The following is a 57,671-nucleotide window of genomic DNA, read 5'->3' on the forward strand; positions in this document are numbered from 1 at the left end:
GTGGGATGGCGCCCCGGGGGCTCACTCTGGAGTTCCCCATCACACTCGGCAACGAGTACGCGGGCATCGTCGAGGCCTGCGCGGGCGACGTCGTGGACGTCTCACCCGGCGACGAGGTTCTCGGCTTCCAGCCCTTGTCCTGCCAGGCCGAAGAGGCCGTCGTCTCCGCCTCCCAGCTGGTCGCCAAACCACCGGAGATGCCATGGGAGATCGCCGGTTCGCTGTCGGCCTCGGGTCAGACCGCGCACGTGGCGATGGAGTTCCTCGGTGTCGGCGAAGGCGACACCCTCCTGATCCACGCCGCCGCGGGCGGTGTCGGCACGATGGCCGTGCAACTGGCCCGCGAACTCGGCGCGACGGTCATCGGCACGGCCTCCGAACGCAACCACGAGCATCTGCGCTCGCTCGGGGCGATCCCGGTGACCTACGGCGAGGGCCTCGTCGAGCGGGTCCGCGAGGTCGCGCCCGGCGGTGTCACGGCGGTCTTCGACGCGGCGGGCGGGGAGCGGACGCTGCTCGACTCGATCGAGCTGTGTCCCGACCTCCCGCGCATCGGCACGATCGCCGCCGGGGAGGAGGCCGAGCGGCTGGGTGTGCGAAGGATCGTCGGACCGCGTTCGGCGGCGCGTCTGGCGGAGCTGGTCGAACTGTGGCGCGAAGGCGGCCTGGTGGTCAGCGTCTCCCGCACCTTCCACCTCGACGAGGCTGCCGAGGCTCATCGCCTCGTCGAGGCCCGGCACCTGACCGGGAAGCTGGTGTTCGTCAACGACTGACGTCGTCACTCGAACACGATGTGCACGACGAACCATCCGGCGAACCCCGCGAGCGCGAGGATGCCGACGGGCCGCCACCACCGTGCGGGCCGGATCCCGAGCAGGGCCCGGGTCCGTTCGCTGATGGTGTCGCCGGGTTTCTTGGTGAGCAGGGCGGCGATCTCCACGCCGAGAATCGCCAGCGCCAATGCCACCAGCACGATGGCGGGCACCTCTTTCATCGGCGGCGTCCTTCCGGTCGCGCGTCGACCGAACCGTCCACATCGGACGGAGTTGCGACGATCTGCCTCAAGTGTGACGCGCGTCACGGCGTTTCGCACTGGTTGTGGAGAGGAACTGTTCGGGCGCGTGAAGTGAACACCGACGGGCGGCCGCGCGGCGGCCGCCCGTCGCCGTCGGCGTCACTCGGCGGCGTCGGCCGCCTTCTTCTCCTCGGCCTCCGCCGGCTCGGCGGGCTCCTCGCCCTCCGCGGCGGCCTCCGCGGCCTCTTCGGCCTCGGCCGCCTGCAGTGCGACCCCCCGGCGCTCGACCACGTCGAAGCGCCCGTCCCCGTCGAGATCCTTCTCGATCACGTCGGGAACACCGTCCCCGTCGAGGTCGGTCTCCAGCGTGTCGATGACACCGTCCCCGTCGGAGTCGATGGCGTGCGTCTCGAACGTGCCGTCGCCGTCGAGGTCGACGTAGACCTCGCCGTCGGGCTGCACGACCGCGTCGAACTTGTCATCGCCGTTGTAGTCGATGTACTTGGTCTCGCCGATGACGGTGACCTCGTCGGGCACCCCGTCGCCGTTCAGGTCGTACACGACCGGCTTGGCGGTCTCCTCGGCTTCACTCATCGCACCCGTCCTGACTGTCGTGTGTTCGGAACCTCGCATCTTACGAAGTCGCCGTCGGCACCACTCCGGGCGACAGTCGATAGTGTGGAGTCCAAACTAACTATCGGGCGACGGGGGAGCCCGTGACCAGTGAGGAGACATCGTGAGATCTCCCAGCAGAAGGCGTGCGCGACTCTCGCTGCTCGCCGTCCTCAGCGCCGTCGTCGCGGTGGCGGGACTCTTATCCCGCGTTCCGACGGCCGGTGCGGCCGCGCCGGGCTGCCGTGCCGACTACCGGATCGCCTCCCAGTGGGGCGGCGGCTTCACCGCCGAGATCGGCCTGACCAACCTCGGCGACCGCGTCGACGGATGGTCGCTCACCTGGACCTTCCCCGCCGGCCAGCGGGTGAGCCAGGCCTGGAACGCTCAGGTGACCCAGAGCGGCGCGGCGGCCACCGCCGTCAACGTCGACTGGAACCGCTCGATCGCCACCGGCGCCACCGTCTCCTTCGGCTTCAACGCCTCCTTGAGCGGCCAGAACACCGTCCCGTCGGCCTTCGCCCTCAACGGCGTGACCTGCACCGGCGGCACGACACCGACGACCGGCCCGACGACCGGTCCCACGACGCCGCCCGGCGACCCGTGGACCCCGCCCGCCGTCCTCGCGCCCGGCCTCACCGAGGTCTGGAACCACGTCGAGAGCACGTACCCGAACCTCTACGGGTTCCGCAACTACGGCTGGGACCAGCTCTTCGCCAACGGCGGCCAGATCAACTACTGCGTCCGCTGGGACTCCTCCGCGCCGGTCTCGGCGGCACTCCGCGACCAGATCCACGCCGGCCTCACCCGGCAGTTCGGCAAGTGGATGGCCGCGCTCACCGGCTGGAACAACTGGCCCTACGCGACCGTGCCGGTCAAGGTCGTCGGCTGGGCCGTCCGTGACCGCGCTCAGCTCCAGTGGACCGACAACTCCGTCGACGTCTACGTCAACGACATCAACGAGAACGCACCCCAGTGCTCGACGCCCTGCGGGCGCTTCTTCCATCAGGACGGGAACTACTCCGGTTGCCCCGGCGGCAAGGCACACCACTACGACATGTCGCTGTGGCTCACCTCCGGCTTCGGCGGCGGCGCGGGCGGCGACTGGGGTCAGCGCGTCGGGAGCGAGTACTTCGTCGGCGCTGTGGGGCAGGAGAACATCCACATACTCCTGCACGAGGTCGGCCATTCCTTCGGCCTCGACGACTTCTACGACTGGACCCCGGCCGGCGTCTGCTGCTTCATCATGAAGGCCGGCAGCGCCTCGTCGATCACCGAGTTCGACCGGTGGATGCTGCGCGACTGGTGGCGCCACCTCAAGAGCCGCTACGGCTACTAGCGGCCCCCGCGCGGCACGGCCCGGAGGAGTTGGGTCCTCCGGGCCGTCATGTCGATCAAGGCCTGTTAGGGTCGGCGCCGGGGTGACCTTGACAACGTTGTCCCTCTTCGGGAGGGTGGGCGCACGCCACGGCGTATCCATGCCCGCCTCACCCCCGGAGACGTCGACATGAGATTAAACAGGAAGGTCCACCGCTCACAGTGGACGGTGGCCGCGGCCTGTCTGACCCTGATTGCGAGCACGCTCATTCCCACCCAAGCCTCCGCCGCCGAGCCCGGCGCGGACTTCGCCACCTCCTTCGAGGAGGGCCAGCCCTTGCCCGACTGGTCCGACACGGTCGAGACCACGCCCTCGGGCGAGCGCCTCACCAAGGGCGTCGACGGCGCAAACTGTTCCCATGCGGGCGCATGCGGGATCCCCGGCAACGTCATGGGCACCGTTGTCGCGGTCACGGCCAGCGGTGAGAACGCGCCCGACGAGGTCAAGGAGAACCTCGCCGACGGCGACGTCGGCTCCAAGTGGCTCGTCTTCCAGAGCACCGGCTGGGTCGCCTTCCAGCTGGCCGAGCCCGTCGCCGTCGTCCACTACGCCCTGTCCTCGGCCAACGACGCCGAGGAGCGCGACCCGGTCGACTGGACCCTCCAGGGCTCGGCCGACGGCCTGACCTGGACCGATCTCGACCGCCGCACCGGCGAGGACTTCCCCGAGCGGTTCGAGACGAAGGAATACCGCTTCGAGAACACCACGGCCTACGCCCACTACCGGCTGGACGTGACCCGCAACGGCGCCGGGAGCATCGTCCAGCTCTCCGAGGTGCAGTTGTCCGACGGCGACACCACGCCACCGCCGGTCACGGACATGAAGAGCTTCACGACCTCCGGCCCGCCCTCCTCGCCCACCGCGAAGGGCCGTGTCGGCTATACGGGCATGCGCTCGCTCCAGTTCTCCGGCAGGCACCTCGTCGAGGGCCGCGCCTACTCGTACAACAAGATCCTCGACGTCGACATCCTCGTCACGCCGACGACCGAGCTGTCGTACCTGATGTTCGTCGGCCACACACCCGGCGACCTGCGCGACCCCGGCACCTACGCGGCCGTCGACCTCGCGTTCGACGACGGGACCTACCTCTCCCGTCTCGGTGCGGTCGACCAGCACGGCGTCAAGCTCGACCCGCGCTCGCAGGGCGAGTCGAAGACGCTGTACACGGGCCAGTGGAACCGCAAGGCCGCGAACATCGGCGCCGCCGCGGCGGGCAAGCGGATCACGCGGATCCTCGTCGCCTACGACAATCCCTCGGGCCCGCCGACCTGGTTCCGGAACTTCGTCGACGACATCGCGATCGTGGCCGCACCTCCGGCCGACGCGCGCGTCCTGCCCAGTGATTACGTGCTCACCACGCGCGGAACCCAGTCCTCGGGCGGCTTCTCGCGCGGTAACAACTTCCCGGCGACGGCCGTTCCGCACGGCTTCAACTTCTACACGCCGGTCACCAACGCCGGTACGACGAGCTGGCTGTACGAGTACCACCGCGCCAACAACGCCGCCAACCGCCCGAGTCTCCAGGCGCTGTCCATCAGTCACGAACCGAGCCCGTGGATGGGCGACCGGCAGACCTTCCAGGTGATGCCCTCGATCGCCGAGGGCACCCCCGACCCCTCGCGCACGGCTCGCGCGCTGCCGTTCGGGCATGAGAACGAGGTCGCGCGAGCGCACTACTACGGCGTCGGCTTCGACAACGGCCTGCGCGCCGAGATCGCGCCGTCGGACCACTCCGCGCTGTTCCGTTTCACCTTCCCCGGTGACGACGCCGCGCTGATCTTCGACAACGTCAACGACAACGGCGGCCTGACCCTCGACACCGAGACCGGCACCGTGTCGGGCTTCTCCGACGTCCGCAGTGGTTTGTCCACGGGCGCGACGCGGCTGTTCGTGTACGCCGAGTTCGACCGTGAGGTCACCGGAGGTGAGCGGCTGCCCGGCAGCGGGCGGCCGAACGTCACCGGGTTCCTGCGCTTCGACGCCGGGGACGACAAGACCGTGACCATGCGGATCGCGACCTCGCTGATCAGTCTCGACCAGGCGAAGGCCAACCTCGCCATGGAGATCGGTGACGCCTCCTTCGACACCGTCCGCGACGCCGCCCAGGCCGCCTGGAACGCCAAGCTCGGCATCATCGAGGTCGAGGGCGCAACTCCCGATCAGCTCACCACGCTCTATTCCAACCTGTACCGGCTCTTCCTGTACCCCAACATCGGGCACGAGAACACCGGCACTCCCGAGCGGCCGGTGATCCGCTACGCCAGCCCGTTCTCGCCGAAGGCCGGCCCTGACACGCCGACGCACACCGGGGCCGCGATCGTCGACGGACCGATGTACGTCAACAACGGGTTCTGGGACACCTATCGCACGACCTGGCCGGCGTACACGCTGCTCACGCCCGGCAGGACGGCCGAGATGATCGACGGCTTCGTCCAGCAGTACAAGGACGGCGGCTGGATCTCGCGCTGGTCCTCGCCCGGTTACGCCAACCTGATGACGGGCACGAGCTCCGACGTCGCCTTCGCCGACTCCTACCTCAAAGGGGTCACCGACTTCGACGTCGAGGCCGCCTACGACGCCGCCGTGAAGAACGCGACCGTCGCGCCGCCCAGTGCGGGCGTCGGGCGCAAGGGGCTCGACACCTCGATCTTCCTCGGTTACACCTCGACCGACACCGGCGAAGGCATGTCGTGGGCGCTGGAGGGCTACCTCAACGACTACGGCATCGCGAACATGTCGAAGGCCCTCTATGAGGCCGACCGGCACGGGCCGCGCGCGGAGGAGTACAAGACCAACCACGAGTACTTCATCAACCGCGCGCAGAACTACGTCAACATGTTCGACCCCTCGATCGACTTCTTCCAGGGCCGCGACGCCGAGGGGGAGTGGCGGGTCCCGGCCGGGGAGTTCAACCCGGCCGAGTGGGGCCACGACTACACCGAGACCAACGCGTGGAACATGGCCTTCACCGTCCCGCAGGACGGCCGCGGCCTGGCCAACCTGTACGGCGGCACCGACGCGCTGGGTTCGAAGCTCGACGCGTTCTTCGGCACGCCGGAGACCGCCGACCCGGCCAACGCCGGTTCCTACGGCGGGATCATCCACGAGATGACCGAGGCGCGCGATGTGCGCATGGGCATGTACGGGCACAGCAACCAGCCGGCCCATCACATCGCCTACATGTACGACTTCGCGCGGCAGCCGTGGAAGACGCAGGCGCTGGTCCGTGAGGCGACCTCGCGGCTCTATCTGGGCAGCGAGATCGGCCAGGGCTATGCCGGTGACGAGGACAACGGTGAGATGTCGGCGTGGTGGATCTTCTCCGCGCTGGGCTTCTACCCGCTCCAGATGGGCTCGGACACCTACGCGGTCGGGTCGCCGATGTTCACCAAGGCGACGATCCACCTGGAGAACGGCCGCGACCTGGTGATCAACGCGCCGAAGAACACCGCGAAGAACGTCTACGTCCAGGGCCTGCGCGTCAACGGGCAGCGCTACGACAAGACCTTCCTGCCGCACGACCTGCTGGCCTCGGGCGGTCGCCTCGACTTCGACATGGGCCCGCGCCCCTCGAAGTGGGGCACCGGCCGCGACGCCGCGCCGCCGTCGATCACCAAGGACGGCGAGGTCCCGACGCCGTTGCGCGACGTGGCCGAGGGCGCTTCGAGCGCGACACCGGAGCTGTTCGACGACGACTCGGGCACCGAGGTGACCGTCGACGGCGCGACCATGACCGTCGACTGCGAGCTGGCCGCACGCGAACGGGCCGGGATGTACACGCTGACGTCCGGCGCCTCGCCCGGCGACCCGTCGAGCTGGCGGGTGCTGGCCTCGAAGGACGGTCGCAAGTGGACTGAGGTGGACCGGCGCTCCGGGGAGGTCTTCGCCTGGCGCAACCAGACGCGGGCGTTCACCGTCGAGGATCCGGGGAAGTACCGGTTCTACCGGATCGAGATCACCGGCAACAGCGGTGAGGCGACGACGAGTCTGGCGGAAGTGGAGTTCCTCGGCGGCTGACGCCGAACCGGAGGGGCGCATCGACTCGGTGCGCTCCCTCCGCGATGTCGCCATTCAGTGAATGGGAACGTTACCTCGACGATGTCCGCAATGTATTAATAAGACGATCTTGAATATGCGGTCGCCTATGCTCCCCGCTCCTAGGCTGACCGCTGACCCACTCGTCCGAGTGCGAGCCGTCCCTTGCACAAAGGAGTTCCCATGAAGGTTCTGAACAAGCTCGCCGACCGCCTGGTCGCTCGTGTCGCGCCCGAAGCGCGCGCGGCCGCCGCACCGTGCGAGTACTACGAGTACGCGTGCATCAACAACCACGGCATGAAGCGTCTTCGGGACCGCTGCACCGGCTTCGTCGGACAGTGGAAGCTCGTTTCCGGCACCTGCTAGGACTTCCGCACGAGGAGGGGCGCGCCGCGTGGCGCGCCCTTCGCCTTGTCACTTAAGCGTTCCGGTGAACCCCGCCCGACTGATTTCGCCGCCGTTCGACCGTCCCGTCCGCCGCGAACGGTTTCCCCGCGCCGCCACGCGTCCGCTTTGCTCGGCTTTCCGCGTGCCGCGCCGACGGGTACTGGAAACGGTTACGGCCGGGTGGTCCGGGTTTTCGCCGGTATTTGAACCCTGGCCTCGCGCGAGCCCTTGACCTGGGCTTTCGTCCGTCTACAGTGGATGTCACTGATCGGACAGAGCCGATTCGCCCTGATCATTAGGCTCCCCTGATCCGGCCTTTCTACTCCACAGTGGAGTGACGATGAACGCTGCCCGACAAAGCACGGTGACACCGCCCGCGCGCGGTCTGAGTCCGCGCAACCTCGCCCGTCTGGGCAACCTCCTGCGCGCCAGACCTCTGGAGGCCTTCGCCGCGCTCCGGGACGCCGGGCCGCTCATCCGTTACCGCCTCGGCGGGCGCGTCCTCTACGTCGCCAACGATCCCGAACTGGTCTACCAGATCCTCGTCAAACACGGCGAGGCGATCATCCGCGGCACCCAGTTCGAGAAGCTCAAGCCCCTCATGGGCGACGGCCTGCTGACCACCGACAACGCCACCCATCGCCGCAACCGGCCCATCGTCAACCCCTCCTTCCATCGCGACAAGATCAACTCCTATGTCGCGGTGATGGCCGAGGAGGCCGACCGGCGCGCGAGCGAGTGGCACGACGGCCAGACCCTCGACCTGCAGACCGAGGGCCGCAAGAACGCCCTCACCGTCGCCGCCCGCTGCCTGTCCATGACCGACCTCGCCGACCGCGTCGCCACCGACGTCGAGAAGCACTTCCCACGCTTCCTCGACGGGCTCAACCCGCGCGCCATGCTGCCCCGCTGGGCCGGCGACCACCTGCCCGGCAACCGGCACTTCGTCTCCTCGGTCGCCTATATCCGGGAGACCCTCGCCGAGTTGGTCGCCCACCACGAGAAGCTCCTCGCCGACGACGCCGAGACCGCGCCCTCGGACCTGGTCACCGGCCTGCTCACGGCCAGCAACCCCGACACCGGGGAGCGCCTGTCGGCCGCGCAGGTCAGCGACGAGGTCGTCACGCTCTTCGTGGCGGCGACGGACACGACCTCCAACACCCTCGCCTTCGCCTGGCGGGTCCTCGGGGACGACCCGGACCTGGCCGCGCGCGTTCGCGCCGAGGCCGACGCGGCCTTCGGTGAGGGACCGGCCGACCTCGCCACCGTCGGCCGTCTCGAACTGACCCACCGCGTGGTCAAGGAGGTGCTGCGCAAGTACACGCCGCCGTGGCTGGTGACCCGCAAGGTCGTCGCCGACGTCGACGTGGACGGACCCGACGGCACGGTCTACCGGCTCCCGGCGGGTGCCGAGCTGGTGTTCTCGCCCTGGGCGATCCACCGCAACCCGGCCGTATACCCCGACCCGGAGCGCTTCGATCCGGACCGCTGGCTTCCCGAGCGCGCCAAGTCGATCCCGCGCCATTCCTGGCTGCCGTTCGGCGCCGGGCGGCGCAAGTGCATCGGCGAGGCCTTCGCCGAGCTGGAGGTCACCATGACCCTCGCGGTGTGGGCACGACGCTGGCTGGTCGAGCCGACCGCGAAGAAGCCCGTCCGGCCCGTCCCGTCGGCGACCTTGCGGCCCGACGACGCGCGGGCGGTCGTCAGGAGCCGCTGATCAGGGTCCGAAGACGTCGCAGAACGGGAACCCGTCCTTGTAGTAGAACGTGACGGTGGTGGAGAGTTCGGCGGTCACGCCCGGTTTCGGCGACTGGTCGAGGACGACGCAATCGGCGTCGTTCTCCCCTCCCGCCTTCACCGCCTCGGACTTCTCGAAGCCGGAACCGCGTAGTTTCGCGGCGACCTTCTCAACCGCCATCCCCGTGAGGTCGGGAACTTTGGCGGTGGCCGGACCGGGCGGGTCGTCGTCCCCGTCCCCGTCGCCGGGGTCGCTCCCGCCTCCGTCCTCCCCATCACCGTTGCCATCGCCGTTGCCGTCACCGCCGCCTGTCGAGCCGGGTTGCGTGGTCGGATCGTCGCCCTCGGGGGACGTCCCGCTGCCGCTCGAACCGTCGGCCTGCGGGTTGGCCGACTGCTGGCCGGTTCCGCTGGACGGGCTCGACGGGCCGGACAGGAGGCCGCCGTCGGCGCCCTCGCCGCCCTGCGGTCCTGATCCCCGCCAGGGTTGCCAGGTGATGATTCCGGCGAGGAGGAGGGCGGTGACGACGCACGCGAGCACGAGTAGCCGTCGACGGCGGCGACCTTCGGGCGCGGTGGGCGGGTCGGGTCGCTCCGGTGTGGAGTCGTCGTCGGGTGCGGCCGGTGGTGGCGACGTCACCTCGGGTTCGGCGGGTGGTGCGGCCTCGGGTTCCTCGGGGACGGTCGGCGACTCATCCGCATCGGGCTCGTCGGTCGCCTCGGGAAGCGTGGGCGTCTCCTCGGCTTCCGGTTCCTCGCCACCCGGGTCGTTGACATGCGGTTCGCCGGTGTCCGCGACGATCGGTGCCGCGAGCCCCACCGACACGTCCGTCTCGGACGTGTCGAGGCAGGCCAGCCCGAACTCCTGTACGGTCTCCCACCGGTCCGCGGGGTCTTTGCGGAGTGCCTTCATGATGGCCGTTGACAGCGCCGCGGGGACGTTGTCGGGGAGTGGTGCGGGGTCGTGGGAGAGGTGGCGGAACATGATCGCCGCCGATGCTCCGGTGGCGAAGGGTGGCGCTCCGGTGAGGCATTCGTAGGCGACGATCCCGAGTGAGTAGATGTCGACCGCCGGTGTGGGATCGTCGTCGGTGAGATGCTCGGGTGCCGAATAGACGACGGTGCCGATCACCATGCCGGTGTCGGTGAGGCTGGGGTCGCCGCTGCTCCGGGCGATGCCGAAGTCGATGATCTTGACGATCCCGCGCGACGTGATGAGGATGTTGGCGGGCTTGACGTCGCGGTGGATGATCCCCGCCGAGTGGGCGGCGTGGAGTCCTTCGGCGGCGGCGACGATGAGTCGTGTGGTCTCGGCGACGCCCAGAGGACCGTCGTCGCGGAGGACGTCGGCCAGCGACCGCCCGCTCACCAGCTCCATGACCAGGTAAGCCCTGACGCCGTCCGGGGTCTCTTCCTCGCCGTAGTCGTAGATCGCCGCGACGCCCCTGGTGTTCAACGCCGCCACCAGAGTCGCCTCGGACACGAAACGCGCCCGGAACTCCTCGCTGTCCGACAAACCCGGATGCAGCATCTTGATCGCCACCGGACGCTTCAACCGCACATCGGTGCCGCGCCAGACCTCGCCCATGCCCCCGGCCGCGATGCGTTCGTCCAGCCGGTACCTGTCCACGATCAGATCCCCGACGGGCACGGCGACTTCCTCTCACAAGTTCCTGGAGATTTGTTCACCGCGACCGCGGCCGGACCATTATGGCCTACCACCGTCAGGCGTGGGATCCGTTGGGCCGCCGTTAATTCGGAACGGATGTTATCGCCGCCGAGGCACTCGCTAGGGCCCCGACGACGGCCCGGTGCGCCCGCGAAGGCGCCTCCGCACCGAGCCGGCGTCGAGGGCCTCGCCGACGGCCGCGCTCACCGCCGCCCGCAGCCCGCGCAGGGCGTGCTTCGGCACCTGCCCGGCGCCCGGGTCCTCCCGCAGCTCCTTGAGCAGCGACCAGCACAAGGCCAGCATCACCAGCACGAACGGCAGCGCCACCAGGATCGTCGCCTGCTGCAGTGCCTCCAGTCCGCCCGCGACGAGCAGCACACCGGCGACCGCCCCGATCAGCACGCCCCACGTCACCACCAGCCATTTGCGCGGCGACAGCGAACCCCGGCTCGACAGCGACCCGAGGACCAGCGAGGCCGAGTCGGCGCCGGTCACGAAGTACAGCGCCACCAGGATCACGCACACGATCGAGGTGATCGTGTACCACGGCAGCGACTCCAGCAGCCCGAACAGCGCCGCCTCCTCGCCGCCCTCGTCGAGCTTGCCGACCAGGTCGGCGTGGCCGGTCGACTGCGTCCGGATCGCCGCGCCGCCCAGCACCGAGAACCACACCGCGCTGGCGCCGCTGGGCACCAGCAGCACGCCGACGACGAACTGCCGCACCGTCCGCCCGCGCGAGATCCGCGCGATGAAGGTCCCCACGAAAGGCGCCCAGGACAGCCACCACGCCCAGTAGAAGATCGTCCACGTGCCAAGCCAGTCGGCGTCGGAGAACGCGCCCGTCCGCGTCGCCATGGGCAGCAGGTCGTTGAGGTAGCCGCCGACGCTGGCCGGGAGCACGTCGAGGATGTAGACCGTCGGCCCGACGACGAAGACGAACACCATCAGCACCGCGGCCAGGATCAGGTTGGCCGTGCTCAGCCATTTCACACCGCGGTGCACCCCGGAGAACGCCGAGACCACGAACGCCGCGGTCAGCGCGCCGATGATGATCAGCTCGACGGCCCGGCTGTCGGGCACCCCGGCGACCAGCTGCAAGCCCGCCGCGATCTGCAGTGCACCCAGCCCGAGGCTCGTCGCCGACCCGAACACCGTCGCGAAGATCGCCAGCAGGTCGATCGCCCGGCCCGGACCGCCGTTGGCGCGGCGTTCCCCGAGCAGTGGGACGAAGGCCGCCGACAGGTGGTTGCCGCGCCGTTTGCGGAAGGTCGCGTAGGCCAGCGCGAGTCCGGCGACGGCGTAGATCGCCCACGGGTGCAGCAGCCAGTGGAAGAAGGTGTACTCCATCGCCGTGCGGGCGCTGTCGTCGCTGAGCGGCGCCACGCCCGTCGCCGGGGGAGGGGACGCGTAGTGCGTCAGGGGTTCGGCGACGCCGTAGAACATCAGGCCGATGCCCATGCCCGCGCTGAACATCATCGCCACCCACGCGAGGGTGGTGAACTCGGGCTCCTCGTCGTCGGTGCCCAGCCGGATGCGGCCGAAGCGGCTGGCGGCGATGACGACGGCCAGGACGAGGAAGACGTCGGCGGCGACGACGAAGAGCCAGCCGAAGTTGTGCAGCACCCAGCCCAGGCTCGAACCCGCCACGGTGTTCAGGGAGTCGCCGCCGAGGGCACCCCAGGCGACGACGGCCAAGACGATGATCGCGCCGAGTCCGAAGACCACCTTGTCGATGGGCAGGGACTTCTCCGCGGGCACGGCGGGCACGCCCTCCGCGTGGGATGTTTCCGACATTTCATCACTATGGTCCGCTGTGGCGCGCCCGGCCCGCGCGGCTCGCCGGGCGGGCACGCAAAACGGCCCCGGCGCGAAGCCGGGGCCGCGTACCGGGTGCCGGTCTAGCAGTAGCCGATGCGAACGCAGCTCAGGTAGAAGCCCTGGCAGTAGTCGTACCAGCAGTCGTACAGGCTGCCGCCGTCGCAGCGCTGACGCTTGCGCTCGCAGGGTGCGGCCTGCGCCTCGGCCGGCGGGACGAGGCGGGTGAGTAGACGGTCGGCGATCTTGTTGAAGCTCTTCATGTCATCTCCTGGACGGGGAGGGGCCGGTGAATAGAAGGTTAGGGGAGACGTGTACACCGGACCGCATACGAAGAGTGTTTGGGTAATTACCAATGATCAACTGCTCTACGCAAAGCGACGGCCCCGGCGCGATGCCGGGGCCGTCGTCGTCAGTGCGTCAGACCGAGACCTTCACGTCCAGTTCGGCGCCCTCGGCGGCTTCGAGCACGACCTCGCCGATGCTCCCGGCCTTGCCCACGTCGCCGAGCACCGCCCGGGCCCGCTCCACCGTCTCCGGCGCGGCGGTCACCCGCACCGAGGCGACCTCGGCGCGCATCGACAGCTTCTGCTCCGACTTCGCCTTGCGGACCGCCCCGATGAGCGCCACCGCCGTGTCCAGCAGTTCCGGGTCGGCGTCGGTGACCAGGATCGGCGACGGCCAGGGGCTGCGGTGCACCGAGCCCTCCTGCCACCACGACCAGGTCTCCTCGGTCACGAAGGGCAGGATCGGCGCGAACAGCCGCTGGAGCGTCGACAGGGCCAGCGCGAGCGTCGCCCGGGCCGACTCGGCCGGCGCCTCGCCGGCGTCGCCGTACGCGCGTGACTTGACCAGCTCGACGTAGTCGTCGCAGAAGAGCCAGAAGAAGGCCTCGACCGCGTCGAGGGCCTTGGCGTAGTCGAAGGCCTCGAAGGCGTTCGTGCAGGCGTCCACGGTGGACGCCAGCCGGGCCGCGAGAGCGCGGTCGAGCGGTTCGGTGATCGCGTCGAGCCGGTCGAGGTGCTCGGTCGTGGCACCGATGCCGAGCACGAAGCGGCTCGCGTTGAGCAGCTTCACGGCCAGGCGGCGGCCGACCTTCATCTGTCCCTCGTCGAAGGCGGTGTCGGTCCCGGGACGGCCCGAGGCCGCCCAGTAGCGCACGGCGTCGCTGGAGTACTTCTCCAGCAGATCCATCGGGGTGACGACGTTGCCCACCGACTTCGACATCTTCTTGCGGTCGGGGTCGACGATCCAGCCCGAGATGGCGGTGTGCTTCCACGGCAGCGCGTCGAACTCCTGGTGGGCACGCACGACGGTGGAGAACAGCCAGGTCCGGATGATCTCGTGCGCCTGCGGCCGCAGGTCCATCGGGAAGACGCGGCCGAAGAGGTCGGCGTCACGCTCCCAGCCACCGGCGATCTGCGGCGTCAGCGAGGACGTCGCCCAGGTGTCCATCACGTCCGGGTCACCCGTGAAGCCACCCGGCCGACCACGTTGCGCCGCTTCGTAACCGGGCGGCGCGTCGACGCTCGGGTCGACCGGGAGCACGTCCTCGCCCGGCACGATCGGCCGGTCGTAGACCGGGTCGCCGGCCTCGTCGAGGGGATACCAGACCGGGATCGGCACGCCGAAGAAGCGCTGCCGCGAGATCAGCCAGTCGCCGGCCAGACCGCCGACCCACGACTCGTAGCGGTGCCGCATGTACGCCGGGCGCCAGTCGAGCTCGCGGCCGCGTTCGAGGAGCCGCTCGCGCAGGGCCTCGTCACGGCCGCCGTTGCGGATGTACCACTGGCGGGTCGTGACGATCTCCAGGGGCTTGTCGCCCTTCTCGAAGAACTTCACCGGGTGCGAGATCGTCCGCGGCTCGCCGATCAGGTCACCGGAGGCGCGCAGCTGCTCGACGACCTGCGCCTTGGCGCTGTGCACGGTCTTCCCGGCCAGTTCGGCGTAGGCGGCCAGGCCGCCCGCGTCGGTCAGGCCGCGCGGCGGCTCGGCCAGGATGCGCCCGTCGAAACCGAGGACCGAGCGCGTCTGGAGGTCCAGTTCCCGCCACCACACCACGTCGGTGGTGTCACCGAAGGTGCAGACCATCGCGATGCCGGTGCCCTTCTCGGGGTCGGCGAGGCGGTGGGCGACGACGGGGACGTCGACGTTGAACACCGGCGTGCGCACGGTCGAGCCGAACAGGCCCTGATAGCGCTCGTCCTCGGGATGCGCGACCAGCGCCACGCAGGCCGGCAGGAGCTCCGGGCGGGTCGTGGCGATCTCGACGGTGCCGCCGTCGGGCGTGTGGAAGGTGATGTGGTGGTAGGCGCCGGGACGTTCGCGGTCCTCCAGTTCCGCCTGCGCCACGGCCGTGCGGAACGTGACGTCCCACAGCGTCGGCGCCTCGGCGAGGTAGGCCTCGCCCCGTGCGAGGTTGCGCAGGAACGCCCGCTGCGCCGTGGCGCGCGAGTTCGTGTCGATCGTCTGATACGTCATCGACCAGTCGACGCTCAGCCCGAGGCGCCGCCACAGCTCCTCGAAGGCCTGCTCGTCCTCGACGGTCAGCCGTTCGCACAGCTCGATGAAGTTCCCGCGCGAGATCGGGATCTGCTGGCGGCTCGGCTTCTCCGGTGGCGTGAAGTCGGGGTCGTAGGGCAGCGAGGGGTCACAGCGGACCCCGAAGTAGTTCTGCACCCGGCGCTCGGTGGGCAGGCCGTTGTCGTCCCAGCCCATCGGGTAGAAGACCTCTTTACCGCGCATCCGCTGGAAACGGGCCACGGTGTCGGTGTGCGTGAAGGAGAACGCGTGCCCGATGTGCAGCGAACCGGAGACCGTCGGCGGCGGGGTGTCGATCGAGAAGATCTCCTCGCGCACCTTCGAGCGGTCGAAGCGGTAGACGCCGGTGTCCTCCCATACCTGTACCCACGCGGCCTCCAACCCGTCGAGGGTCGGTTTCTCTGGCACACGTGGATTCTGGGAGTTCGTCATGGCTGGCAGCGTACCCACGCCACGCGTGGCCACGCACGCCATATCGGCGACACGCCAGCGCCCGGCTGCACCCCGTGAAGATCGCCACTGACTAGTCTGCCGATACCGGACACGCGCGGGACGGCGGCGCCGTGGCCGGGGGCTTTGGGGGCGTACGACATGACAGTGCACACCGTGTCCTTCGTGACCGGTAACGCGGCGAGACTCGACGACGCGCGCGAGCACCTCCGCGCGCTCGACGTCGAGATCACGGCCGTGAACCTCGACCTGGAGGAGATCCAGTCGACCCGCGTCGGCGACGTCGCCGCGCACAAGGCCCGCCAGGCCCACCGCGTCCTCGGTAGCCCCGTGATCGTCGAGGGCTCCGGCTTCATCATCGACGAGCTCGCCTACCCCGGGCCCCTCGTGCGGCCCTTGCTGGCCGCGACCGGCGCGCGCGGCGTGGTCGCCCTCGCCGACCTGACCCGCACGCGCAGCGCGCGCTTCGAATCGGTCCTCGTCTACGTCGCCGCCGACGGGTCGAGCCGCACCTTCTCCGGCACCCGCCGGCCGGGTACGGTCGCGTCCGTCCCGATCGGCGAGAACGCCGCCGGGATCTGGGCCCAGCTGTGGCGCGTGTTCATCCCCGACGGGCAGCGCACGACCCTCGCCGCGCTCGACACCGAGACCCGCGACCGGCTGCTCGCCGACTGGCGCCGCGAATCGGCCTTCGCCTCGCTCGGCAAATGGCTGGGCGAACCGAACTAGCCCTCCGCGAGGTGCCGTTCGATCGTCTCGACCTTCTGGGTGAGGCCGTCGACCCGGCCCGGGTGATAGTCCACCTTGATCACGGTGCTCACCCGCGGCGCCTGCGCGGCCACGACCTGGATCGCCTGCGTCACCACGACCATGACCTCGGCGAGACTATCGGCCTCCACGAGGGTGAACATCGCGTCGGTGCTGTTGCGCAGACCGGAGTCGCGGACGACCTTCACGGCGTCGGCGACGATCTTGCCGACGTGCTCGCCGACGCCGAGCGGGGTCACGCTGAAAGCGACGAGTGCGGACACGACAGGTCCCTTCGGTCGGAGATCCACTCAGCCTACGCGGCGCGGGGCCGGGTTGCGGGGGCTTGGGATGATCGTTCGACGGCCCCGCCAGCCCACCTGAAGGGGCCGAAGGCGCCCGCCGGCGCGCCTTCACTCACCGTGCCCATGAAACTCCACTGTGGAGTGTCGGAAAGTTTTACCGCCCTTCCCTCGTTCGTAGTTTCCTGCCATGATGCTGGTAATGCCCGCTCGCCCCCGGGCGGGCCGGCGCCGGACGCAGCGGCGCCGCACCACTCAGCGAGGAGTACGAAACTCATGAGCAAGGCATTACGGCGCCCGGCGGCCCGCCGCCTGACGCAGCGAATCCTGGCACTCGTCGCGACAGGCCTCATGGCCGTTGGGTCCATGGTCGGTTTCTCCGGGGCCGCGGCCCAGGCCGACCCGTCGGCACTGGCCAATCCGCAGGGCATCGACGTATCGCACTACCAGGGCAACATCAACTGGACCTCGGTGCGCAACGCCGGGATCGAGTTCGCCTACATCAAGGCGACCGAGGGGACGACCTACAAGGACCCGCAGTTCAACGCGAACTACCCCAACGCGTTCTACGCCGGGGTCATCCGCGGGGCCTACCACTTCGGGCGGCCCAACGTCTCCAGCGGCGCGGTGCAGGCGAACTACTTCGTCAACAGCGGCGGCGGCTGGTCGCGTGACGACAAGACGCTCCCGGGCGCCCTCGACATCGAGTGGAACCCGTACGGCGCGACCTGTTACGGCCTGTCGACGACGTCCATGCGCAACTGGATCACCGACTTCGCCAACACCTACAAGTCCCGCACCGGACGCGACGTGGTGATCTACACGGCCGCGAGCTGGTGGAACCAGTGCACCGGCAGCTGGACCGGCCGAGGTTCGCTGAACCCGCTGTGGGTCGCGCACTACACGACCGGCAGCCCGGCCATCCCGGCCGGTTGGCCCGTCTACACCATGTGGCAGTACACCTCGACCGGATCGGTGTCCGGCATCGCCGGCAACGTGGACCGCAACGTCTTCAACGGTTCCCGCGCCCGGCTGATCGCCCTCGCCAACAACACACCCTGACGCATGACGGTGGGCGCCCGTGCGGCCGCGCGGGCGCCCCACCCCCATGAGGAGAGAAGAACCCATGAACGACAAGAGCGGCGCCACTCGCCGCACCGTCCTGACCGGACTGACCGGCATCGCCGCGGCGGCGAGCATCCCCCTCGGCGCGACGGCGGCCTCGGCCGACGTCGACGCCGTCGACCAGCCGCGCGTCTACGCGTGCGACGAATGGGGCGCGCGCCCGCCCGACGGCACACCGGTCGTCGTGAACAGCAGGCCGAACAAGATCATCGTGCACCACACGGCCTTCCCCAACACGACCGACTTCTCCCTGGACTACGCCTTCCGCAACTCGCGCGACATCCAGGACCTGCACATGGACGACAACGGCTGGATGGACTCCGGCCAGCACTTCACCAACAGCCGCGGCGGACACGTCACCGAAGGCCGCCACGGCAGCCTCTCGGCGCTTCTGCGCGGGCGGACGATGATCCAGGGCGCCCACTGCGTCGGCCAGAACTCACAGGCCATCGGGATCGAGAACGACGGCTCCTACCACCTCGGCGCACCGGTGCCGCAGGCCCAGTGGAACAGCCTCGTCCAGTTCTGCGCGTTCATCTGCCAGCAGTACGGCGTGAACCCGCAGGAGATCTACGGGCACAAGGACTTCAACAACACCCTCTGCCCCGGCGGGCTGTGGAACCGGCTGCCCGAGCTGCGCGCGGCCGTCGCCGACGCGCTGGGATAGATGTAGGGCAAGGAAAGACCCGGCACGCACAGGTGGGAGGCTCGCCTCCCACCTGTGCTCTTTCAGCCCGCGACCGTCGCCAGCCCGCCGTGCGCGTTGAGCACGATCCCCGTACTGAACGTCGCGTCGAAACCGAGGAACAGGGCCGCCTTCGCGATCTCGTCCGGGTCGGCGTGCCGCGACATCGGCGTCAGCTCCTCACCGATCCCCTGATTGGCCGCCTTGTCGGCGGGAGAGTCGAAGACGATGCCCATCGACGGCGTCTGCGTGAAGCCCGGCGACAACGCGTTCACCCGGATCCCCAAGGGCAGGAACTCCGAGGCGAAGGCCGACGCGAAACCGCGCACCGCCGCCACCGTGCCCGTCGCGACGCTCGTCCCACCGAAGCCGAACCCGTCCAGCACCGCCGTGGTGAACACGAACGAGCCGCCCCGGTTCACCAGCGGCACGAGGCGCTGCGTCGTGAAGAACGCCCCTTTCGCCTTCACCGCGAACATCCGGTCGTAGGCCTCCTCCGTGACCTCCCCGATCGGCTGCATCCGCGCGTGGCCCACGTTGACGAACACGAAGTCGACCGACCCGAGCCGCTCGGCCACGGCGGTCCCGAGCGCGTCGATGTCGGCCATGTCCGCCGCGTCGGACCGCAGTACGTGCGCGGCCCTGCCCGACAGCTCGTCCCGCGCGGCGGCGTGATTGGCCTCATCGCGTCCCGTCAGCAGCACCTCCGCGCCGCCGTCGAGGAGCCGCCGCACCACCGCCAGCCCGATCCCGTGCGTCCCACCGGTCACCACGGCCTTCTTGCCCGCGTAGATTCCCATGTCCACTCCTTCGGTTCCTTCCCTTGTCCGTGCTCCGAGCCTGCGGCCGGCCGGTTATGGAATCGTTTCGGCCGGGCTAGCCTCGGCGGATGCGCTTCGGGGTCCTCGGCCCGCTCGCGGTCTGGCCGGCCCCGGGCGCGCCGGTCGCCGTCCCCGAGACGAAGGTCCGGCTCCTGCTCGCCGACCTCCTCGCGCACGCCGGTGAACCCGTCGGCGTCGACCGCCTCATCGACGACCTGTGGGGCGCCGGCCCGCCCGCCGACCCCCGCGCGGCCCTGCGCGTCAAGGTCTCGCAACTACGGCGGGTCGTCGGTCGCGACCTGATCACGCACACCGCGCGCGGCTACGTCCTGCTCTCCACCGACATCGACGCCGCCGACTTCGAGACCGCGCTCAGCCGCGCGTCGGCGTCACCCGATCCGATGGGCAAGGCGGAACTGCTCACCGGCGCCCTCGCGCTGTGGCGCGGCGAGGCCTTCACGGAGTTCGCCACCGAACACTTCGCGCGCCCGGCGATCACCCGCCTCGGCGAACTGCGCCTGTCGGCGGTCGAGGAACTCGCCGAGGCACGCCTCGAACTCGGTGAGCACGTCCGCGTCGCCGCCGACCTGTCCGCACTGGTCACCGCGCACCCGGGACGCGAACGCCTGCGGGCCGCGCACCTGCTCGCGCTGTACCGCTCGGGCCGCCATGCCGAGGCCGTCGCGGGCTTCACCGACCACCGCGAGCGCCTCCGCGAGGACCTCGGCCTCGACCCCGGTCCGGAGATGGCCGCGCTGCACCGCGCGATGCTCGCCCACGACACCACCCTGCTCCCGGTGACCCGCCCGCGCCCGCCGACGCCCCCGCACCCACTGCTCGGGCGGGACAACGACCTCGCCGCCGTGCACGACCTGCTCGGCGGCGCGCGGCTGGTGACGCTGCACGGCCCCGGCGGCGTCGGCAAGACCCGCCTGGCTCTCGCCACCGGAGCCAGCGCCTTCGCCGAACTGGGCGCACTGCCCGCCGGGTCACCGGGAGAGGCCGTGGCGTCGGTGGTCGCTGCGGCCCTGGGGATCCGGGACACCGACGACCTCTTCGCCGCCGGCCTCACCGGCCTGCTCCTGCTCGACAACTGCGAACACGTCCTCGACGCCGTCGCCGGGCTCGCCGCGAAGCTCCTGCGGGGTGCGCCCGGACTGCGGATCCTCGCCACCTCAAGGGAACCGCTCAACCTGACCGGCGAGCGCGTCCATCACCTCGCGCCACTGGCGAAGGCCGACGCGGTCCGCCTCTTCACCGCCCGGGCCGGTCCCGCCGCCCGCGCCGACGACGAGCGAGTCGCCGAGATCTGCCGCCGCCTCGACGGCCTGCCCCTCGCGCTCGAACTCGCCGCCGCCCGCGTGCGCGGCCTCGGCGTCGACGGCGTCGCCGAGGGACTCGGCGACCGTTTCGCCCTCCTCACCGACGGACCCCGCGACGCCCCGGCCAGGCAGCGCACCCTGCGCGCCGTCGTCGACTGGAGCTGGGAACCCCTGCCACCGGAGGAGAAGGCCCTGCTGCGGCGGCTCGCGGTCTTCGCGGGCGGCGCCGACCCGCGGGCCGTCGAAGCGGTCTGCGGTGACGGCGCCCGGCTCGCCCGCCTCGTCGACCGGGCGCTCGTGACGACCGTTCACAGTGCTGGGAGGGTGCGATACGGGCTGCTCGACACCATCGCCGCGTACGGGCTGGAGCGCCTGCGTGAATCGGGCGAGGAGACCGCCGTCCGCGAACGGCACCGGTCGTACTTCACCGCGCTCGCCGAAAAGCAGACCGCCCGTCTGCGCGGGCCCGGCCAGCTCGACGCCCTGGCCGTCCTCGACACCGAGACGCCCAACCTGCGCGTCGCCCTCGACGAGCGGCTCGCCGTCGTGCTCGCCTGGTACTGGCACCTGCGTGGTCGCCGCGCGGAGGCGCGACGGGCCTTCGCCCCCGCCGAAGGGCCCGAAGCGCGGACCTGGCGCGCCGTGCTCGACATCGCCGCCGGCGAAGAACCCGACCCGCCCGCCCGTGCGGCGAAGGCCCACGCCGAGGACCCCCGGCCCGAGGCCGCGTGGCTCCTCGGCGACGCCCTCTTCGGCCTCGGCAGCGTCGGCAACGGCGAGGACTTGAACGACATCGCCCACAGCGCCGCCACGGACGTCTGGGGTACCGCCGCGACGCTCGTCGCCCGAGCCCGCCGCGCCACCATCCGCGGGCACCTCGCCGCCGCCGAGAAGGACGCCACCCGGGCGCTGACGCTCACCCGCGACGGCTGGCTGCGGTCCCAGGCCCGCGAAGAACTGGCGCTGCTCGCCGAGATCGCCGGCGAACACGAACGTTCGGCACGACTGCGCACCCAGGCGCTCGCCGACGCCCGCGAACTCGGTCTCCCGACCGCTCCGGGCCTGGCCCGGCTTGGCCGCACCGCGCTGCTCACCGGCGACCTCGAACGCGCCCGGGCACTGCACGAGCGGGCGCTCGCCGCGGCGACGGAGTCCGGCGACGAGGGGACCGCCCAGTTCGCCGACGTCGGCCTCGCACTCATCGACCGCCGCGAAGGTGCCCTCGACGAGGCCGAGACGCGGCTCGAACGCTGGCTCGACTGGTGCCGCCGCCGCGACGGTGACGCCGGACTCGCGCTGATCCTCGCCGAGCTGGGCTTCGTCGCGGAGGCCAGAGGCGAGGCCGACCGGGCACTCGCGCTGCATCGGGAAGGGCTCGCGGCGGCGAGACGGTTCGGGGACCCGAGGGCGGTGGCCTACGCGCTCGAAGGGATCGCGGGCGCGTACGGCCTGAAGGGGCGGCCGGGGCTGGCGGGGCGGCGTCGCGCTCGTGCCGGGGTGTTGAGAGCCGGGGGGTGAGCTGGGTGTGGTGTTCTCGCGTCGCGCGAACAGCGTGCCGGGACGCTGATCCCGGGCGCGCGTCGGCGCATCGCGAGAGCCGGCGCCCGCTCCCGCACGCAGGGAGAGCGGGCGCCGACCGGTCTCGGTGACGAACGCGAGGTCTCGAAATATCACACCTCGCCCGTATCATTGTTTTTGGGGCCCCTTTGGGGTGAGTGGGGGAGCGCGTTCTTCGCGTGCCCGTCCGCGTCTTCGGCGTGCCCGTGCCTAAGTGCCCGCCGCCCGCGCCTGCCGCGCACCCCCGCCCACCTCACCCCGCCCCGAACTCCTCCAGCAGCCGCCGCGCGATGATCGTCTTCTGGATCTCCGCCGTCCCCTCACCGATCAGCAGCATCGGCGCCTCCCGGTACAGCCGCTCGATCTCGTACTCCTTGGCGAAGCCGTAGCCGCCGTGGATCCGGAACGAGTCCTCGACGACCTCCTTGCAGTACTCCGCCGCCAGGTACTTCGCCATGCCGGCCTCAAGGTCGTTGCGCCGCCCGCCGTCCTTCCTGCGGGCCGCCATGACCATCATCTGGTGGGCCGCCTCGACCTTCGTGCCCATCTCGGCGATCTTGAACGCGATCGCCTGATGCTCGGCGATGGCCTTCCCGAAGGTGTGCCGCTGCCGCGCGTACGAGATCGCCAGCTCCAGCGCCCGCATCGCCACACCGCAACCGCGGGCGGCGACGTTCACGCGCCCGACCTCGATCCCGTCCATCATCTGGTAGAAACCGCGTCCGGTGGCGCCGCCGAGGACCGCGTCGGCGGGCAACCGGAAGTCGTCGAGGAACAGCTCGGTCGTGTCGACGCCCTTGTACCCCATCTTGTCGATCTTCCCGGGGATCGTCAGCCCGGGCGCGACCTCGCCGAAGCCCGGCTCCTTCTCGATCAGGAACGCCGTCAGGTTCCGGTGCGGCGCCTCAGCGCCGTCCTCGGTGCGGCACAGCACCGCCACGAGGTTCGCCGAACCGCCGTTCGTCAGCCACATCTTCTGCCCGTTGAGCACGAAGTCCGCGCCGTCGCGGCGTGCGCGGGTCCGCAACGCCGCCACGTCGGAGCCCACGCCCGGCTCCGACATCGAGAACGCGCCCCGGACCTCACCGGTCGCCATCTTCGGCAGCAGCCGCGCCCGCTGCTCCTCCGTCCCGTGGTGGGCCAGCAGGTGCGCGACAATGAAGTGGGTGTTGATGATCCCCGAGACGCTCATCCACCCGCGCGCGATCTCCTCGACCACCAGCGCGTACGTCAGCAGCGACTCGCCGAGCCCGCCGTACTCCTCGGCGATCGTCAACCCGAACAACCCCAGGTCCTTCATGCCCTCGACGATCTTCGCCGGGTACTCGTCGCGGTGCTCCAGCTCGGTCGCGACCGGCAGGATCTCGGCGTCCACGAACTCCCGCACGGTCGCCAGGATGTCGCGCTGGTCCTCGCTCAGACCCTCCGTCGACGCCAGCCGCCTCATCACCGGCTCCCCTTCTCCGTCGGCACCGGCGTCGGCCGGCCGGGCTGTTCCCCGCCGCGCGCGGCCAGGTACGCGTAGGTCGGGACCATCACCTTGCGGCGGAACACGCACACCACCGTCCCGTCCTGGTTGTATCCGCGCGTCTCGACGTGCACGATCCCGCGGTCGGGCTTCGACTTCGACGGCGTCTTGCCGAGCACCTCCGTCTCGCCGTAGATCGTGTCCCCGTGGAAGGTCGGCGCGATGTGCCGCAGCGACTCGACCTCCAGGTTCGCGATGGCCTTGCCCGACACGTCGGGCACCGACATGCCCAGCAGCAGCGAGTACACGTAGTTGCCGACGACGACGTTCCGTTTGAACTCCGTGCTCGCCTCGGCGTAGTGCGCGTCGAGATGCAGGGGATGGTGGTTCATCGTCAGCAGGCAGAACATGTGATCGTCGTACTCGGTGACCGTCTTGCCCGGCCAGTGCCTGTAGATCGCGCCGACCTCGAACTCCTCGAACGTGCGCCCGAACCCCATCTCACGCCTCCGGGGGAGTGAAGGCGGACGTCCGCGACATGCCCGCCGCGCGGCCCTTGCCCGCGATGACGAGCGCCATCTTGCGGCTCGCCTCGTCGATCATCTCGTCGCCCAGCATCGCCGAACCCTTGTGGCCGCCGCCCTCGGAGGTCGCCCAGTCGTAGGCGTCGAGGATCAGCTCGGCGTGGTCGTAGTCGTCCTGTGCGGGGGAGTAGACCTCGTTGGCGACCTCGACCTGACCGGGATGCAGCACCCACTTCCCGTCGTAACCGAGGGCCGCCGAACGCGCGGCGACCTCCCGGAAACCGTCCACGTCGCGGATCTTCAGGTACGGCCCGTCGATGGCCTGCAGGTCGTGGGTCCGGGCCGCCATCAGGATGCGCATCAGGATGTAGTGATAGGCGTCGGCGGGATATCCCGGCGGCTGCTCGCCGACGACGAGGGACTTCATGTTGATGGAGGCCATGAAGTCGGCCGGCCCGAACACGATCGTCTCCAGGCGCGGCGAGGAACCCGCGATCTCGTCGACGTTGACCAGACCGCGGGAGTTCTCAATCTGCGCCTCGATGCCGATCCGGCCCACCGGCAACCCGATCGTCTTCTCGATCTGGGTGAGCAGCAGGTCGAGCCACCGTACCTGGGTGGCGTCCTGCACCTTCGGCAGCATCACGCAGTCGAGCCGGTCCCCGGCGCCTTCGACGACGGTGATCACGTCCCGGTACGTCCAATGGGTCGTGAGGTCGTTGACCCGCACGACGGTGGTCTTGCCCGTCCAGTCCCCGGTGGTGAGCGCCTTGACGATCAGGTCGCGCGCGCTCTCCTTCACCGCGGGGGCGCAGGCGTCCTCCAGGTCGAGGAACACCTGGTCCACGGGCAGGCCCTGGGCCTTCTCCAGGAACCTCGGGTTGGATCCCGGTACGGCCAGACAGGACCGTCGGGGGCGATGGCGATCTACGGACATGAGGCGGGGACTCCCTTCGTCGCGGCCGCCCGTGTCGTGGCGGGCAGGCCGTTCGCGCGCCGGATCTCGGTCACGATGGCGTCGATGATCTCGGTGAGATCGAAGTCTTTCGGTGTGTACACCGCGGCCACCCCGGCCCGGCGCAGGCGAGCGGCGTCGGCGGCGGGAATGATGCCGCCGACGACCACCGGGAGGTCGCCCGCGCCGGACTGACGCAGCAGGCGCAGGATCTCCGGCACCAGTTCGGTGTGCGCTCCCGACAGTATGGACAGTCCGACGCAGTGCGGGTCCTCGGCGACCGCCGCGGCCGCGATCTGCCGCGGGGTCAGCCGGATCCCCTGGTAGATGACCTCGAAACCGGCGTCGCGGGCGCGCACGGCGATCTGCTCGGCGCCGTTGGAGTGCCCGTCCAGGCCCGGCTTGCCGATCAGGAGACGCAGTCCACCGGTGCCGAGCTCGGCGGCCGTGGCGTGCACCCGGTCGCGGACCCGCGCCAGCGGCGAACCCTCCGGGACGGTCACGGGAGCGGCGGCGACGCCCGTCGGCGCCCGGTACTCGCCGAACACCTCCCGCAGCGTCCTGGCCCACTCCCCGGTGGTGACGCCCGCCTCCACGCACGCCAGCGTCGCCGGCATCAGGTTCACGCCGGGGCTGCGCGCGTCGGTCGCGAGCCGTGCCAGGGCCGTGCGGACGTCGGCGGCCGAGCGGGCGGCGCGCCATTCGCGTATCCGTGCGACCGCCGCGCGTTCGGCCTCCGGGTCCATGCGGTGCACGGCGGTGTCCAGGTCGGCGGTCAGCGGACTCGGCTCGGTCGTCTCGAAGCAGTTGACGCCGACGACCTTCTCCTCGCCCGACTCGATCCGCGCCCGTCTGCGCGCGTGCGCGGCGACCAGCGAGGACTTGAGGTACCCCGACTCGACGGCCGCGATCGCGCCGCCCATGTCGAGGATCCGGTCGAGTTCGGCCCGCGCCTCGGCGGCGAGCTCGTCGACCTTCGCCTCGACGACGATCGAGCCGTCGAAGAGGTCGCCGTGTTCGAGCAGGTCGCTCTCGTAGGCGAGGATCTGCTGGGCCCGCAGCGACCATTGCTGGTCCCAGGGCCGGGGCAGCCCGAGGGCCTCGTTCCAGGTGGGCAACTGCACCGCCCTCGCTCGCGCGCCCTTCGACAGGGTCACCCCGAGCATCTCCAGGACGATCCGGGGCAGGTTGTTCTCCGGCTGCGCCTCGGTCAGGCCGAGCGAGTTGACCTGCACGCCGTAGCGGAAGCGCCGGTGCCGGGCGTCGGTCACGCCGTAGCGCTCGCGGGTGATGTCGTCCCACAGCCGCGCGAAGGCGCGCATCTTGCACAGCTCCTCGACGAAGCGCACGCCCGCGTTGACGAAGAAGGAGACGCGCCCGACGACCCGCGTGAAGCCCGCGTCGTCGACCTGGCCGGAGTCGCGGACGGTGTCGAGGACCGCCACGGCCGTCGCCAGCGCGAACGCGATCTCCTGCACGGGTGTCGCCCCGGCCTCCTGGAGGTGGTAGCTGCAGATGTTGATCGGGTTCCAGCGCGGGATCTCGGCGACGGTGTAGGCGATCAGGTCGCAGGTGAGCCGCAGCGACGGCCCCGGCGGGAACACGTGGGTCCCGCGCGAGAGGTACTCCTTGACGATGTCGTTCTGCGTCGTGCCGGCCAGGCTCGCGACGTCGGCGCCGCGTTCGGCGGCGACGGCCCGGTACAGCGCCAGCAGCCACATCGCGGTGGCGTTGATGGTCATCGACGTGTTCGTCGCGTCGAGCGGGATCCCGTCGAAGAGTTCGCGCATGTCGCCCACGTGCGCGATGGGGACGCCGACCCGCCCGACCTCCCCGCGCGCCAGCGGATGGTCGGGGTCGTAGCCGGTCTGCGTCGGCAGGTCGAAGGCCACCGACAGGCCCGTCTGGCCTTTGGCGAGGTTGCGGCGGTAGAGCGCGTTGGAGGCCGCGGCCGAACTGTGGCCGGCGTAGGTGCGCATCAGCCACGGTTCGTCGCGTTCGGTGCTCATCCGCTCTGCCCGGCCAGGGCGGGAGCGGGCACGGCGGCGGCGTCCTGCGTCCCGTTGGCGCGGAACCTGTTGATCGCCGCTTCGTGTTTGGCGCGCAGCTCGTGGTCGGTGATGCCCAGCCCCTCCTCGGGCGAGAGGCAGAGGACGCCGACCTTGCCGTGGTGGAGGTTCTTGTGCACGTCGTAGGCGGCCTGCCCGGCGTGTTCGAGCTTGTAGGAGCGCGACAGCGTCGGGTGGATACGGCCCTTGGCGATGAGCCGGTTGGCGGCCCAGGCCTCCTTGTAGTTGGCGAAGTGCGAGCCGACGATGCGCTTGAGGTTCATCCACAGGTACCGGTTGTCGTACTCGTGGGTGTAGCCCGAGGTCGAGGCGCAGGTGACGATCGTGCCGCCGCGTTTGGCGACGAAGACCGAGGCGCCGAAGGTCTCGCGGCCGGGGTGCTCGAAGACGATGTCGACGTCCTCGCCGCCGGTGAGTTCGCGGATGCGCGCGCCGAGCCGCTTCCACTCCTTCGGGTCCTGGTTGTGCTCGTCGAGCCAGAAGCGGTAGTCCTCGGCGGAGCGGTCGATGACGGCTTCGGCGCCCATCGCCTCGCACAGGGCGGCCTTCTCAGGCGACGACACGACGCACACCGGTGTCGCGCCTCCCGCGAGCGCGTACTGGACGGCGTAGGAGCCCAGGCCGCCGCTGGCGCCCCAGATGAGGACGTTGTCGCCCTGCTTCATGGCCGCGCCGTTGGCGGAGATGAGCTGGCGGTAGGCCGTCGAGTTGACCAGGCCGGGGGAGGCGGCCTCCTCCCAGGTGAGGTGGGCCGGTTTCGGCATGAGCTGGTTGGTCTTGACCAGCGCGAGTTCGGCGAGGCCGCCGAAGTTGGTCTCGAAGCCCCAGATGCGCTGCTCGGGGTCGAGCATGGTGTCGTCGTGGCCTTCCGCGCTCTCCAGTTCGACGGAGAGGCAGTGGGCGACGACCTGGTCGCCGGGCTTCCAGTTGTTCACGCCGGCGCCGGTGCGCAGGACGACGCCGGACAGGTCGGAGCCCAGGACGTGGTACGGCAGGTCGTGCCGCTTGGCGAGCGGCGACATGCGGCCGTAGCGGCTGAGGAAGGCGAAGGTGGGGATCGGCTCGAAGATCGAGCTCCACACGGTGTTGTAGTTGATGGCGCTGGCCATGACCGCGACCAGGGCCTCGCCCGGGCCGAGCTCCGGGACGGGCACCTCGTCGAGGTGCAGCGAGCGGCGCGGGTCCTTGTCGGCCGAGGGCTGGCCTTCGAACATGCCGGCCTCGTCGCGGTGAAGGGTCACCCCCCGGTAGTGCTCGGGCACCGGAATGGACGCGAACTGCGCGGGCGTGGTGTCCGCGGAGCGGATCGCCTCAAGGATTTCCTGCACGATGACCTCCCGAAATCCGTGGCCTCCTGCGTCCGAGTGTGACGCGGGGCACAGTTCGTTACTCGTGAGTAACACGATAATGGCACGCGATGCCTTTGTAAAGACACTCCGTGCCAGAAATTTGACACCGCTTTGAGACCTAGCGCGCACCCACGTGAAGTCGCAGGACGTCGGCCCGGGTATTAAGATTTCGCCCGTGCTCCCGACGACCCGCTCCACCGCATCCCGCTCCCTTCGCGTAGCCGTGCTCACGGCCGCCGCGGCAGTCGCCGTGGCCGCCTGCTCGCCGTCGGGACCCCCCACGATCGCCTCGCCGCTCGGGACGCTCGTACAAACCGACGCCGCCGGCGCCCTCCCGCTCGAAAAGACCTTCGACGTCGCCCAGACGGCGCTCGTCGGACCGCACTTCGCCTTCGCCGTCGGCGGAGCCCAGTTCGCCAAGAACATCGACGCGGCCAAAGCCGCCGAACTCGGCCTCGAAGGCCCCCTGACCGCGCCCCCCGGGTACGAGGTCATGACCTTCCAGATCTCCCCCGAGTACACCGCCGAAGCCGCCCTCAGCGGCCGCGACGGCGCCACCGCCGCACTCGAACTCGGCGACCGCACCGTCGACCTCGACGAAGTCCCCGAGCCCGGCGAACTCATCGTCGCCATGGCCCAAGAAGGCGCCCCCGCCAAACTCGTCGTCACCGACGCCGGAAAACGCTTCAGCGTCAACCTCCGCGACGGTGTGCACGAAGAATTCGTCCCCGCCCTCCTCGTCGCCCCGACCCTCTCCTCCTACGGCAACGCCGGGCCCTACGACCAGGAAGTCAAAGCCGAAACCGACGAGTGGATCATCACCTTCGGCACCGGCACCGAATTCCAGCTCGCCCGCACCGCCTGGGCCGAAGGCTACGAATGGGCCCCCGACGGGAAACTCTGGATCGAAGTCCAGTTCACCTTCCAGCACCTCTGGAAAGGCAAGAACGTCGACATCGACTGGGTCCTCGACCCCGCCAAATCCCTCACCCTCAAAGTCGGCGACAGCACCGTCAAGGCCACCAAGACCGAGACCGGCGAGAAGCAGAACCAGATGATCGCCTACTCCATGGTGTTCGAGGTGGCACCCGAGACCGCCGCCGTGGACATCGTGTTCAAACCCAGCGGCGACATCAAGGTCATCGACGGCAGCAAGAAACTCAAGCCGAAGATCACCAAGGCGCCGAAAGAGAAGAAGTACACCGTCGAGTTCTGAGCCGGCTGGGCTGGTTTGGGCTGGGCTGGTTTGGGCGGCGCGAACGAAACCGCCTTGCGGGTAGGGGATCGGGCTCGGCCCGCCGCCGGTGCCGGGTCCCCGGCGTGGGGGTCGAGCGAAGCGAGGCTCACGCTCTCGGGGCCGCGTCTTGGGTTCCTGGCGTGGGGGTCGAGCGAAGCGAGGCTCACTGTCGGGGCCGCGTCCTGGGTTCCCCGCGTGGGTGGGCCGTGAGGCGGAACTCGCGCTCCTGAGGCGGGTACCGGTTTCCCCGCGAGGCCGGGCCGCGAGGCGAGACTCGCTCAAGCGAGACCGCTGCGGCCCGCCGGCGCCGGTCCCGGCCACGTGAGTGAGTCTTCCGTCGCGAGTCCGCCAAGCGATACCGGGCCCGTCCTCCACGAGGACGGGCCCGGTCCACATCCCGCCGTCGCCGTGGCCCGCGACCTACCCCTCCAGTGCGCGGCGGACCCGCTCGGCGACCTCCGCCGAATCCAGATCCGTCCGCGCCACGACCACCACCGTCCCCGGCACCGACGCGCCCCCGCCCGCGAGCTCGCCGTTCACCCGGTCACCCCCCACCGGAACCGCCGACCCGTTCGTTCCCACGAACCGCCGCCGCACCGTCCCCACCGCACGCTCCAGCCGCGCCTCGACGTCCCCGTCGCCACCGGCCCGCAGCCACAACCGCAGCACGTGATTGTGCGCCGCCACGATCGCCGCCGCCGCGACCTCCGCGAGCAAGGGCGCGTCGACATCATCGACCGGCACCCGATCGGCGTGATCGAGCAGATACCTCGTGAACAGCCTCTCGTACCGCGAGACCACGGCGATTTCCCGCTCACGCAACGCCGGAACCTCGCGCAACAAGCGATAACGCGCCACCGAGGCCTTCGGATCCGCCGCGTACATCCGCAACACCTCGCGAATGCCCCGGTACACCACCGACAACGGCTCCTCGCCCGGCTCGGCACCGTCCAGCACCGCCGCCACCCGGGCCAGCGTCTCGTCATGATCCGGGAAGATCGCGTCGTCCTTACCCGGGAAGTACCGGAAGAACGTCCGCCTCGCCACACCCGCCGAAGCCGCGATCTGATCCACGGTCGTGTCGGCATACCCCTGCTCGGCGAACAACGCCAGCGCCGAGGCCGCGATCTGCTGCCGGGTCCGGCGCTGGCGATCCTCGCCACTCGATCCGCGACGGGCGTCGCCGACCTGATCACGCACAGCCATATTCCAGCCTCCCCAGCCCGGGCTCGCGCCGGACGGAACCTTTACCAACAGCGAGCCTAGGTCGGGGGAGGTCAATCCGGATCGCTGGGGTGTTCGGGATCGAGCCGGTGCACACGCAGCCGCCGCTCGGCCAGCGCCGCCCAGTCGAAGGAGATCCGGAACGACTCGTCATCGTCCAGACGCTCCGGATCGGCGTGCACGAGCCCCTCGGGCGTGTCGACCGTCAACGAGACGATCGTCGCGCTCGACAGGAAGACCAGCGGATTCACCGCGAAGTCCACCAGCCCGTGCCGCACGTCCTCGGTGTCACGCTCGATGAGCCTCGCCAGCTCCGTGATGGTCGTCGTGACCTCATCGGGCTTGTTGAGATCCTCGGTGAACAGCTCCGCCAGCTCCCCGGCGATCGCCGCGATCTGATACTGCCAGCGGCCCTCATCGGACTCGCGCTCCCACTCCGGATCCATCGGCAGCACCTCTGACGGCAGCGGAAGCATCTGCGGTATCCGCCACCGCTCGGTCCCACCGACCACCTCATGACGGCACAACCCCAGCCTGCCCATCAGCAGTGCCAGATCCCGGACCGTCCGCGGCTCGCGCAGCCCCAGCCGCCCGAGCGCGCCGACACAGCGTTCCCTCCGCTGCCGGTCGGAAGCGTCGATCTCACTGGTACGCCACTGCTCGTCGGTCGAGAAACCCCAGAAGATCGGGCCCTCCAGACCACCGGTCGCGTTGTCGAACCAGCGTTCGCCACTTCGCTGACCCCGCGCGACCAGCGCGTCGAGGTCGCCGTCGGCCTCACTGCCGGTCGCCCCACGCAGCAGCAGCCACAGCCACTGACCCTGCGTCATCGGGAGCACCTGGAACCAGCCGGACGCCATCCACTCGTTACCGTTCGGGTCTTTCCGCCTCGCCATCTCGACCCCCACGTTGCGTAGTGATCAGTACACGGTGAAAGCTTGAAGATTCTCGCGGTGTAGTGCACGTGCGACGTGGCCGTCGATCCGGCCACCGACCTGTCTCCATTGTGGACCGCGTTCGCCTCGTCGGCACGCGGCTGTATGAGACTTGTCTGAGAATACGGTGACGGTCCTGTCACCTGCGGTATTACCAGGGTACCGTCCCTGGATGTGACATCCGCCGGCACGCAGCGCCCCACCCGCGTTCTCGTGGCCGACGACGACCCGGCCGTGCGCGAAGTGCTCGTGACCGCACTCGAACTCGCCGGGCACAAAGTGCGCGCCGAACCCGATGGATCCCGCGCGCTCGCCGCGCTCGGCGAGTGGCCGCCGGATGTCGTCGTGCTCGACCTGCTCATGCCTCACGCCGACGGCCTCGAAGTCTGCCGACGTCTTCGTACCCGCGGAGATCGAGTTCCAATCCTCATGCTCACCGCCCGCGACGCCGTCGGCGACCGCGTGGCCGGGCTCGACGCCGGCGCCGACGACTACCTCGCCAAACCTTTCGAACTCGACGAGCTCCTCGCGCGCGTCCGCGCGCTGCTCCGGCGCGCCTACCCGGCCGCCGAGACGCGCTCCCACGCGGGCGTCACCCTCGACCCGTCCGAACGGCGGGTGTGGCGCGACGGCGAGGAGATCGAACTCACCCGCACCGAGTTCGCGCTCCTGGAAATCCTCGTGGCGAACGCCGGGCGAGTCGTGACGCGAGAAGTGCTCACCGAGCAGGTCTGGGGCTTCGACTTCGGGCCCACCTCGAACTCCCTCGACGTGTACATCGGCTACGTCCGCCGCAAACTCGAAAACGGCGGCCGCGAACGCGTCGTGCGCACCGTCCGAGGGCTCGGCTACCGCCTGGGCCCCGGGTGAACCGTTCGATCCGGGCGAGGGTGAGCGTCACGGCCGCGCTGGCCGCGGCGATCGTGGCGATCCTGGCGCTCTCGGCGGCCTACCTGGTAACCCGCCACGAACTGAACGCCGAACTCGACCTGAGCCTGCGGAGGGCCGCGACGAACGTCGCCCGCCAGGTCGACGCGGGGACCTGGGTGCACGCGGGGGAGTGCCTGTGGCTCGCCTCACCCGGCTGCGTCCAGCTCGTGGCCGCCGACGGCACCGTCACGCCCGAACCGGACGCGAACCAGCCCGCCGTCGCGCCCGGCGCCCGGGACGTCGCCACGGGCGACCGTGCGGCGTTCTACCGGGACTCGACCCTCGACGGGCATCCCGTGCGCAGCTACATCGCGCCCGTGTCCGGTGGAGGGGCCGTACAGGTCTCCGTGCGCGCCGACTCCGTCGACAGGGGCCTCGCCCGCATCGGCGTCGCCCTGGGCCTGACCGGGGCCGCCGGGGTGCTCCTCGCCGCGCTCCTCGGCTATCTGGTGGCGCGCACGAGCCTGCGCCCGGTCGCCGAGCTGACCCGCACGGCCGAGACGATCGCGGCGACCCGCGACCCGGCCCACCGCATCGACGTGCGCGGTGACGACGAGCTCGCCCGTCTCGGCGCCAGTGTCAACACCATGCTCGACGAGCTCGACGCGGCCCTGCGAGCGCAGCGGCGGCTCGTCGCCGACGCCTCGCATGAGCTGCGCACGCCCTTGACGAGCCTGCGCGCCGGCCTGGACCTGCTCGCACGCGGTGAACTGCCGCCGGAGCGGGCGGTGCGGCTGGCGGAGAGCCTGCGGGTGCAGGGCGTCGAGCTGACCGGGCTGGTCAACGACCTGATCGAGCTGGCGCGCGGTGACGACGGGGAGCGCCACGTCGAGGACGTGCGGCTGGACGCCTTGGTGGAGCACTGCGTGGACACGGCACGGAGGCATTGGCCGGGCGTGGAGTTCACGGTCGCGGTGGAGGCGACGGTGGTCGACGGGGTGCCGGAGCGGTTGGCGCGTGCGGTGGCGAACCTCCTGGACAACGCGGCGAAGTTCGCGGGGTCCGGGCACGTCCGGGTCGGGCTGGACGGGGGCGTGTTGCGGATCGCCGACGACGGCCCGGGCATCGCGGAGGGAGAGTTGCCGCGTGTGTTCGATCGGTTCTGGCGTGCGCCGTCCGCGCGCGGTCTGCCGGGTTCGGGTCTGGGGCTGGCGATCGTGCGGCAGGTGGTGGAGGCGCACGGCGGGGTCGTGACGGTGGAGTCGAAGGAGGGGGAGGGGACGGTGGTGACCGTCGCCCTCCCCGCGAACAGAACCACTTAACACACTGACGGCATCACCCATGAGCACTCGACGTCCGTGGGGTACCCGGGGTCGGTCGCCGTCGGCACGGCCGTTGCCGCGAGTCCTTCGGCGTTCTTGCTGTACGAGGCGAGTGCGATGGCGATCTGGTCCTCGATCGGTTTGACACTCAGTTGGGTGACGAGGTGGTTGAGCTGGACGCCGAAGACGAGGAGTCTGCCGTCGGCGTCGGTGACGTATCCCGACAGCGAGGACACTCCGGTCATGGAGCCGGTCTTGCCGTGGACGTTGTTGGCGGCGGGCGTGTCGCGCATGCGGTTGCGGAGGGTTCCGCCGGTCAGGTAGTCGGGGTTGCCCGCGATCGGGAGTGAGGCCTCCCAGGTCGGGTACCAGGGTTCGGCGCGGATGGCGACGAGCAGGTCCATGATCTCGGCGGTGGGGATGTAGGTCCTGCGGGTCATTCCGGAGCCGTCCTCGGCGACGTACTTGTCGGTGTCCATGCCCTTGGTCGCGGCGTAGGCGTTGATCGCGCCCATGCCCGCGTCCCAGGTGCCTTCTCCGGCGGTGGCCTGTCCGATGGCCTTGACGAGCACTTCGCCGTGGCTGTTGAGCGAGTACTTCATGAAGGGGACGATCATCTCCGACAACGGCATCGAGTCGCGTGCGGCGAGGACGGGCGCGTTCTCGGGGGCGCTGATGCCGACGCGGGTGCGGCCGTCGACGGTGATGCCGTGCTTCCTCATGGCCGTGCGGAAGATCTCGGCGACGAGCCCGGTCGGTTCCCACACCGACGGCAGGTCGGCGGCGGGTTCACCACCGACGGGGATCGTGCCCGACACGTCGATGATGTTGCTGCCGTGGCGGCGTTCGATCCAGATGTCGTTCTCGCCGTCGGCGGCGACGGTCTTGGCCGTGTTGGAGACACGGATGTACTTGTTCGGCGGATCCATCTTGATCTTGGGTCGTCCGCCGACCTTCCCCGGCGACACCTCGAAGAAGATCGTCCCGGCGTTGTAGTCGGTGTCGTAGCCGGAGATGTTCAGCGCCGAGACCTGCGCGGCGAACTGGTAGGGCTCGTCGTCCCAGGCCCATTCCAGGCCGAGGCGGCGGGAGTCGAAGAAGGTGTCGTCGGCGATGAGGTCGCCGGTCACGGAGGTGACTCCGGCTTCGGCGAGTTTCGCGGCGAGCGCGTCGTAGTCGGCGTCGATCATGGTCGGGTCACCGGTGCCGCGTAGGTAGACGTCGCCGTCGAGGACGCCGTTGTGCACGGTGCCGTCGCCGCGTACGTCGGTGGTGAAGCGGTGGTCGGGGCCGAGGATGCTCATCGCGGCGGCCGACGTCAGGAGCTTCATGTTCGAGGCGGGGATGCCGGCGCGGTCGCCTTGGTGGTCGTAGATCGTCTCGCCGGTGGCGGCGTCGCGGACCTGGACGGTGCTCTGCGCGCCGGACAGGCGCGCGTCGGTGAGGATCTGGTCGATGATCTCGACGAGCCGGGCGTCGTCGGACGGGTCGGCGCCGGCCGAGTTCACGGCGAACGCCACGGACCCGGCGGCCACGAGGGCGGGCACCAGCACTTTGACGAGCAGGTTTCTCTTCATGTCGGGCATCTCCGATCGACCTGGACGGTTGTCACCCCTCTCGACGACGGCGACACGTGTTCGCGTTTGTTGCCGAGCCCGTATTAAGGGGGTGATGTTCGTCTCATTCGACGGCGGATCGTAACCTCGTCAGCCCTGGGACGCGTCGAGGCCGGTGCATCCGCGCAGGTCGGTGAGCTTCTCCTCGATCCGGGTCGCCTCCTCGCCCGTCGACGGCACGGGCCGGCCGTCGCCGTCGATGAACGCGGGCACGAAGTCGGTTCCGGTGAGCTCGCCGTCGTCGACGGTCAGTTCGAGGACGCCGGTGTCGTTGCTGTAGGCGTTGTCGCGGTACCAGAGGAAGTTCCCGAGGCCGTAGGCCACATAGGAGTCGCCTGTCCAGCCTTCGCCCTGGAGGAGGTGGGCGTGGGTTCCGACGATCGCGTCGGCTCCGGCGTCGGAGAGTCGCTTCGCCCAGTCCTTCTGCTCGTCGTTGGGACACTTGTCGCCCTCGGTGCCCCAGTGCATCATCATGATCACGACGTCGGCCTGTTCGGCGGCGTTTTCGACGGCCTGGATGAGCCGTTCCTCGTGCGCGACGTGTGCGATGCCGGGCTTGGAGTCGGTCGCCATCCACGTGTCCCACAGTTCCCAGACCTGCGAGGCGCCGATGAAGGCGACGGAGGTGCCGTTGAGGTCGACGATGTGGGGCGCGAGCGCGGCATCGGCGTCCATGCCGGCGCCGAAGACGGGCAGCCCGGCCGCTTCGGCGGCGTCGAGGGTGTCGACGAGGCCGTCGCGGCCGTAGTCGAGGGTGTGGTTGTTGGCGAGGCTGACCAGGTCGATTCCGGCGGCCTTGACGGCTTCGTAGGCGGCCGGGGTGGTCTTGAACTTGTACTGCTTCGGCTGGGCGTCGTCGCTGTCGGTCACCGAGGTCTCGAAGTTGAGCATCGCGAAGTCGGCGCGGGTGAAGACCTCGGCGACCGGGCCGAACACGGTCGCGGGATCGGCCAGCAGTGCGGCGGTGCGGCCCATGAAGTGCGCGTCGCCGGCGATCGCGATCGTCGCCGGGCCGGGACCCTCGGGCGCGGCGGACGACGCCGACGCGGAATCGGTCGGCGGGGGCGGGGACGCCTCGTCGGTGGAGGAGCCGCAGGCGGCCGTGGTGAGGATCAGCGCGGCGGCGGCCGCGGCGGTGAGGAGGCGGCGCGGGGACTCGACTGGGGCCACGTCGGCAGCATCGCACAGGAGCGCGCCGAGTCGCGTCGGCCACACCGATCGGACCGGCGGGTTGCGAAATGTGACGCAGGTGACGTTTGCGGAAACATCGGCACTCGGTGCCATGACGGCGGGGATCGATCAAGGCGGCGACATGGGCAAACACGTCGTGCGGTGGTATCGCTACCACCGTGCGCCGAGTCCCAGCGTGGCCCACATTACGGTCCCTGACAGAGGACCACCGCTTCACAAGGTTGACAATGGAGTTCTTACCGAAGAGTGTGTGTCCGCCGGGCGACCCCCGGCACACAGTGTCGTCATGACTGACAGGGAGGTCGACATGACCACTTTCATCGAGGTGCCGCGCGGACTGGCCGGCGTGATCGTCACCGATACCGAGGTCGGCGACGTCCGCGGTGAAGAGGGTTTCTATCACTACCGCCAGTATTCGGCGATCGAGCTGATCGAGAAGCGCGATTTCGAAGACGTATGGCACCTCATGCTCAAGGGCGAACTGCCGACCCCCGCGCAGCGCGAGGCCTTCATCGCCGAGGTGACGCCGCTGCGGCACCTGCCGAAGCCGGTCGCGGACCTGCTTCCGGCGCTGTCGGGCTCCGTCCCGATGGAGGGCCTGCGGACCGCGCTGTCCTTCGCGGCCGCCAACCGCGGCATGAAGCCGCTGCTGGACATCGACGAGGAGACGCGTCTGGCCGACACGCTCTTCGCGTCGGCGCTGGTGCCGACGATCCTCACGTCGCTGCACCGGCTGCGCCACGGCCTGGAGCCGATCGCTCCTCGTGACGACCTGCCGTACGCGGCGAACTACCTGTACATGCTGACCGGTGAGACGCCGAAGCCGGAGCACGCGAAGGCCATCGAGGCCTACCTGATGTCGACGATCGACCACGGGTTCAACGCCTCGACGTTCACGGCCCGCGTCATCGCCTCGACCGGGGCCGACATCGGCGCCGCGCTCGTCGGCGCGATCGGCGCGCTGTCCGGTCCGCTGCACGGTGGCGCCCCCAGCCGCGCGCTGGACGCCCTCGACGCGATCGGGACGCCGGAGAACATCGACCACTGGGTTCGCGACGTCATCACCAACGGCGGGCGCCTCATGGGCTTCGGTCACGCCGTCTACAAGACCGACGACCCGCGTTCGCTGATGCTGCGCGATGTCGCGACCCGCCTCGGCGGCCCGCGCGTGGACTTCGCGAAGCAGGTCGAAAAGCGCGTCGTGGAGATCCTGGCGGAGCTGAAGCCGGGCCGCAACCTCTACACGAACGTCGAGTTCTACGCGGGCGTCGTGATGGAGGACTGTGGTGTCCCGCGCGACATGTTCACGCCGACCTTCGCCGCCTCGCGTGTGATCGGCTGGGCCGCGAACGTGCTGGAGCAGGCGCGCGACAGCAAGATCATCCGCCCGCGTGCGCGCTACACCGGCGAGGTCCCGCCGGTGCCGGTGCCGACCGCCTGAGCGAGTTCGCGCAGTGAGGGGCCGGGCCAAGGCCGCGATCCCGAGCCGCTGAGCTGACGATGCCGGGCCCACCCCACGAAGGGGAGGGGCCCGGCTCGCCGTTTCCGGGGGGAGCGGCGGGCGGCGGTGGGGTGAGGGCGGCGGGCTTGCGTGGGCTGGCGGCATGGTGGCGGCTGAGCCGCCTGGGCGGGGGACTCGGCCGCGGTGACCGGGTTAGGGCGAGTCTCGCCCGCCTACGCCGGGGACCCGGCACCGGCGGCGGGTCGCAGCCGGATCTCATGCCCGGCAGGCGGTTTCGTTCGCGCCGCCCCAACAAGCACAGGCTCTTCAAGCTCACCCAGCAAGGCTGGGAACCCAAGACGCGGCCCCGCGAGCGTGAGTCTCGCTTCGCTCGCCCGCCCACACATGGAACCCGGCCGCAGCGGCCCCGCCAAGGCCGAGCCCCGCTTCGCGGCTCACCCACGCCGGGGACCCGGCACCGGCGGCGGGCCAAGCCCGATCCCATGCCCGGCAGGCGGTTTCGTTCGCGCCGCCCAAACAAGCACAGGCTCTTCAAGTTCACCCACCAAGGCCGTGAACCTAAGGCGCCGGTCCCGTGAGCGTGAGTCTCGCTTCGCTCGCCCACGCACGCCGGGAACGCGGCCGCAGCTCCCCCTCGATGGGCGAGTCTCGCTTCGCTCGCCCACCCAGGCCGGGAACCCGGCCACGTTTCCCCGCCCACGCCGGGGACCCGGCACCGGCGGCGGGCCGCAGCCCGATCCCATACCCGCAAGGCGGTCTCGTTCGCGCCGCCCAAACAAGCACAGGCCCTTAAAACCTCACCCACCAACACCGGGAACCCAAGACGCCGGTCTCAAGTGCGCAAGTTCCGCTCCGCCGTTCCCGCTCGTCGGGGGACGTGGCCGCGGCGGCCCTCCGCTGGGCGAGTCTCGCTCCGCTCGCCCAGGTCGGGGACCCGGCTATCGTGTCTTGCTCGGGCGTGTGCCGCTTCACCGAGGCACCGGGCCGGGAACTGCCCACAGCGGTCCACCGAGGCCCAGTCCCGCTTCCCGTCTCGCCCTGGCCGGGGACCCGGCCGCGGCGACCGCACCTTGGGGAGTCTCGCTTTGCTCGCCCGCCCGGGCCGCGGGAACCCGGCTTCGCCAGGGCACTGCGTCGGGGACCTGGCACCGGCGGCAGTTCACCAAGCGCCAGTCTCGCTTTGCGGCGCGCCCACGCCGGGTACTCGGTTTCGCCGGGGCACCGCACCGGGAACCCGGCACCGGTGGCGGGCCGAGCCCGATCCCATACCCCTCAGACGGTTTCGTTCGCGCCGCCCAAACAAGCAGAGCGCCGCCCAGCCGCCCACCCCAGCCCCCCCCACCCTCCCCCAGCGATCCGCGCCACGCCGGGCGCCCATCCGGGGGACATGGGTGCGTGCGCCTTGCACAATGGCGCCATGAGCTTGGGGGAGAAGCCGGGGTCCGCTGGTTTTTTGTCGAGGGTGCCGAAGATCTTCGCGACTTTGCTCGCGTTGGTGGCGATGTTGTCGACGTTGGCGGCTTTCGGTAGTGCGTTGCGGCATCGGACGGGTTCGATTCGCACGGTCATCGAGTGGGTCTTCGTGCCGGTTCCGGCGAACCTCGCTTATGCGGCTTTTGTCGCGATCGTGGCGGCGGCGGTGGCGCGTCGTAAGCGGCTGGCGTGGTGGTTGCTGGTCGTCTATTTCTTCGTTCAGCTGATCATCGGTTCGCTGGTGGGCTGGATGGCGGCGATGTGGCCGGAGGAGGTCTACGCCGACGAGTCGGGTTCGGCGGTGGAGCAGCCGGGTTTCCTGATTCCGGTGCTCACCGTCGGGATCGTCGTTTCGCTGCTGGCGATCGTTCTCCTCCTCGTCGCGCGGCGGGAGTTCTACGCGCGTGTGCAGCGCGCGAGTCTGTGGAAGGCGGCGCTGGTCTATCTCGTCCTGTTCGGTGTCTTCACGCTGCTGGGCTGGGGTCTGCTGAACATGTTCCCGGGCAAGGTCGCGCGCGTGGAGCGTCTTCCTTACACGGTCGAGCGGCTGCTGGGCGGCGTCTTCAAGTTCAACTGGGACCGGACGACGCACGCGCCGGGCTGGGTCAACCTGGTCATCGGTCTCTTCGGCGCGATCGCGTTGCTGGCGGCGCTGTTGACGCTCTTCGGTTCGCAGCGGCGGGCGGCGGCGCACCTGCCGGAGGAGGAGGTGCGGTTGCGGGCGCTCATCGAGCGCGACACGACGCCCGATTCTCTCGCCTTCTTCGCGACGCGGCGCGACAAGTCGGTGATCTTCTCCCCGAAGCGCGATGCCGCCATCGGCTACCGCACGGTCGCGGGCGTCTGCCTCGCGGCGGGTGATCCGGTGGGGGAGCCCGCCGACTTCCCCGCGGTCATCGACGCCTGGCTGCGGCACGCGCGCGCGTACGGCTGGACTCCGGCGGTCCTCGGCGCGAGCGAGGTCGCCGCGAAGGCCTACGCGCAGGCGGGCCTGCGGGTCCGGGAGATCGGCGACGAGGCGATCCTCGTCCCGCGTGAGTACACCTTGGACGGCGCCGAGATGCGCCCGGTGCGGCAGGCCGTCGCGCGGGTGGAGCGCGCCGGGTACACCGCCCGCATCCGCCGCCATCGGGAACTGTCGGCGGAGGAGATGCGCGCGACGATCCGCCGCGCCGACAACTGGCGCGACACGTCCACCGAGCGCGGGTTCTCGATGGCCCTGTCCCGGCTCGGCGACCCCGACGACGGCGAGTCCCTGCTCGTCGAGGCGCTCGACGCCGACGGCAACATCCGCGCGCTGCTGTCCTTCGTCCCGTGGGGAGACCGGGGCCTGTCCCTGGATCTCATGCGCCGGGACCGCGAGGCCGACAACGGGCTCATGGAGTTCATGGTCAGTTCGCTGGCCAGGGGCGCCGGCGAGCACGGCGTCGAGCGGATCTCGCTGAACTTCGCGATGTTCCGCGCGGTCTTCGAGGAGGGCGCCCGGATCGGCGCCGGTCCGATCCTGCGGGCCTGGCGCGGGCTGCTGGTCTTCTTCTCACGCTGGTGGCAGCTGGAGTCGCTGTACCGGTCGAACGTCAAATACCGTCCACAGTGGATGCCGCGTTATCTCTGCTACGGCGAGCGCCGGACGCTGCCGAAGGTCGGTGTCGCCGCGGCGATCGCCGAGGGTTTCGTGACGCCGCCGCGCCGGCGGGTGTCGATCGGACGGGCGGCGGGGGCGTTCCCCCTGCCCGGTCTGGCCGAGGCGATCGCGGCGAACCGCCCGCCGGAGCGGGTCGATCCGCTGCACGACCGCGACGGACTGCCCGAGCAGATGCGGGTGCGTCTCGACAAGCTCGACGAGTTGCGCGCGGCCGGCGTCGACCCCTACCCGGTCGGCTACGACCGCACCGACACCTGCGGCGCCATCGCCGCACGTCACACGGGTCTGGCGCCGGACACGCGTACCGGCGACGAGGTCTCGGTCGCCGGGCGTGTCGTGCTGGTCCGCGACCACGGCCGCCTCACCTTCGCCACGATCCGCGACTGGACCGGCGACCTCCAGCTCATGGTCACCGGCGATCCCGGTTTCAGCGCCACCGTCGACATCGGCGACCACATCGGCGCGGCCGGCGAGGTCGTCACGACCCGGCGCGGGCAGTTGTCGGTGCACGTCACGTCGTGGACACTGACCGCGAAATGCCTGCGGCCGCTGCCCGACAAGCACAAGGGACTGTCCGACCCCGAGGCCCGAGTCCGGCAGCGCCACCTCGATCTCATCGTGGACGGTGAGGCCCGCGACATCCTGCGCGCGCGTGGCGCGATCGTGCACCGGATGCGCACGACCCTCAACGAGCGGGCCTTCCTGGAGGTCGAGACGCCCATCCTCCAGCGCGTCCACGGTGGCGCCAACGCACGACCTTTCACCACGCACATCAACGCCTACGACATGCGCCTCTACCTGCGCATCGCACCCGAGCTGTACCTCAAGCGGCTCTGCGTCGGCGGCGTCGAGAAGGTCTTCGAACTCGGCCGCACGTTCCGCAACGAGGGCGTGTCCTTCAAACACAACCCCGAATTCACGATGCTGGAGGCCTACCAGGCCTACGCCGACTACGTCGGGATGCGGGAGCTGACCGTCACACTCATCCGCGACGCCGCCCTCGCGGCCCTCGGCACGACCGTCATCGAACGCGACGGCGTCGCCTACGACCTCGCCGAGGAGTGGCCCGTCAAGACCGTCCACGAGGCCATCTCGGCGGCCCTCGGGGAACGCGTCGACCCGGGCACCCCGCTGGAAAGCCTGCGGAAGCTCGCCGACGGTGCGAAGGTTCCCTACGACGTCAAGTGGGGAGTGGGCGCGATGATCCTGGAGTTGTACGAACGGCTCGTCGAGCACGAGACGACCCGCCCGACCTTCTACACCGACTTCCCGACCGAGGTCTCGCCGCTGACCCGTCAGCACCGCGATGATCCGCGCCTCGCCGAACGCTGGGACCTCGTCGCCTTCGGGACCGAACTCGGCACGGCCTACTCCGAGCTGATCGACCCCGTCGAGCAGCGCCGCCGCCTCACCGAGCAGTCCCTCCTCGCGGCGGGCGGAGACCCGGAGGCCATGGAACTCGACGAGGACTTCCTGTCGGCGCTGGAGTACGCGATGCCGCCGACCGGCGGGCTCGGCATCGGCGTCGACCGCCTCGTCATGCTCCTCACCGGGCGCGGAATCCGCGAGACCCTGCCGTTCCCGCTCGTGCGGCCGGGCGGGCCGGGGGAGCGGACATGAGGCGCAACGCCGGGTTCGCGGCCCTGGTCGTCGCCGCCATCACCTACCTGACCTGGATCTTCGGGGAGGCGCTCAACCCGGCCCTCGACCCGCTGACGTCCTACGTGAGCGAACTCGCCGCCGACGACCAGCCGCACGAATGGTTCTTCCGGATCGGCGACGTCGTGACCGGCTCCATCGCCGGCACCGTCGCGATCCTGAGAGTGAAGGGCTCGCACGGCGCCCGCTTCGCCGGCTGGGTCGGGGTGATCGTGTTCGGTGTGGCGACGCTCCTCGACGCCGGACCGTTCACGCTGACCTGCGCGCCTTCGATCGACAGCGACTGCAAGGCCGCCGAACAGGCCGGCACGCTGCCGTTCCCCGACGACGTGCACACCGTCGCCAGCGTCATCGCCACGGTCGCGCTGGTGGTCGCCGCGGTCGCCTTCGCCCTGTACAGCGGAAGCGTCCTGCGCTGGGCACTGGCCGGACTGGTCACCGCCACCTCGCTGGCTGTCGCGATCACCGTCCTCGCCGGAGCCGACATCGGCCTGGCACAACGGATCCAGCTGCTGAGCTTCTCGGCGTGGCTGGTCGCGCTCGGCTGGTGGCAACGGTGCGAACGGACCTTATCGTCCTCCCCGGCCTCGGCGACGGGGCGTTCAGCTGGACCGGCGTCCTGCCGCCCCACGCCGTCGTACTCGACCGCCTCGGGCACACCGGCCCGTTCACCCTCGACGGCGAGACCGCCCGGATCGCCCGCGCCGCGACGCGCCCGCCCGTCCTCGTCGCCCACTCCATGGCCGCCTGCTACGCCGAGGCCTACGCGAGGCTCCACCCCGTCACCGGTCTCGTCCTCGTCGACCCCTCCTATGAGGACCAGGCCCGCACCCGAGCGCCCGGCGTCCCCAACTGGGCCGCCTGGCTGAGCAGACCCGCCGTCGCCTGGCGGCTCGGGCCGGCGCTGTGGAGCGCGCTCGCCGTCGCCCAGACGCGCACCACCGTCCCCCGCCACATCCGCCACCGCGCCCGCCGGTACTACCGCGACCCGCGCGTCGTCGCCTCCGCCGTCGCCGAATACTTCGCCTACGACGACGTCAACGCCCAGCTCATCGCCCTGCGCGCCAGGACGCAAGCACCCGACGTGCCCGTCGTCGTCCTCGCCGCCACCCCCGCCGGAGTCCCCGTACCCGACCTCGGGCAAGTCCGCCTCACCGCCCTCTTCCCGCACGCCGAACTACGCGTCCTCCCCGGCTGCGGCCACCTCATACACCTCGACCGGCCCGGCGCCGTACGAGCCGCGATCGCCGCCGTGGAGGAGTGAAGGCTCATCGCCGGGAAGGACACGCGGATCCTGCTCAAGGAGGAGAATGACGCGTTGAGTTCGGCGCCGGGTTCCTTCCCAGGAAGGAAGAGCACGGCGCCGCACGCCGATACCGTCATGGACAACACGAAGTCACGAGACCGCGTCGCGTTCACGGCGTAACCCGGAATCATCGGAGAGGTACATGTCTGAGTTCACCCCGCAAACGGTTCAGCCCGAGCGCAAGCCCACGCCCGGCACCGTCAACACGGCGGCCTACATCCAGTTCGCGATCTTCGCGCTCGCGCTCCTCGGCCTCATCTTCGGGCTCATGTACAGCCAAGACGCCATCGACGCGGCCGTCGCCTCCCTCAAAGACCAAGGCGCCAAGCAGGACCTGATCGACGCCTACGAACAGTCCGGCAGCTTCTCCAGCATCGGGCAGATCGTCGGCCTCGTACTCGCCGCCGTCTACGCCGTCCTCGGCATCTTCAACCGACGCGGCGTCAACGGCGCCCGCATCACCACCTGGGTCCTCAGCGGCGTGTTCCTGCTCTGCGGCGCGGCCACCTTCGCCCTCTCCGGCGTCGGCGGCGGCACCACCGACGGCGTCGACATGGACAAGGTCACCACCGCCATGAGCGACGCCGTTCCCGCCTGGTACAACGCCTTCGGGATGGTCTCCGGGATCGTGCAGATCCTCGGCTACCTCGTCGTGATCGTGCTCCTCGCCCTCCCCGCCTCCGGCGAGTTCTTCCGGAAGGCCCCGCCCCAGCTGATCCTGCCCGGCGACGAAGTGAAGTAACCGAATACGCGTAGAGAAGAGACGGGCACCGCTGGGAGCGGTGCCCGTCTCTCTGCTTTTTGGCGGCCGTGCTTGTTTGGGCGGCGCGAACGAAACCGCCTGAGGGGTAGGGGATCGGGCTCGGCCTGCCGCTGGTGCCGGGTGCCGGGTGTGGGGGCGGGGACGTGGCCGGAGTTTCCGGGCTGCGTGGGCGAGCGAAGCGAGGCTCACGCTTGGCAGGACCGCTGCGGCCGGGTTCCCGGCTGCGTGGGCGAGCGGAGCGGGACTCACGCTCACGAGACCGGCGTCTTGGGTTCCCGGCGTTGGGTGGGCTGCTGCGGCGGGGTACTTGGCGTGGGTGGGTGAACAGACCCGGTTCCCGGTGTTGGGTGGGTGAGGTTTTAAGGGCCTGTGTTTGTTTGGGCGGCGCGAACGAGACCGCCTTGCGGGTATGGGATCGGGCTGCGGCCCGCCGCCGGTGCCGGGTCCCCGGCGTGGTGTTGCGGCGAAGCCGGGTTCCCTGTCTGGTGCAGAAGCGCGCTTGGTTCCCGGTGTTGGCGGGCGAGCGGAGCGTGGCGCGCCCTGAGTGGGGGCGTTCGGGCGGGTCTCGGCGTGGGTGGGGGGAGTGAAGCGTGGCTCGCCCGTTGAGGGACCGCTGCGGCTGGGTTCCCGGCGTGGAAGGGCTGCGAGGTGGGGCCGGCCTGAGCGGGAACGCTCGGGCGGGCTCCCGGCGTGGGCGGAACCGCGACCGCGCGGCTCACGTGCGCGGGGGGCTTGGTTTGGCTCGTCGCTGCCGCTCTGAGCGCGATTCGCGGGCAGCGTTCGGTGGCGGGCGGCCGTGCGAAAAACGCGCTCCCCCGCTCGCCCCAAAGGGGCCCCAAAAATCACGATACGGGCGAGGTGTGACAAAAGCGCCTAGGTGAGAAGTGCTCGGAGTCTGGCGTGCGGCATGCACTTAGGTCGCCGGGCCGCACCGCCGGGCCGCCAGGCCCCGCGTGCGCCACCGCTGCCGCGCCACCCTGCCGCCAGGCCGCGCCACACCACCCGCCCCGCCGCTAGGTCGCGCCACCCTGCCCTCGCCGCCAGTTCGCGCCACCCCGCTGCCGCGCCACCCCACTCCAGGCCCCGCGCGCGCCACCCTGCCCCGCCGCCAGTTCGTGCCACCCCCCGCCACCAGGCCCTGCCCGCGCCCCGCCCCCGCGCCACCCCACCCCCGCGGCCGTCCCCCCGGCTAGTCGTGCCTCCCCGCGATCAGTTCCTGCAGCCAGATCTTCCCCCGGATGATCGGCCGGCGCAGCCGCATCTCCCGCCACACCGCGTTCGCCATCTTCCGCTCGCCCCGCCGCCGGTCCGGCCGATACCGCCACCGCGCCCACGGCGACCCCGGCCGCGCCAGCCGGACCGCCCCCACGTACAAGAACAACGGCACCAGCAACCCGAGCAGCCCCGACCAGATCTTCCCCTTCAGCAACGTCACCGCCGCGAAACCCAGATTGAGCAGCGTGAACGCGATCCCCAGCGGCACCGAGTACGGCTGCCCCCGCAAATCCAGCGTGTCCGCGACACCGATCGGCCGGAAACCCAGCAGCAGCAGCCCCGTCAGCGCGATCGCCACGAACAGCGCGTCGACCGACGTGCGCCCCTCCTCCGTCCAGTACACGTCCTTCAGGTGCAGGATCAGCGCGAACTCGTCCAGCACCAGCGCCGCCCCGATCCCGAACAGCGCCGCCATCACCGACCGCCACCCGACGAGCTCCTCCGGCACCGTCAGCCCGGCCACCCCGCCGATCAGCATGAACACCACACCGAACACGACATGATGAATGTGCAACCCACCCGGCGTCACGTTCCCCGGCCACCAGCGCACCTTCGCGCGGATCAGCCGCACCGACAGGCGAATGAAGCCGAAGCCGACGAGCATCGCGACGAAGAAGCTGAACAGCGGAACGAGTCCGGGCTCGACGATCGTGTTCCGGAACCAGGTGTGCACCTGATCAGTCTCGCTCGTACCCCCGACGGCCGCGCGTGAACGGCGCCCGGCGTGGGCGAGGGCACTACCTCCGCGTCCCCTCCAGATACCGCAGGACCGCCGCGACCCGCCGGTCGGTCCGGTCGTCGGGCGCCAGCCCGAGCTTGGCGAAGATGCTGCGGATGTGCTTGTGCACGGCGTTCGACGTCACGAACAACCGCTCGGCGATCGCCGTGTTCCCCAGCCCCTCGGCCATCGCCTCCAGGACCTCACGCTCCCGCGCGCTCAGCCGCTCCAGCGGGTCGCCCGCCCGGCGGGCCGCGAACAGCTGCGCCACCACGTCCGGGTCGATCGCCGTGCCCCCGGCGACGACGCGCTCCAGCGCCGTCACGAAGGTCTCGACGCGACCGACACGCTCCTTCAGCAGGTACCCGACGCGCCCGGCGCCGTCGGCGAGGAGGTCCGTGGCGAAGCTCTGCTCCACGTAGGCCGACAGCACCAGCACCGCCAGCTCCGGATGCCTCCGCCGGGCCTCGACGGCCGCGCGGATGCCCTCGTCGGTGTGCGTCGGCGGCATGCGCACGTCGACGACGGCGACGTCGGGCCGGTGCTCGTCGACGGCCGCGAGCAGCCCGGCCGGTTCGCCGACGGCGGCTACGACCTCGAAGCCCTCCCCGGCGAGCAACAGCGAGAGGCCTTCGCGCAGGAGGGCGTCGTCCTCGGCGATCACGATCCGCATGGCAGCTCCACATCGATGATTGTCGGCCCGCCGACCGGGCTGGACACGCGCGCGGTCCCGTCGTGCGCGGCGACACGCCCTTTCAGGCCGCTGAGGCCGGATCCGCGCTGCTCGTCGGCGCCGCCCTTGCCGTCGTCGGTGATCGTGATGCGCAACAGATCCCCCGCGCGCTTCACGCCGACGGACGCCCGTCGGGCGCCGCTGTGCTTGGAGATGTTGGTCAAAGCCTCGGCGACGACGAAGTACGCGGTCGCCTCCACCGACGTGGGGCAGCGCCCGGCCACGTCGACGTCCAGCGCGCACGGCACCGCGCACCCGGCGGCGAGCGCGGCGAGGGCCCCGTCGAGGCCGCGTTGGTCGAGGATCGGCGGCAGGATCCCGCGGATCACCGAGCGCAGTTCGGCGAGGGCCTCCTCGGCGCCGGTCTGGGCGCGTTCGAGCATGGCGTCGGCCGCGGCCGGATCGCGGGTGAGGGCGCGCCGGGCGGCGCCGGTCAGGACGGTGACGCCGACGAGGCGGTTCTGCGCTCCGTCGTGCAGCGCGCGTTCGATGCGGCGCAGTTCGGCGGTGTGCGCGTCGAGCGCGGCGGCCCGGGTCGCGGTGAGCTCGGTGATGCGGGCCGAGAGGTCGACGTCGGAGCGCGGCGACAGCAGACGGCGGCCCATGTGGTCGGAGAAGCGGGCGAGGTGGGGCAGGACGACGACGGACAGGACCAGCCACACCGGGCTCGCGGCGGCCGCGGCGAACGCACCGGACCAGCTGGTCACGGGGAACCCGAAGGACGAGCCCGCGTCGCCGGCCGGCACCAGCCACCACCACAGGGGGAGCGTCACGTCGCGGATCGCGCTCAGCGGCAGCGCCAGCCCGATCATCGCGGCGAACAGGAATGCCGCCCGCGCCACGATCCACCCGAGGTCCCGGCGGGTCGCCGGGTCGGTGACGGCCACGCGCATCGACGCGCCCCACCCGCCGGGGAGCAGCCGGTACGGCGAGGGGACGGGCGGGCCGGTCCGCGACAGGTGCGCCCGCTCCCGGTCGGCGAGGGCCCGGACGAGCTTGAGGGCGTAGGGCAGCGCGGGCAGGCCGACGCTCATCATCGAGGCGACCCCGACGACCGTCGAGGCCATCATCGCGACCAGCGCCAGCATCGACGTCGGCAGCCCGGCGCCCAGGCGCAGCCATGCGGCGACGGCCGCCCTCAGGCGGCCGCGCAGCCGGTGCACGCCACTGTCATCCACGGCGGTCACGGTACGTGCCTCAGCGGCCCTTCGTCTCGTGCGGAGCGGGACGGGAGGCGAAAAGTACAGCCTGCGCTACCCCGGTTCGGTAGTCGGCTGTATTTCCGGCGAGGCCCCGTCTCCATAGCGTGGAACTCGACCTGATCGAGGCATTCACCAGCGATGGGACCCACCATGAGCGACCCGTACCGGATCACCGACACACCCGCCCCCACCTCCGGCGCGCACCCCGCCGGGCGCGAGTCGCGGCCGGGCCGGACCGCCCTGCGACTCCTGCTGTGGCTGGGCGTCCTGGCCGGCGTCGGCGTCAACCTCGCCACGAACTTCACCGGCCACACGCTCATCGGCATCCTCGCCGGCAGCTTCGGCACGGTGTGCATCGTCCTCCTCGTCGTCTCCCACGTGACGGGACGACGCCGGTGAGCCGCCGCGACCTCAACGGGCAGGCGGCCGTCGTCCTCAAGGGCGTGACCCGCTCCTACCGCGGCGGCGTCCTCGCCCTCGACGACGTCTCGCTCCAGGTTCCGCGCGGGGCCTTCCTCGCGGTGATGGGCCAGTCGGGTTCGGGCAAGAGCACCCTCCTCCACTGCGCCTCGGGCCTCGACGTGCCGACCTCGGGCTCGGTGACCGTCGGCGGCGTCGAGATCAGCGGCCTGCGGGAGGCGAAACGAGCGGTCGTCCGCCGCGAGCAGGTGGGTTTCGTGTTCCAGTCCTACAACCTCGTGCCCTCCCTCGACGTGCAGCAGAACATCACCCTTCCGCTGCGCCTGGCCGGGCGTGGTCCCGACCGCCGCTGGCTCGACGGCCTCGTCGAGCGCGTCGGCCTGGGCGGCCTGCTGCACCGCTCCCCGAGCGAACTGTCCGGCGGACAGCGCCAGCGCGTCGCCGTCGTGCGGGCCCTCGCGGCGAAACCCGCGGTCGTGTTCGCCGACGAACCCACCGGCGCCCTCGACTCGGCCAACGCCGCCCAGATCCTCGACCTCCTCGCCGCCCTCACCGACGATCTCGGCCAGACCGTGGTCATGGTGACCCACGACGCCGCGGCCGCCGCCCGCGCCCACGACACCGTCGTGATGGCCGACGGCCGCGTCACCGAGATCCTCAGCGGCGCGAGCGCCGACGAACTCGCCGCCCGCCTCGGCCGCGTCTGGGCGGGAGCGGCCCGGTGAAGACCCTGTTCCCGATCGCCCTGTCCATGTCCCGCCGCCGATTCGGCGGCCTGATCGCCGTCGCCGTGGCCGTCCTCATCGGCGCGCTCGCGGTGACCGCGACCGCCGGGATCGCCCAGACCGGCATCTGGGCCGACGCGCCCGTCGGGCGCTTCGCCTCGGCCGACGTCCTCGTCGGCGCGGCGCAGACCGTCGAGCAGGAGGAGGACATCGACGTCCCACTCCCCGAACGCGAAGCGGTCGGCGCCGACCTCGTCGCCACGCTCGCGACCGTGCCCGGCATCGAGCACGCCCTCGGCGACCTGTCCTTCCCCGCCACACCGGTCCTCGACGGCACGCCCGTGCACTCGGGAGGCGGACACGGCTGGTCGTCGGCGTCCCTGCCCGACACGCCCAAGGTCACCGGCGAGGCGCCCGACGCCGCCGGCGAGCTCGTCCTCGACCTCGCCACCGCCACCGCCCTCGGCGGCGCGCCGGGCGACCGGATCGAGATCGTCGTCGCCGGACAGCGCGCCACCTACCAGGTCACCGGCATCGCCGAGGACGTCCCGCCGGGCCTGTACTTCGCCGACGACGTCGCCACCGCGCTCGCCGGACGCGAAGGCAGGGTCGACCTCATCGCCCTGTGGGCCACCCCCGGTACCGACCCCGGCGACGCGGCCGACCGCGTCCGCGACGCCCTCGCCGGAACCGGTCTCACCGTCGCCACCGGCGACGACCGCGGCGACGTCGAGTCCCTCGCCGTCGGCGCCGGACGCGGGCTGCTCATCGCCCTGGCGGGCTCACTGGCCGGCGTCATCCTCATGATCGTCGGCTTCATCGTCACCGGCGCCCTCGCCGTCAGCGTCGCCGGACAGCGCCGGGACCTCGCCCTCATCCGCGCCGTCGGCGCCACACCCCGGCAGGTGCGGCGGATCGCCGCCATCCAGGGCACCCTCGCGGCCCTGCTCGTGCTCCCACCGGGCATCACGGCCGGGTACTTCCTCGCCGAACGCGCGCGGGAATGGTTCGTGCGACTCGGCGTCATCCCCGAATCGCTGCCGCTGGTCACCGGACCACTGCCCGCGATCGTCACCGCCGTCCTCTTCCTCGCCGTCGTCGGACTCGGCGCGCGCGGCGCCGCACTGCGCGTGTCGCGCATGCCCGCCACCGAGGCCGTCGCGCAGACCGAGACCGAACCGCGTTCGCCGGGCCGGATCCGCACCACGATCGGCTTCGCGCTGATCGGCCTCGCGATGCTCATGGCGGCGGTGCCGCTGGTCAGCCGCAGCATGGTCGCCGTGGCGGGGACGGGTTCCGCCGGGATCGTCGCCGTCATCGGCCTCACCCTCGCCGGGCCGGCGGTCGTGCGGGCCGCCGCGGAGTTCCTGGCCGCGCGACTGTCCCGCCGCCCGGACCCGGCGGGCTGGCTCGCCGCGCAGAACCTGCGCGCCTTCGCCTCGCGTGGCGCCGGAGCACTGACCGGCCTGGCGATGGCCGTGACGCTGGCGATCACCTACACCTTCGCGCAGACCTCGCCGCAGAAAGGCGTCGAACAGGACCTCGCCGCCAGCGATCTCGGCGCCCTGAGCGTCACCGCGCCGGGTCTGGGCGGCGTGCCCGCCTACGCCCTCGACGACCTGCGCGCCGTCCCCGGCGCCACGGTCGCGATCCGCGACAGCACCACCGTCGTGCTCCCGCACACCGAGGACGGGAGGGCGAAGGCCGACGCCTACGAGACGGTCGTGCTCGGCGCCGACGCCGAGAGCATGGTCGATCTCGGGCTCACCGCCGGTTCGATGTCCGCACTGACCGGCGACTCCATCGCCGTCAGCGGCACCTTCTCGATGTGGCAGGGGCTGGACCCGGGCGACACCACCGAACTGATCCTCGCCGACGGGTCCCGCGTCACCGTCACCGTCGCCGCCGTCTACGACCGCGAACTCGGCTACGGAGACATCGTCCTGTCGCCCGACGTCGCCTACCCCTCGGCGTCGCTCTACGATTCCGTCCTCGTCGGCGGCGTCGCCGAGCAGACGGTCCGCGACGCACTCGCGGGGGTGCCGGGCGTGGCGGTCGACGCCGGTCCGCGTGAGGTGGCGGCCGAGGTGACGCCGCAGATGTGGCTGAACTTCGTCGTGGTCGGAGGGCTGCTCGGGTACGTGCTGCTCGGCGTGATCAACAGTCTCGTGGCGGCGACGTCGCGTCGCGGGGGAGAGTTCGACGCGCTGCGTTTCGCGGGGGCGACGCCCGGCCAGATGCGCGCGATGATCCGGCGGGAAGGGCTCTGGTACGGGCTCGGCGCCTGCGCGGCCGGTCTGGCGCTGTCGACGCCGCCGCTGCTGTTCCTCGGCGTCGGGCTGCTCGGTTCGCCGATCGCGGCGGGCCCGTGGTGGCTGCCTCCGGGCGTGTGCGCGGTGGTGCTGGTGGCGGGCTACCTCGCGACGGTGATCCCGGCGGGCCGGGTGCTGCGGGCGGTGACCGGGCGGTGAGTCCCCGGCCTGAGCGCTAGGGAGCCGCGAGGGCGTCCGGGCGGGGCAGGTTCCGCAGGTGGCGGCTCAGTGTCGCGAGGGCCGCCACCAGCGTGACTCCGCCCATGAGGGCGAACGCTGCGGCGGGCCCGCCGGTGTCGAAGACGGTGCCGAACAGCAGGGGCGACAGGGGCTGGAGCGCCGACACGAGGAAACCGGCGCCGGAGCTGACGCGCCCCTGGAGCCCGTCGGGGGTTCCGGCCACGACGTAGGTGAGCACGAGCGCGTTGAGCGCCGGGACGAAGAAGGTGATCACGCAGCAGATGACCGCGATCGGGACCGGCCCGGGCACGAAGCCGATGGCGGCGATGAGCGGTGGGGCGCCGAAGGCGAGGCCGATGATGAGCGGTGTGGGCCGCACCCGGCGCAGGATGCGCCCGGTGAAGAGGGCGCCGAGGAGGCCGCCGACGGCGATGGCCGCGGCGAGCGCACCGATTCCGGCGTTGGCCATGCCCTGCCGATGCCAGGTGGCGATGAGCATGAGGTGGACGGCGCCGAAGGCGAAGTTCACGCCCATGCCCCACAGGACGAGCAGGCGCAGGCGGGGGATGCCGAAGAGGTGCCGCAGGCCCGCGGTCATGCCTTTCACGTCGGGGACGGCCTTCTTCGCCGAGGACGAGGCGGAGCGCCCGTTGAGGGGCGTGCGGATGAACAGGAGCGCGACGGCGCCGATGAGGAAGGTCAGCATGTCGAAGACGAAGGGCACGGCGCGGCCCAGGCCGAGCAGCCATCCGCCGAGGGGGCGTCCGGCGAGTTCGGCGCCGAACATGCGGGCTTGGTTCTGGGCCATCGCGTCGGGCAGCTGTGCGGGCGGGACGAGCTGTTTGACGGCGGCGGCCGAGGCGGGGTTGAACAGGGCGGCGAAGAGGGACGAGGCGATGGCCGCGCCGATGATCGCGGCGAACCCGGCGTGCCCGGCGTGGGCGGCCAGGGCGAGGGCGCCCATGATCGCGGCCCGGGCGAGGTTGCTGCCGATCATGATCGTGCGCCGGTTCACACGGTCGGCGATGAGTCCGGCGGGCAGCGTGAAGAGCAGGAGGGTGACGAGCTGGGCGGCGGCGACCATGCCGGCGTACCCGGCGCTGCCGGTGACGCCGAGCATGATGAGGGGGTAGGCGATCTCGGTGACCTCGTTGCCGAGGGTGGAGACCGCGCGGCCGCTCCAGAGCAGCTGGAAGTCGCGGTTGCGGCGTAGTGGGATCGGTGGCGACGGCGGGGCCGCCACCGATGCGTCTGGGCGGGACAGCAGGGCGGTCATGCGACGGCGACTTCCTCTGGGCGCGGAAGGTTGCGGACCGGACGGGTCAAGGTGAAGAGTGCCGCGAGCAGGGCCACCGCCGCCATGACCGCGAAGGCGGCCGTCGCGCCCCAGGCGTCGAAGAGGGTGCCGAGCGCGACCGGCGCGATCGGGGAGATGAGCATCGACAGGAAGGTCGCGCCCGCCCCGACGCGGCCCTGGAGCTCGTCGGGTGTGCCGGAGGCGATGTAGGCCCAGCCGACGGAGTTGAGCGCGGGCAGGAAGAAGCCGACGAGCGCGGCGACCACGGCCAGCGGGTACACGCCGGGGAGAAGGCCCATGGACATCATCAGGACGGGCAGTGCCCAGGCGAGGCCGACCACGAGGTGCGTTGGCTTGACGCGCTTGATGATGGCGGGGGCGAGGAGCGCGCCGGACAGACCGCCGAGGGTGCCGATCGCGGCGAGGATCCCGACGGTCGACTCCGAGGCGCCGCGTTCGCGCCAGGTGGCGATCTCGACGAGGAAGAAGCCGCCGAGGGCGAGGTTGATGCCCATCGACCAGAGCAGGAGGTTGCGGAGCATGGGCTTGGCGAAGAGGTAGCGGATGCCCGCGGTCGCGCTGCGCCAGGCGGGTTCCCGCACCGCGGGCGCGCTTTCGCGGGGGGCCTGGAGTGGTTTGCGGATGAAGAGCAGCGCGAGCCCGGCGAGCAGGTAGGTGATGGCGTCGAAAAGGAAGGGAACGCTGCGGGCGATCCCGAACAGCCAGCCGCCGATGGGCGGGCCGATGAGGCCGGTGGCGCGCATCCGGGCCTCGTTCTGCGCCTGCGCGCTGGTGATCTGCGCGGCGGGCACGAGCTGCTTGAGGGCGGCGGTCGAGGCGGGGTTGAAGATGCCGTGGAACAGCGAGGACAGCACCGCCGAGCCGATTATCAGGGGGATGGTGGCCCAGCCTCCGTAGACGGCGAGGGCGACGCCGCCGAGGATCACCGCGCGGGACAGGTCGCTGACGATCATGATCGTGCGCCGGTTCACGCGGTCGGCGAGGAGTCCGGCGGGCAGCGTCACGAGCACCTGGATCGCGATCTGGCCGGTGGCGAGGAGGCCGGCGTAGCCGGCGCTTCCGGTCAGGGCGAGCATCAGCAGTGGGTAGGCGATTCCGGCGACTTCCTGACCGAGGCCGGCGACGGCGCGCCCGCTCCACAGAAGCTGGAAGTCGCGGTTGCGGCGCAAGGGCACGACGGGCGCGGTAACCGGAGTCACCGTCGTGTCATCTCTGACATCGGTTCGGTCAAGAGAGGCATTAGGCATGACGTCATTCTGGCGTCAGGTAAGCGGCGCGTCAAGTCGCGAAGGATCACAAGAACGTTTCAGGTCCGGGCGTCACGCCTCCGCCCCCGCCGCGTTATACACAGTGGACGGTCCGGCCGGGAGCGGACCGCGCACCGGCGTCCACCGGGCGGACGGTGCCGAGCCGATCTAAGGTGCATGAGTGGCGAAGAGTCTCTACCTCGCGGCCCTCGACGCGGCCAGCGGCAAGTCGACCGTCGCGCTCGGCCTCACCGAGCTGCTGTCCAGGCAGGCGGGTGTCGTCGGCGTGTTCCGGCCGGTCATCCGCGATGACGACCGGCGTGACCCGCTGATCGAACTGCTGCGCGAGCGCTTCAAGCTCACCGCTCCCTACGAGGCCTCCCTCGGCGTCACCTACGACGACGTCCGCGCCGACTCCGAGGCCGCCATCGGCCGCGTCGTCGAGCGCTACCACGCCCTCGCCGCGCGATGCGACGTCGTGCTCGTCATCGGCACCGACTACACCGACGTCGCCTCCCCGACCGAGTTCGAGTTCAACCTCCGGGTGGCCGTCAACCTGGCGTCACCCGTGCTCCTCGTGGTCACCGGCGCCGAACGCACGCCCGCCGACATCGCCGCCGCCGTCGCCCTCGGCCGCGCCGAAGCGGAGTCCTCGCACGCCACCGTCTGCGGCGTCGTCGTCAACCGGGTCGCCCCGAAAGACCTCGCCGACGTCCGTGCCCGCCACGCCGGAGGCACCGACGACGTGTGGGTCCTCCCCGAGACCGCGGCCCTGACCGCGCCGACCGTCGGCGAACTCGCCACCGCCTGCCGCGCCGAACTCATCGCCGGGGAACGCGACATGCTCGGCCGCGAGGCCAGCGGCCTGCTCGTCGCCGCCATGACCCTGCCCAACCTCATCGACCACCTCGTCGACGGCGCCGTGGTCATCACCCCAGGCGACCGCACGGAGCTGCTCCTCGGCCTCCTCGTCGCCCACCACGCCGTCGGCGTGCCCAACGTCGGCGCCGTCGTCCTCACCGGCGGACTGCGGCCCCCGCTCCAGATCCGGCGCCTCCTCGCGGGCGTCGACGCGCGCCTGCCGATCCTGCTCACCGACGCCGACACCTTCGACACCGCCACGCGCCTCAACGCCGTCCGCGGCACCATGACCGCCGAGTCGGACGGCAAGATCGCCACCGCCCTCGGCCTGTTCGCCGCCAACGTCAACGAGGGCGTCCTCCTCGACCGCATGCGCCTCGCGCGCTCGCCGGCCGTGACGCCGCTGATGTTCGAGCACCGGCTCGTCGAGCGCGCCAGGGCCCACCGGCGCCACATCGTCCTCCCCGAGGGCACCGAGCCGCGGATCCTGCGCGCCGCCGACATCATCCTGCGCAGGGGAGTGGCCGACCTGACCCTCCTCGGCGACCCCGCCGAAGTCCAGCGCCTCGCCGGGCAGCTCGGCGCCGACCTGTCCGGCGCGACCGTCATCAGCCCCTTCGACCCGGCCCTCCGGGAGCGTTTCGCCACCGAGTACGCCCGCATCCGCGCGCACAAGGGGATCACCGCCGAACAGGCCTACGACATCGTCACCGACGTCTCCTACTTCGGCACGCTCATGGTCCAGGACGGACTCGCCGACGGCATGGTCTCCGGCGCCGCGCACACCACGGCCCACACGATCCGCCCGTCCTTCGAGATCATCAAGACCCTCCCGGACACCGACGTCGTCTCCAGCGTCTTCTTCATGTGCCTCGCCGACCGCGTCCTCGTCTACGGCGACTGCGCGGTCATCCCCGAGCCGACCGCCGAGCAGCTCGCCGACATCGCGATCTCCTCGGCCGCCACGGCCGCCGCCTTCGGCGTCGAACCGCGCGTGGCGATGCTGTCCTACTCGACGGGCGCCTCCGGCGCGGGCGCCGACGTGGACCGGGTCCGCGCGGCCACCGCCATGGTCCGCGAGCGCGACCCGAAACTGCCCGTCGAGGGCCCGATCCAGTACGACGCCGCCGTCGACTCCGGTGTCGCCAGCACGAAACTCCCCGACAGCGAGGTCGCGGGCCGCGCGACGGTCTTCATCGTCCCCGACCTCAACACCGGCAACAACCTCTACAAGGCCGTGCAGCGCAGTGCGGGCGCGGTCGCGGTGGGCCCGGTCCTGCAGGGCCTGCGCCGCCCGGTCAACGACCTCTCCCGGGGCGCGACCGTGCACGACATCGTCAACACCGTCGCGCTCACGGCGGTACAGGCGCAGATCGCCGCCCGTTAAGGAAAAGGAGACTCGGTGACAGCCAAG

At 70.8% G+C, this 57,671-nt stretch carries 43 protein-coding genes and 1 pseudogene (2 of these 44 only partly in view); 22 read left to right on the top strand and 22 right to left on the bottom strand.

Features of this window, described 5'->3' with window-relative positions:
- On the top strand, nucleotides 1–773 hold the 3' portion of the coding sequence (locus HNR73_RS02075; protein ID WP_184785467.1) for an NADP-dependent oxidoreductase. It extends 145 nt beyond the left edge of the window; 773 of the gene's 918 nt are visible here — the last part of the coding sequence; its start codon lies off the left edge, out of view; the stop codon is at nucleotides 771–773.
- A 5-nt stretch (nucleotides 774–778) separates the two neighbouring features.
- Here the strand turns inward: HNR73_RS02075 and HNR73_RS02080 are convergent, their stop codons facing one another.
- Together HNR73_RS02080 and HNR73_RS02085 are read right to left on the bottom strand one after the other, a co-directional pair.
- The gene (locus HNR73_RS02080; protein ID WP_184785469.1) at nucleotides 779–994 is read right to left on the bottom strand and encodes a hypothetical protein; all 216 of its coding nucleotides are present in this window, start codon (nucleotides 992–994) and stop codon (nucleotides 779–781) included.
- 180 nt (nucleotides 995–1,174) lie between these two features.
- Nucleotides 1,175–1,609, bottom strand: coding sequence for a VCBS repeat-containing protein (locus HNR73_RS02085; RefSeq protein WP_184785471.1), 435 nt, complete (start codon nucleotides 1,607–1,609; stop codon nucleotides 1,175–1,177).
- Between the two features lie 142 nt (nucleotides 1,610–1,751).
- On the opposite strand from HNR73_RS02085, the gene HNR73_RS02090 reads away from it, so the two are divergent.
- From HNR73_RS02090 to HNR73_RS02105, 4 genes are all read left to right on the top strand, one after another.
- Entirely contained in the window at nucleotides 1,752–2,966 is a 1,215-nt protein-coding gene (locus tag HNR73_RS02090) for a cellulose-binding domain-containing protein (RefSeq protein WP_203686107.1), read from the top strand.
- Between the two features lie 168 nt (nucleotides 2,967–3,134).
- Nucleotides 3,135–7,022 (top strand): GH92 family glycosyl hydrolase, encoded by a 3,888-nt coding sequence (locus HNR73_RS02095; RefSeq protein WP_184785473.1) that lies wholly within the window; start codon nucleotides 3,135–3,137, stop codon nucleotides 7,020–7,022.
- A gap of 201 nt (nucleotides 7,023–7,223) precedes the next feature.
- The gene (locus tag HNR73_RS02100) at nucleotides 7,224–7,406 is read left to right on the top strand and encodes a hypothetical protein (RefSeq protein ID WP_184785474.1); all 183 of its coding nucleotides are present in this window, start codon (nucleotides 7,224–7,226) and stop codon (nucleotides 7,404–7,406) included.
- Between the two features lie 361 nt (nucleotides 7,407–7,767).
- On the top strand, nucleotides 7,768–9,144 hold the full coding sequence (locus HNR73_RS02105) for a cytochrome P450 (protein ID WP_184785479.1): 1,377 nt from the start codon (nucleotides 7,768–7,770) through the stop codon (nucleotides 9,142–9,144).
- Here the strand turns inward: HNR73_RS02105 and HNR73_RS02110 are convergent, their stop codons facing one another.
- The 4 genes from HNR73_RS02110 to valS form a co-directional block, all read right to left on the bottom strand.
- Nucleotides 9,145–10,815, bottom strand: coding sequence for a serine/threonine-protein kinase (locus HNR73_RS02110; protein WP_184785480.1), 1,671 nt, complete (start codon nucleotides 10,813–10,815; stop codon nucleotides 9,145–9,147).
- A 138-nt stretch (nucleotides 10,816–10,953) separates the two neighbouring features.
- Nucleotides 10,954–12,627: a BCCT family transporter gene (locus HNR73_RS02115; protein ID WP_184785482.1), complete on the bottom strand. Its 1,674-nt coding sequence runs from the start codon at nucleotides 12,625–12,627 to the stop codon at nucleotides 10,954–10,956.
- A gap of 104 nt (nucleotides 12,628–12,731) precedes the next feature.
- Complete coding sequence (locus HNR73_RS02120) at nucleotides 12,732–12,911, bottom strand: hypothetical protein (protein ID WP_184785483.1); 180 nt, start codon at nucleotides 12,909–12,911, stop codon at nucleotides 12,732–12,734.
- A 157-nt stretch (nucleotides 12,912–13,068) separates the two neighbouring features.
- Nucleotides 13,069–15,597, bottom strand: coding sequence for a valine--tRNA ligase (valS, locus tag HNR73_RS02125; protein WP_203686105.1), 2,529 nt, complete (start codon nucleotides 15,595–15,597; stop codon nucleotides 13,069–13,071).
- Between the two features lie 183 nt (nucleotides 15,598–15,780).
- Here valS and HNR73_RS02130 point away from each other — a divergent pair, with 183 nt between their 5' ends.
- Entirely contained in the window at nucleotides 15,781–16,368 is a 588-nt protein-coding gene (locus HNR73_RS02130; RefSeq protein WP_184785486.1) for a non-canonical purine NTP pyrophosphatase, read from the top strand.
- Here HNR73_RS02130 and HNR73_RS02135 read toward each other — a convergent pair.
- Nucleotides 16,365–16,670 (bottom strand): thiamine-binding protein, encoded by a 306-nt coding sequence (locus HNR73_RS02135; protein ID WP_184785487.1) that lies wholly within the window; start codon nucleotides 16,668–16,670, stop codon nucleotides 16,365–16,367. The genes HNR73_RS02130 and HNR73_RS02135 overlap by 4 nt on opposite strands.
- 294 nt (nucleotides 16,671–16,964) lie before the next feature.
- Between HNR73_RS02135 and HNR73_RS02140 the strand changes: the two genes are divergently transcribed.
- Both HNR73_RS02140 and HNR73_RS02145 read left to right on the top strand, forming a co-directional pair.
- Complete coding sequence (locus HNR73_RS02140) at nucleotides 16,965–17,750, top strand: lysozyme (protein WP_184785489.1); 786 nt, start codon at nucleotides 16,965–16,967, stop codon at nucleotides 17,748–17,750.
- Between the two features lie 64 nt (nucleotides 17,751–17,814).
- Nucleotides 17,815–18,480 (top strand): peptidoglycan recognition protein family protein, encoded by a 666-nt coding sequence (locus HNR73_RS02145; RefSeq protein ID WP_184785491.1) that lies wholly within the window; start codon nucleotides 17,815–17,817, stop codon nucleotides 18,478–18,480.
- A gap of 62 nt (nucleotides 18,481–18,542) precedes the next feature.
- Here HNR73_RS02145 and HNR73_RS02150 read toward each other — a convergent pair whose 3' ends face one another.
- The gene (locus HNR73_RS02150; RefSeq protein ID WP_184785492.1) at nucleotides 18,543–19,298 is read right to left on the bottom strand and encodes an SDR family oxidoreductase; all 756 of its coding nucleotides are present in this window, start codon (nucleotides 19,296–19,298) and stop codon (nucleotides 18,543–18,545) included.
- Between the two features lie 89 nt (nucleotides 19,299–19,387).
- On the opposite strand from HNR73_RS02150, the gene HNR73_RS02155 reads away from it, so the two are divergent.
- Nucleotides 19,388–22,159 (top strand): ATP-binding protein, encoded by a 2,772-nt coding sequence (locus tag HNR73_RS02155; protein ID WP_184785493.1) that lies wholly within the window; start codon nucleotides 19,388–19,390, stop codon nucleotides 22,157–22,159.
- A gap of 292 nt (nucleotides 22,160–22,451) precedes the next feature.
- On the opposite strand, the gene HNR73_RS02160 is transcribed toward HNR73_RS02155, so the two are convergent.
- From HNR73_RS02160 to ccrA, 5 genes are read right to left on the bottom strand one after another with little or no spacing between them, the layout of a single operon-like run.
- On the bottom strand, nucleotides 22,452–23,645 hold the full coding sequence (locus HNR73_RS02160; protein WP_184785494.1) for an acyl-CoA dehydrogenase family protein: 1,194 nt from the start codon (nucleotides 23,643–23,645) through the stop codon (nucleotides 22,452–22,454).
- The gene (locus tag HNR73_RS02165; protein WP_184785495.1) at nucleotides 23,645–24,166 is read right to left on the bottom strand and encodes a MaoC family dehydratase; all 522 of its coding nucleotides are present in this window, start codon (nucleotides 24,164–24,166) and stop codon (nucleotides 23,645–23,647) included. The genes HNR73_RS02160 and HNR73_RS02165 overlap by 1 nt, the downstream gene beginning before the upstream one ends.
- Nucleotide 24,167: 1 nt before the next feature.
- Entirely contained in the window at nucleotides 24,168–25,127 is a 960-nt protein-coding gene (locus tag HNR73_RS02170) for an HpcH/HpaI aldolase/citrate lyase family protein (RefSeq protein ID WP_184785496.1), read from the bottom strand.
- Nucleotides 25,118–27,154: an ethylmalonyl-CoA mutase gene (locus HNR73_RS02175; protein ID WP_184785497.1), complete on the bottom strand. Its 2,037-nt coding sequence runs from the start codon at nucleotides 27,152–27,154 to the stop codon at nucleotides 25,118–25,120. Before HNR73_RS02175 ends, HNR73_RS02170 begins: the two co-directional genes overlap by 10 nt.
- Complete coding sequence (ccrA, locus tag HNR73_RS02180) at nucleotides 27,151–28,542, bottom strand: crotonyl-CoA carboxylase/reductase (protein WP_184785498.1); 1,392 nt, start codon at nucleotides 28,540–28,542, stop codon at nucleotides 27,151–27,153. Before ccrA ends, HNR73_RS02175 begins: the two co-directional genes overlap by 4 nt.
- Before the next feature lie 196 nt (nucleotides 28,543–28,738).
- Here ccrA and HNR73_RS02185 point away from each other — a divergent pair, with 196 nt between their 5' ends.
- Nucleotides 28,739–29,779 carry a hypothetical protein gene (locus HNR73_RS02185; protein ID WP_184785499.1) on the top strand — a complete coding sequence of 347 codons (1,041 nt, stop codon included), beginning with the start codon at nucleotides 28,739–28,741 and terminating at the stop codon, nucleotides 29,777–29,779.
- Between the two features lie 441 nt (nucleotides 29,780–30,220).
- Here HNR73_RS02185 and HNR73_RS02190 read toward each other — a convergent pair whose 3' ends face one another.
- Nucleotides 30,221–31,000, bottom strand: coding sequence for a TetR family transcriptional regulator (locus tag HNR73_RS02190; RefSeq protein ID WP_203686103.1), 780 nt, complete (start codon nucleotides 30,998–31,000; stop codon nucleotides 30,221–30,223).
- Nucleotides 31,001–31,077: 77 nt separating this feature from the next.
- Nucleotides 31,078–31,920 carry a DUF6042 family protein gene (locus HNR73_RS02195; RefSeq protein WP_311677066.1) on the bottom strand — a complete coding sequence of 281 codons (843 nt, stop codon included), beginning with the start codon at nucleotides 31,918–31,920 and terminating at the stop codon, nucleotides 31,078–31,080.
- A gap of 213 nt (nucleotides 31,921–32,133) precedes the next feature.
- On the opposite strand from HNR73_RS02195, the gene HNR73_RS02200 reads away from it, so the two are divergent.
- Both HNR73_RS02200 and HNR73_RS40590 read left to right on the top strand, forming a co-directional pair.
- A complete protein-coding gene (locus HNR73_RS02200; RefSeq protein ID WP_203686101.1) occupies nucleotides 32,134–32,829 on the top strand; it encodes a response regulator transcription factor in 696 nt (231 codons plus the stop codon).
- Nucleotides 32,830–32,849: 20 nt separating this feature from the next.
- On the top strand, nucleotides 32,850–34,151 hold the full coding sequence (locus tag HNR73_RS40590) for a sensor histidine kinase (protein ID WP_203686099.1): 1,302 nt from the start codon (nucleotides 32,850–32,852) through the stop codon (nucleotides 34,149–34,151).
- Here HNR73_RS40590 and dacB read toward each other — a convergent pair.
- Together dacB and HNR73_RS02215 are read right to left on the bottom strand one after the other, a co-directional pair.
- Complete coding sequence (gene dacB / locus HNR73_RS02210; RefSeq protein ID WP_184785503.1) at nucleotides 34,148–35,728, bottom strand: D-alanyl-D-alanine carboxypeptidase/D-alanyl-D-alanine endopeptidase; 1,581 nt, start codon at nucleotides 35,726–35,728, stop codon at nucleotides 34,148–34,150. The genes HNR73_RS40590 and dacB overlap by 4 nt on opposite strands.
- A 129-nt stretch (nucleotides 35,729–35,857) precedes the next feature.
- Nucleotides 35,858–36,937, bottom strand: coding sequence for a CapA family protein (locus HNR73_RS02215; RefSeq protein ID WP_239122090.1), 1,080 nt, complete (start codon nucleotides 36,935–36,937; stop codon nucleotides 35,858–35,860).
- Between the two features lie 307 nt (nucleotides 36,938–37,244).
- Between HNR73_RS02215 and HNR73_RS02220 the strand changes: the two genes are divergently transcribed.
- The 5 genes and pseudogenes from HNR73_RS02220 (at nucleotide 37,245) to HNR73_RS02240 (ending at nucleotide 45,245) form a co-directional block, all read left to right on the top strand.
- Entirely contained in the window at nucleotides 37,245–38,399 is a 1,155-nt protein-coding gene (locus HNR73_RS02220) for a citrate synthase/methylcitrate synthase (protein ID WP_203686097.1), read from the top strand.
- Nucleotides 38,400–39,837: 1,438 nt separating this feature from the next.
- Complete coding sequence (lysX, locus tag HNR73_RS02225; protein ID WP_184785505.1) at nucleotides 39,838–43,158, top strand: bifunctional lysylphosphatidylglycerol synthetase/lysine--tRNA ligase LysX; 3,321 nt, start codon at nucleotides 39,838–39,840, stop codon at nucleotides 43,156–43,158.
- A pseudogene (locus HNR73_RS41150) lies at nucleotides 43,155–43,685 on the top strand (DUF998 domain-containing protein); the annotation flags it as partial. The gene lysX and the pseudogene HNR73_RS41150, both read left to right, overlap by 4 nt.
- 68 nt (nucleotides 43,686–43,753) lie before the next feature.
- Nucleotides 43,754–44,461, top strand: a complete 708-nt coding sequence (locus HNR73_RS02235; protein ID WP_184785506.1) for an alpha/beta fold hydrolase — start codon at nucleotides 43,754–43,756, stop codon at nucleotides 44,459–44,461.
- 184 nt (nucleotides 44,462–44,645) lie between these two features.
- Nucleotides 44,646–45,245: a hypothetical protein gene (locus HNR73_RS02240; RefSeq protein WP_184785507.1), complete on the top strand. Its 600-nt coding sequence runs from the start codon at nucleotides 44,646–44,648 to the stop codon at nucleotides 45,243–45,245.
- Nucleotides 45,246–46,455: 1,210 nt separating this feature from the next.
- On the opposite strand, the gene HNR73_RS02245 is transcribed toward HNR73_RS02240, so the two are convergent.
- From HNR73_RS02245 to HNR73_RS02255, 3 genes are all read right to left on the bottom strand, one after another.
- Nucleotides 46,456–47,214, bottom strand: coding sequence for a hypothetical protein (locus tag HNR73_RS02245; protein ID WP_184785508.1), 759 nt, complete (start codon nucleotides 47,212–47,214; stop codon nucleotides 46,456–46,458).
- 64 nt (nucleotides 47,215–47,278) lie between these two features.
- A complete protein-coding gene (locus HNR73_RS02250) occupies nucleotides 47,279–47,932 on the bottom strand; it encodes a response regulator (protein ID WP_184785509.1) in 654 nt (217 codons plus the stop codon).
- The gene (locus HNR73_RS02255) at nucleotides 47,920–49,170 is read right to left on the bottom strand and encodes a sensor histidine kinase (RefSeq protein ID WP_239122087.1); all 1,251 of its coding nucleotides are present in this window, start codon (nucleotides 49,168–49,170) and stop codon (nucleotides 47,920–47,922) included. Before HNR73_RS02255 ends, HNR73_RS02250 begins: the two co-directional genes overlap by 13 nt.
- Before the next feature lie 174 nt (nucleotides 49,171–49,344).
- On the opposite strand from HNR73_RS02255, the gene HNR73_RS39405 reads away from it, so the two are divergent.
- Genes HNR73_RS39405 through HNR73_RS02270 form a run of 3 tightly spaced genes read left to right on the top strand, consistent with a single transcriptional unit; the run spans nucleotide 49,345 to nucleotide 52,810 of the window.
- Nucleotides 49,345–49,593: a hypothetical protein gene (locus HNR73_RS39405; RefSeq protein ID WP_184785510.1), complete on the top strand. Its 249-nt coding sequence runs from the start codon at nucleotides 49,345–49,347 to the stop codon at nucleotides 49,591–49,593.
- Nucleotides 49,590–50,339: an ABC transporter ATP-binding protein gene (locus HNR73_RS02265; protein ID WP_184785511.1), complete on the top strand. Its 750-nt coding sequence runs from the start codon at nucleotides 49,590–49,592 to the stop codon at nucleotides 50,337–50,339. Before HNR73_RS39405 ends, HNR73_RS02265 begins: the two co-directional genes overlap by 4 nt.
- A complete protein-coding gene (locus HNR73_RS02270) occupies nucleotides 50,336–52,810 on the top strand; it encodes an FtsX-like permease family protein (RefSeq protein ID WP_184785512.1) in 2,475 nt (824 codons plus the stop codon). The genes HNR73_RS02265 and HNR73_RS02270 overlap by 4 nt, the downstream gene beginning before the upstream one ends.
- Before the next feature lie 16 nt (nucleotides 52,811–52,826).
- Here the strand turns inward: HNR73_RS02270 and HNR73_RS02275 are convergent, their stop codons facing one another.
- Both HNR73_RS02275 and HNR73_RS02280 read right to left on the bottom strand, forming a co-directional pair.
- A complete protein-coding gene (locus HNR73_RS02275) occupies nucleotides 52,827–54,107 on the bottom strand; it encodes an MFS transporter (RefSeq protein ID WP_184785513.1) in 1,281 nt (426 codons plus the stop codon).
- Nucleotides 54,104–55,348 (bottom strand): MFS transporter, encoded by a 1,245-nt coding sequence (locus tag HNR73_RS02280; protein ID WP_184785514.1) that lies wholly within the window; start codon nucleotides 55,346–55,348, stop codon nucleotides 54,104–54,106. Before HNR73_RS02280 ends, HNR73_RS02275 begins: the two co-directional genes overlap by 4 nt.
- Before the next feature lie 229 nt (nucleotides 55,349–55,577).
- Between HNR73_RS02280 and pta the strand changes: the two genes are divergently transcribed.
- Together pta and HNR73_RS02290 are read left to right on the top strand one after the other, a co-directional pair.
- The gene (gene pta, locus HNR73_RS02285; RefSeq protein ID WP_184785515.1) at nucleotides 55,578–57,644 is read left to right on the top strand and encodes a phosphate acetyltransferase; all 2,067 of its coding nucleotides are present in this window, start codon (nucleotides 55,578–55,580) and stop codon (nucleotides 57,642–57,644) included.
- A 15-nt stretch (nucleotides 57,645–57,659) separates the two neighbouring features.
- Nucleotides 57,660–57,671, top strand: the start of a protein-coding gene (locus HNR73_RS02290) for an acetate/propionate family kinase (RefSeq protein WP_184785516.1). It continues 1,173 nt past the right edge of the window; only the first 12 of its 1,185 coding nucleotides appear in the window; the start codon lies at nucleotides 57,660–57,662; its stop codon lies off the right edge, out of view.

The sequence above is a fragment of the Phytomonospora endophytica genome (assembly GCF_014202425.1).
GTDB lineage: Bacteria > Actinomycetota > Actinomycetes > Mycobacteriales > Micromonosporaceae > Phytomonospora > Phytomonospora endophytica.

What these genes read in the sequence shown, in the direction of transcription:
- HNR73_RS02195 (WP_311677066.1), bottom strand. Translation starts at nt 31,920, where the DNA reads ATGGCGAGGCGGAAAGACCCGAACGGTAACGAGTGGATGGCGTCCGGC.
- HNR73_RS02150 (WP_184785492.1), bottom strand. Translation starts at nt 19,298, where the DNA reads ATGGGAATCTACGCGGGCAAGAAGGCCGTGGTGACCGGTGGGACGCAC.
- HNR73_RS39405 (WP_184785510.1), top strand. Translation starts at nt 49,345, where the DNA reads ATGAGCGACCCGTACCGGATCACCGACACACCCGCCCCCACCTCCGGC.
- HNR73_RS02105 (WP_184785479.1), top strand. Translation starts at nt 7,768, where the DNA reads ATGAACGCTGCCCGACAAAGCACGGTGACACCGCCCGCGCGCGGTCTG.
- HNR73_RS02170 (WP_184785496.1), bottom strand. Translation starts at nt 25,127, where the DNA reads ATGTCCGTAGATCGCCATCGCCCCCGACGGTCCTGTCTGGCCGTACCG.
- HNR73_RS02240 (WP_184785507.1), top strand. Translation starts at nt 44,646, where the DNA reads ATGTCTGAGTTCACCCCGCAAACGGTTCAGCCCGAGCGCAAGCCCACG.
- HNR73_RS02130 (WP_184785486.1), top strand. Translation starts at nt 15,781, where the DNA reads ATGACAGTGCACACCGTGTCCTTCGTGACCGGTAACGCGGCGAGACTC.
- HNR73_RS02145 (WP_184785491.1), top strand. Translation starts at nt 17,815, where the DNA reads ATGAACGACAAGAGCGGCGCCACTCGCCGCACCGTCCTGACCGGACTG.
- HNR73_RS02085 (WP_184785471.1), bottom strand. Translation starts at nt 1,609, where the DNA reads ATGAGTGAAGCCGAGGAGACCGCCAAGCCGGTCGTGTACGACCTGAAC.
- HNR73_RS02275 (WP_184785513.1), bottom strand. Translation starts at nt 54,107, where the DNA reads ATGACCGCCCTGCTGTCCCGCCCAGACGCATCGGTGGCGGCCCCGCCG.
- HNR73_RS02140 (WP_184785489.1), top strand. Translation starts at nt 16,965, where the DNA reads ATGAGCAAGGCATTACGGCGCCCGGCGGCCCGCCGCCTGACGCAGCGA.
- HNR73_RS02080 (WP_184785469.1), bottom strand. Translation starts at nt 994, where the DNA reads ATGAAAGAGGTGCCCGCCATCGTGCTGGTGGCATTGGCGCTGGCGATT.
- HNR73_RS02250 (WP_184785509.1), bottom strand. Translation starts at nt 47,932, where the DNA reads ATGCGGATCGTGATCGCCGAGGACGACGCCCTCCTGCGCGAAGGCCTC.
- HNR73_RS02115 (WP_184785482.1), bottom strand. Translation starts at nt 12,627, where the DNA reads ATGTCGGAAACATCCCACGCGGAGGGCGTGCCCGCCGTGCCCGCGGAG.
- HNR73_RS02155 (WP_184785493.1), top strand. Translation starts at nt 19,388, where the DNA reads ATGCGCTTCGGGGTCCTCGGCCCGCTCGCGGTCTGGCCGGCCCCGGGC.
- HNR73_RS02095 (WP_184785473.1), top strand. Translation starts at nt 3,135, where the DNA reads ATGAGATTAAACAGGAAGGTCCACCGCTCACAGTGGACGGTGGCCGCG.
- HNR73_RS02165 (WP_184785495.1), bottom strand. Translation starts at nt 24,166, where the DNA reads ATGGGGTTCGGGCGCACGTTCGAGGAGTTCGAGGTCGGCGCGATCTAC.
- HNR73_RS02220 (WP_203686097.1), top strand. Translation starts at nt 37,245, where the DNA reads ATGACTGACAGGGAGGTCGACATGACCACTTTCATCGAGGTGCCGCGC.
- HNR73_RS02100 (WP_184785474.1), top strand. Translation starts at nt 7,224, where the DNA reads ATGAAGGTTCTGAACAAGCTCGCCGACCGCCTGGTCGCTCGTGTCGCG.
- HNR73_RS02160 (WP_184785494.1), bottom strand. Translation starts at nt 23,645, where the DNA reads ATGAGGCGGCTGGCGTCGACGGAGGGTCTGAGCGAGGACCAGCGCGAC.
- lysX (WP_184785505.1), top strand. Translation starts at nt 39,838, where the DNA reads ATGAGCTTGGGGGAGAAGCCGGGGTCCGCTGGTTTTTTGTCGAGGGTG.
- HNR73_RS02120 (WP_184785483.1), bottom strand. Translation starts at nt 12,911, where the DNA reads ATGAAGAGCTTCAACAAGATCGCCGACCGTCTACTCACCCGCCTCGTC.
- HNR73_RS02175 (WP_184785497.1), bottom strand. Translation starts at nt 27,154, where the DNA reads ATGAGCACCGAACGCGACGAACCGTGGCTGATGCGCACCTACGCCGGC.
- dacB (WP_184785503.1), bottom strand. Translation starts at nt 35,728, where the DNA reads ATGAAGAGAAACCTGCTCGTCAAAGTGCTGGTGCCCGCCCTCGTGGCC.